We start from the raw sequence: 56,434 nt of genomic DNA, 5'->3' as shown, positions 1-56,434 counted from the left end.
ACGGTGGTCAAATGCTTTACCTGCCGCTCGACAAGATGATGAACACCGCCACGGCTCCGGCTGCCACGCCGGTTGAGCCTGCGCGGACAGTGGTGACCCCTGCTGCGCCTGCACAGGATGCCGCACGCTCGGATGCCGGCCAACCACTGCGGGAGGGGCGCTGATGAACCGCGTATTAAGTACCCTGTTCATGCTGCTGCTGGTCATCTGGGCAGCTTATCTGAGCATGTTCACCGTGGATCAGCGCCAGTACGCGCTGGTGTTCCAGTTTGGTGAAATCGTCAAGACGGTCAAGGAGCCGGGGATCAATTTCAAGATCCCGTTCATGCAATCGGTGCGTTTCTTCGAGCGCCGGGTGCAGACCATTGATGCCGAGGCACCGGACCCCTACAACACCAAGGAAAAGAAGAACCTGCTGGTGGACAGCTTCATCAAATGGCAGGTGGCGGATGCCGGTCAGTACTACCGTGCAACCGGTGGCGATACGGCTGTCGCGGAGAACCGCATCAAGCAGATTGTCAACAGTCGCTTGCGCGACGAGATTGGTAACCTGACGGTGGCCGATGTCATTACCGGCAAACGCGATGAGGTGATGGCTAACGTTCGCACCAAGGTGAATGCGGAGACCAGTGGCTTGGGTGTGAAGGTGCTGGACGTGCGCCTGAAGCGGGTGGATTTCCCGGATAACATCAGTGGCTCGGTGTATGAGCGCATGAAGGCTGAGCGTCGTCAAGTGGCCAATGGTCAGCGTGCGATGGGTACCAAGGAAGAAACCAGCATCAAGGCCGAGGCTGATCGGCAAAGCAAGGTGATCCTGGCGGAAGCCTACCGCAAGGCCGAAGAGCTGCGCGGTGAGGGCGATGCTGAAGCGGCGCGCATCTACGCTGAAGCTTTCAGCCAGAATCCGGAGTTTTACGCCTTCTACAAGAGCATGCAGGCGTACCAGAGCAGCTTCAACAAGAAATCGGATGTACTGGTGCTGGATCCGTCCTCGGACTTTTTCAAGTACATGAAGAGCCCGGGCGGTGGCAGCGCAGCACCGGCCAAACCTGTCGGCAAGTGAGCCGGTTTCCATGGCAGGAGTCGCTGGCGCTCCTGCTGATCTATGAAGGTCTGCTACCCTTGCTGCTACCGCAGCAATGGCGGCAGACCTTGTTGCGTGTGTTGCAATACCGCGATGGCCAGTTGCGGTTCTTTGGCCTGCTGGCGGTGCTGGCAGGTGTGATCCTCCTGTGGTTCTGAGTTCATCATGACGCAATTGTGGCTGTTGCCCGAATACATTGAAGACGTGCTGCCGGAAGCTGCCTGGCAGATTGAAGCCTCCCGCACGGCGGTGCTGTCGCTGCTTCGCAGCCATGGCTACGATTTGGTCATCCCGCCGCATATCGAATATCTGGAGTCTTTGACGGGCGGTGTCAGCGACGACCTCGACCTGAAAACCTTCAAGCTGGTGGATCAACTGTCTGGCCGCATGCTGGGCCTGCGGGCGGACATGACGCCGCAGGTGGCGCGGATTGATGCGCACTTGCTGAACCGTGAGGGCATTACCCGGCTGTGCTACGCCGGTCATGTGGTGCATACCCGCCCGAACGGTCATCTGTCGAGCCGCGAGCCCCTGCAGCTGGGGGCTGAGCTGTACGGCAGCACGTCGCACGAAGCGGATGTCGAGGTGATCGGTCTGGCGGTAGAAGCGCTGAAGGTGCTGGGTGTGCCACAAGTGCAGGTAGACTTGGGGCATGTCGGGATTTTTCGCACCTTGTGCCGGGCGGCGGGGGTGTCTGGCCTAGCGCAGGACGATTTGTTTGCGGCCTTGCAGCTGAAAGACCAGCCGACCATCGAGCGCCTGACGGCAGACTGGCCTGCTGATCTGCAAAGCGGGATGCGGGCCTTGCCCACCCTGTTTGGTGATGTGGCTGTGTTGCAGGCCGCTGCCGAGCGCTTGCCTGCACTGCCGGACATCCAGCAGGGTCTGGCCAGCCTGGGCACACTGGCAGACGTGCTGCAACAGCAGGGCATAAATGTCTCGATTGAGCTGGGCGAGCTGCGCACCGGCAAATACCATAATGGGCTGGTGTTCTCCATCTTTGCCGATGGCTGGCCGAACCCGGTTGCCCGCGGTGGCCGCTACGACAATATGGGACAAATGTTTGGCCGCGCACGTCCTGCCACTGGCTTTAGCCTCGACTTGCGCGATATACTACGCGGTTTGCCGTGCGGGAAATTGCCGCGCAGCATCCTGGCACCGCAGCAGATGGACGCGGCGTTGCAGGATACGGTGGCGCAATTGCGTGCGCAGGGCGAAGTGGTAATCCGCGATCTGGGTGAAGGAGCGCCGGTTACCAGCCATCAGCTATGCCTGCAGGACGGGCAGTGGCTGGTGTTGCCGCGCGCCTGAACCGCGCACGGCATCTATACTGTCTGGATACACCCGCGAAATCGCGGCATACCGAGTGTCGAGGAACTGAACAATGGCTCGTAATGTAGTGGTGATTGGCACCCAATGGGGTGATGAAGGCAAGGGCAAGATCGTCGATTGGCTGACCGATCATGCTCAAGGCGTGGTGCGCTTCCAGGGCGGCCACAATGCCGGTCACACGCTGGTCATCGGTGGCCAGAAAACCGTGCTGCACCTGATCCCGAGCGGCATCCTGCGCGAAGGCGTGGCCTGCTATATCGGCAACGGTGTGGTGCTGTCGCCCAAGGCGCTGCTGGATGAAATCGACAAGCTGGAAAATGCGGGCGTGGCAGTGGCCTCGCGCCTGCGTATTTCGGAAGCTTGCCCGCTGATCCTGCCGTACCACAGTGCAGTGGATCAGGCTCGCGAAGCCGCCAAGGGTGAGGCCAAAATTGGCACCACCGGTCGCGGTATCGGCCCGGCTTATGAGGACAAAGTGGCGCGCCGTGCCATTCGCCTGCAGGACCTTTTTTACCGCGAGCGCTTTGCGGCCAAACTGGGTGAAGTGCTGGACTACCACAACTTCGCGCTCAAGCATTACTACAAGGTCGATACCGTCGATTTCCAGAAGGTACTGGACGAATCGCTGGCCTTTGCCGACCGCATCAAGCCGATGGTGGCCGACGTATCGCGTGAATTGTACGAGCTGGCCCAGGCTGGCAAGCCTATCCTGTTTGAAGGCGCGCAAGGCTCGCTGCTGGACGTGGACCACGGCACTTACCCGTTCGTGACTTCGTCCAACTGCATCGCCGGTGCCGCTTCGCCGGGTGCTGGTGTCGGCCCGCAAATGCTGCAGTATGTGCTTGGTATTACCAAGGCGTACACCACCCGCGTCGGCTCGGGTCCGTTCCCGACCGAGCTATTCGACGATACCGGTGCTTATCTGGCCAAGCGTGGCAACGAATTCGGTGCCACCACCGGTCGTGCCCGCCGTTGCGGCTGGTTCGATGCGGCTGCGCTGAAGCGTTCCATTCAGCTCAATGGTGTATCTGGCTTGTGCGTGACCAAGCTGGACGTAATGGACGGCATGGAAACTATCCAGCTGTGCATTGGCTACGAAATGAATGGTGTGCGCTACGACATTCTGCCGTTTGGCGCCGAGCTGGTGGCAGACTGCAAGCCGGTGTTTGAAGACATGCCGGGCTGGAAGGAAAGCACGGTCGGCGTGAAGCGCTACGAAGACCTGCCTGCCAATGCCCGCGCTTATCTGGAGCGTATTGGCCAGGTATGTGGCGCGCCAATCGACCTGATCTCGACCGGTCCGGATCGTGATGAAACCATCGTGATGCGTCACCCGTTCACGCACTAAGCCGCGTGTGATGCCCATGAAAAAACCCGCCATTTGGCGGGTTTTTTCATGGGGCTGTGAATTCAGCGTTTGCGGAACAGCAGGTCCCACACGCCGTGACCCAGCCGCAGGCCGCGCTGCTCAAACTTGGTGAGCGGACGCCATTCCGGGCGCGGCGCATAGCCTTCAGCCGTATTGTACAGCGAGGGTTCCGCACTCAAGACTTCCAGCATCTGCACGGCATACTCTTCCCAGTCGGTTGCGCAATGCAGATAGCCATCCTTGTCCAGGTAGCGGCACAGGTTGGCCACAAAGGCAGGCTGGATCAGCCGACGCTTGTTGTGGCGCTTCTTGTGCCACGGGTCCGGAAAGTAGATGTGTACGCCGGCCAGGCTGCCAAGCGGGATCATGTCGCGCAGCACTTCCACGGCGTCATGCTGGATCAGCCGCAGGTTATGTAACTGCTGCTCGCCAATCAGCTTCAGCAAGTTGCCGACGCCGGGCGGGTGGATTTCCACGCCGATGTAGTTGTTTTCCGGGTGGCGAGCGGCGATGTCGGCGGTGGCGCCACCCATGCCGAAACCGATCTCAAGGATGGTGGGGGCCTCCCGCTCAAACAGGGCTGTGAAATCGAGCGCGGACTCGGTGTAAGCGACGCCAAAACGGGGCCACAGGGTATCCAGCGCGCGCTGCTGAGCTTCGGTGACCCGGCCTGCACGGCGGACATAGCTGCGGATATGGCCATGTGCTTCGGCGGCTGTCGGGTCGCGTTGCAGATTGGCGTGTCGGGGATCAGTCATGATGGTTGCTGCAAAGGAAAAACGGTATTTTACCCGCGCTTGCGGCTGGCAGCCAAACCGATTGGCGACGGGCAGCCTCTGCTGGGGCTAACGGCTGTTTTCCCGCTCGGCCAGCAACTCGCGATAAAACGCCAGGCGCGCCGTATCAATCTCACCGTTCTCTGCTGCTGTGGCGACTGCGCAACCGGGCTCGACCCGATGCCAGCAATTGTTGAAGCGGCATTGTCCCAGATGGGGGCGAAACTCCGGAAAGCATTCCGCTAGCTGACGTGCCTCGATCTGGTGCAGGCCAAATACCTGCATGCCGGGGGAGTCGATCAAACGGCTCTGCACGTCCAGATGGTACAGGGTGGCATAGGTGGTGGTGTGCTTGCCAGAATTGAGGGCGGTGGAAATATCGCCGGTACGAGCGCTGGCCTCAGGCAGCAGTGCATTGACCAAGGTGGATTTGCCCATGCCGCTCTGGCCGACCAGCACACTGGTCTGGCCTTGCAACAGGGCGCGTAGAGGTTGAGCATCCTGCCTGGCGGAGAGCACCACCAGGCGGTAACCCAGTTGTTCGTAGCGGGCAAGCCGCTGCTGCAGTGCGGCACTTTCCGGCAGGTCGGCCTTGTTCAGTAGCAGGATACATGGAATGCCTGCGGCTTCACTGGCGACCAGACAACGATTGAGCATGGCCTCGTGGCAGGCGGGAACCGCCGCCGTAACCACGATGATCTGACTGACATTGGCCGCAATGGACTTGATGCGCCATTCGTCCTGCCGGTAGAGCAGGCTGTGGCGTGGGTCGATATCCTCAATTACCCCTTCGCCGGGGCTGCTGATACGTACCTGCACCTGATCGCCGCAGACCACGTCGGTTTTTTTGCCCCGGGTTACGCAGCTAAGGATGCCGTTTTCCGTCTCTACCGAATAGCGACGGCCAAAGCTCTGGATGACGAGGCCAGTCTGTGTACCTGTTTGCAGCGTGCTGGAGCGTTTTGCCATGTGCTCAGGGCTTCGGTGCAGCAGCTTGCAGTTGCAGGTAGGTCAGCAGGTGGCGCAGCTCGACATCCTGTACCTGCACCCCGCTCAGCAAGGGCGCCGGTACAGTTATTGTGGTCGGACGGGTCATGCTGACCTTGATCGGTTCGACTTGCGGCTGGCAGCAGGTGGCTTGGGCGGCAGCCACACCACATGCCAGCATCAATGGAATCAGCAGTTTGAGCAGAAACATGGCTTAACCTCGTGCGGCATGCAGCGCAGCAATGCGGATGGCTGCAGGGGGGTGGGAATCATGAAACAGGGAGTGTACCGGGTCCGGCGTCAGCGTGCTGGCATTGTCGCGGTACAGCTTGACGAGGCCACTGACCAGTGCGCTCGCGCTGGCATGCTCAACAGCAAAGGCATCCGCTTCAAACTCATGCTTGCGTGAAAAGTGGCTGGAGAGCGGTGCCAGCGGCAGGGTGAACAGCGGCGCAATGCAGAAGAACAGAAAGAGCCCCAGCGAGGTATCGACCTGAGCCAGGCCCACGCCTTGATAGAACCAGGCTTGCTGCAAGGTCCACCCCGCTGCAGCCAGTGCAACAAGTGCCATCAGGAACATCCAGATCAGGCGCTGGATGATGTGCTTGCGCTTGAAATGCCCCAGCTCGTGTGCCAGTACCGATTCAATCTCTTCCGGGTTCAGGCGCTCCAGCAGCGTATCAAAGAACACGATGCGCTTGTTCTGGCCGAAGCCGGTAAAGTAGGCATTGCCGTGACTGCTGCGCCGGGAGCCATCCATCACAAAGACGCCGGAGCTGGCAAAGCCACAACGCTGCAACAGCTGGTGAATACGGGCTTTCAGGCCGTCGTCTTCCAGCGGCTTGAAGCGGTTGAACAGCGGCGCAATGAAAGTGGGGTATAGCGACAGCATCAGGACATTAAAGCCCAGCCAGGCCAGCCACACATACAGCCACCAGTACGCGCCCATGCTCTGCAGCAGCCACAGGGCGCCCGCCAGAAAGGGAATGCCCACCACGGCACCCAAGGCGGCACCTTTGACCATGTCAACCAAGAACAGCGGCAACGTCATGCGGTTGAAGCCAAAGCGGGCCTCCAGCCGGAACGTGCGCCACAGGCTGAATGGCAATTGCAGCAAGGATTGCAGCAGCAACAGGCTGACTACGGTGGCTACAGCATGCCACAGCGGTGAGCTGATCCACTGGCCCAGCACGGCATGCAGCTGCGCCATGCCGCCGCCCAAGGTGATTGCCAGCAGCCAAGCGGCATCCAGCAGGATGCCGAAGCGGGAGAAGCGGGCTTTGGCGACCGTATAGTCGGCGGCCTTCTGATGATCCGCCAGGCTGATGTCTGCGGCAAAATCAGCCGGAACAGCAGGGCGGTGAGCCTGTACGTGCCGAATCTGGCGAGACGTGAGCCACCACTGGAGCCCGGTACTGATGGCAAGCAGGGTAATGATCAGGATGGAAAACCAGTTAAGCGTGGTCATGGTCAGGTTCAGGTGCGGATACCCAGCGGAAATGGGGGCAAGGTACGGTAAATCAAGCCCAAGGCAAGGCTAAAGCATAGGGGCCGGCCACGGAATCAGGTAGAATGAAGGATTGTTTTAGCAAACCGCTGACTAGGATACCCCATGTCGAACAATAGTAGCCATCTGATCTGGGTGGACATGGAAATGACCGGCCTGCAGCCGGACAGCGACCGCATCATCGAGCTGGCCGCCGTGATTACCGACGCCCAGCTCAATGCCATTGCAGAAAGTCCGGTGCTGGTGGTGCACCAGAGCGATGCCGTGCTGGATGGCATGGACGCCTGGAACAAGGGCACCCACGGTAAATCTGGCCTGATCGACAAGGTAAAGGCTTCGGTGCTGGATGAGGCGGAGGCTGAGGCACGCATGCTGGCGTTTCTTGCCGCGCACATACCGCAAGGGGTGTCGCCAATGTGTGGCAATTCCATTTGTCAGGACCGCCGTTTCATGGCCCGCTGGATGCCCAAACTGGAGCAGTTCTTCCATTATCGCAATCTGGACGTCAGCACCCTGAAGGAACTGATGAAACGCTGGAAGCCGGAGCTGGCCAAGGGGCTGACCAAGCATGGCAAGCATGAGGCGCTGGCAGACATCTACGAGTCGATTGAAGAGCTGAAATACTACCGTGAGCACTTTATCAAGCTCTGATCGCCGCCTGCCCCTGCCCGCATGAGCCGTTACGTCATCCAGCACACCCCGGTCTGGCAAGCGTTGATCCGCCACCATCGTGAGGCGGCGGATTGGCACATGCGTGATCTGTTTGCCCGTCAGCCCGACCGCTTTGCCCGCTTTTCGCTGACGGCTGCCGGCTTGCGGCTGGATTACAGCAAGAACCGCATCAACGAAGAAACCATTGCCCTGTTATGCCAGCTGGCCCAGGCCGCACGGCTGCCACAGCAGATGCAGGCCATGCGGGCGGGCGCGCCGATCAATTACAGCGAGCAGCGTGCGGCTTTGCATGTCGCCCTGCGCCATCCGGAGCGGGAGGGCTATACCGTCGCCGGGCAAGCGGTGATGCCGCAGGTACATGCGGTGCGCCAGCAGATGCGGGTGCTGGTGGATGCGGTGCGCGCTGGCCAGTGGCGGGGGTATGGTGGGGCGACGATCACCGATGTGGTCAATATCGGCATTGGTGGCTCGGACCTGGGGCCGCGCATGGTGGTGGAAGCCTTGCAGGCACCCGAAGCACTTGGCCCTCGGGTGCATTTTCTGTCCAATATCGACCCCGAGCAGCTGCACCGGGTGCTCAGTGGCCTGAACCCGGCGCGCACCCTGTTCATTGTGGTATCGAAGTCGTTCACCACGCTGGAAACCCGGCTCAATGCCGAGGCCGCACGAGCCTGGCTGCTGGCAGCGGCCCCCGATGAATCCGCCATTGCGCAGCACTTTGTTGCGGTGTCCAGCAATCTGGCGGCGGTACAGGCGTTCGGTATTGCGCCGGCACAGACCTTTGCCATGTGGGACTGGGTAGGGGGGCGCTACTCGGTGTGGTCCGCCGTTGGCCTGTCGGTGGCGCTGGCCATCGGCATGGATGCGTTTGATGCCTTTCTGGCGGGTGGTCACGCCATGGATGACCACTTTTTCAATGCGCCCTTGGCGGAAAACATGCCGGTGCTGCTGGGCTTGCTTGGCATCTGGTACAACACCTTCTTCAAGGCGCATACCCACGCGGTAATGCCCTATGTGCACGGCCTGCGCAGTCTGCCTGCGCACTTGCAGCAGCTGGACATGGAATCCAATGGCAAGCGCATCGGCAGCCATGGGGAGCGTCTGGGGTTTGATACCGGCCCGATCATCTGGGGCGATGTGGGTGTCAATGTGCAGCACGCTTTCTTCCAGTTGCTGCATCAAGGCACTCGCCTGATTCCGGCAGACTTTATTGTCTGCGTGAACAGCCTGCATGAGCATGGGCTGCATCAGGATCACCTGTTTGCCAACGGTGTGGCACAGACCGAGGCACTGATGCGCGGCAAGACCCGGGAAGAAGCCCGGCTGGAGTTGCAGCAGTCGGGCGTGGATGATGCGACAGCACAGCGGCTGCTGCCGCACAAAGTGTTTCCCGGCAACCAGCCGAGCAACACCCTGCTGCTGGACGCCCTCACCCCGGCAGCACTGGGTGCACTGCTGGCCCTGTATGAGCACAAGGTGTTTGTGCAGGGCGTGATCTGGGGAATCAACTCCTTTGACCAGTGGGGCGTCGAGTATGGCAAGCAGCTGGCGCAGGAAGTGATGGCAGAGCTGCAAGGGCAAGGGGCGGGCGAGCATGATGCTTCTACTCAGGGGCTACTGGCTTGGCACCGACAACTGAGGCAACCCACATGAGCCAGGGGGAAGCGCAACGGCTGGTGCACATCCGGTTGCTGGCCGCGCAGTTGGGCCAGGCTTTGCAAGAGGCCGGCTGGACACTGAGCACGGCGGAATCTTGCACCGGTGGCGGTATTGCCGCAGCGGTGACGGACATTGCCGGTAGTTCGGCCTGGTTCCATCAGGGCTGGGTGACGTACAGCAATGCGGCCAAGCACAGCTTGCTGGGGGTTGAGGAGGCTACCCTGATCGCTCACGGCGCCGTGAGCGAAGCGGTGGTGCGGCAAATGGCCGAGGGCGCTCGTCTGCGCAGCGGGGCGCAACTGGCGCTGGCGGTGAGTGGAATTGCCGGGCCGGGGGGCGGTTCCGAGGCCAAGCCGGTAGGGACCGTCTGGCTGGCCTGGGCGCTGCCAGACAAGGTGGAGGCGGTGTGCTGTCATTTTCCGGGTGATCGCATCACGGTCCGCCAGCTTGCCATCCAGCGTGCGCTGGAAGAAGCGTTGCGCTGCCTGCAGTCGGTGCCGCGCCTGCGGTTGCTGGACCTGTCGGATAGCGCGCAGGCTACCGCCTTGTGGACGGTGCAGCAGGCCGCGTACCGGGTCGAAGCGGGCTGGTTGGGTGTGTCCGACTTTCCGCCACTGCGTGAAACCGTAGCCGAGGTGCAGGCCTGTGGTGAGCACGTGCTGGGCTGCTACCTGGATGAGGTGCTGGTGGCCGCAGTGGGCTGGGAGAGCCCGGCCCCCCAGCAACGTGCGATAAACCGCTTGGTGGTACACCCGGACCATTTTCGCAAGGGTTTGGCGCGGCGCCTCTTGCAGGCTGTCTTGCAAGGGCAGCAGCAGGTCCGCGTGACGACCGGTGTTGCGAATCTGGCGGCTATTGCGGCCTACCGGCAGGCCGGGTTTACCTTGGGCGGGACCATGACCACGCCGGATGGCGTTGCCTTGCAGCACTTGCATTATGTGGCTGCCCATGCGGCTGCAGGTGAAGATGAATTGAACAGGCCCGCCAATCTGGCCGGGCAAGAGCAGGGATCATGATTGTTATCAAAAAGCTGGGTTTGCAGCGCGGCCAGAAGGTCTTGCTGCAGGACGCCAGTGTGACGGTATTTCCGGGGCAACGCATTGGTTTGATCGGGCATAACGGCTGTGGCAAATCCAGCCTGTTCAGTCTGCTACGCGGCGAGTTGCACCCGGATCAAGGCGATGTCTCGATTCCGGCAGGTTGGGTGGTGGCGCATGTGGCGCAAGATACGCCCGCGCTGGATTGTTCGGCGCTCGACTATGCGCTGGATGGGGACCGCGAGCTGCGGCAGGTGGAAGCCGAACTGGCGGCGGCGGAGTCTCGCCATGATGGCGAGGGTATCGGCCATTGCCACGACCTGCTGCGCGCGATCGACGGTTATACCGCCAAGGCGCGAGCCAGCGCCTTGCTGCATGGGCTGGGGTTTACGGATGCCCAGCTGGATGCGCCGGTCAAATCCTTCTCGGGTGGCTGGCGCATGCGGTTGAATCTGGCGCAGGCGCTGATGTGCCGCTCAGACCTGCTGCTGCTGGATGAACCGACCAACCACTTGGACCTCGAAACCGTCATCTGGCTGGAGAACTGGCTGCAGCGCTATCCCGGTACCCTGCTGCTGATCTCGCATGACCGTGATGTGCTGGACAATGTGGTGCAGGGCATCCTTCACCTAGACCAGCAACAACTGATGCTCTACAGCGGCAACTATGCGGCGTTTGAACGCCAGCGCAGTGAGCGACTGGCGCAGCAGCAAGCCTTGTACGAGCAGCAACAGCGACAAGTGGCACACCTGCAGTCCTATATCGACCGCTTCCGCGCCAAGGCCACCAAGGCCCGCCAGGCACAGAGCCGCATCAAGGCGCTGGAGCGGATGGAGCAGGTGGCGGCGGTGCATGTGGAGTCACCCTTTCAGTTTGAATTCCTGGAACCGGTCAGCCAGCCGCAACAGCTGCTGAAGCTGGAGCAGGTGGATGCGGGCTATGGCGACAAGACCATCTTGCGCAAGGTGGACCTGCAGGTGCTGGACGGTATGCGTATTGGCCTGATCGGGGTCAACGGGGCAGGCAAGTCCACCCTGGTCAAACTGCTGGCCGGTGTGATGCCCCCACTGGCGGGGCAAAGACTGGAAGGCAAAGGCCTGCAGATTGGCTATTTTGCCCAACAGCAGCTGGAGCAGCTTGACCCCGATGCGTCGCCCTTGCTGCATTTGCAAAGGCTGGACCCGCAGGGGCGTGAGCAGGAGTTCCGCAATTTCCTCGGTGGCTTCATGTTTCATGGTGATATGGCGACCGGGCCGGTGCGGCCTTTTTCCGGTGGGGAAAAAACCCGGCTGGCGTTGGCGCTGCTGATCTGGCAGCGCCCGAACCTGCTGCTGCTGGACGAACCGACCAACCACCTGGATCTGGAAATGCGGGACGCGCTGACACTGGCGCTGCAAGCGTATCAAGGTGCGCTGATTGTGGTGTCGCACGACCGCTACCTGCTCAAGACCACCACCGACCAGTTCTGGCTGGTGGGGAATGGCCGGGTGCAGCACTATGAGGGTGACCTCGACGACTACCGGGATTTCCTGCAACAGCAGCAGCCCCTGGCAGCCAACGACAATGTAGTCGATGCCGCGCCGTCGGTAGACCGCAAGGCGCAGAAGCGTGCTGAAGCGGAGCAGCGGCAAGCGCTGGCCAAGCTGCGCAAGCCGCTGGAAAACAAACTGGCCCGCCTGGAGCCGGAGCTGGCTGCCCAGCAGGCCGAGCTGGCCCAAGTAGAGGCGCGGCTCAATGACAGCAGCCTGTATGAGGCTGAGCAAAAAGCGGCACTGCAGCAATGCCTGCAGGCACAAGTCAAACTGAAAGGCAGTCTGGCGGAGCTGGAGGAGCGCTGGCTGTCGTTGCAGATGGAGCTGGAAGCGATTAACGAATCGGTATTGTGAAATTTTGGCAGCATCGCTATAATGCTGCGTTTAGCCAAACCTTGCCTGACCGAAACGCATACGGCAGGCTTTTTCCATAAGGAGCATATATGCGTCATTACGAGATCGTTTTCATCGTCCACCCGGACCAAAGCGAGCAAGTGCCGGCCATGGTCAACCGTTACAAGACCCTGATCACCGGTAACGGAGGCCAGATCCATCGTCTGGAAGACTGGGGCCGCCGTCAGCTGGCTTACCCGATCCAGAAGATCCACAAGGCACACTATGTGCTGATGAACATCGAAATCAACCAGGAAACCCTGGATGAGCTCGAACATGCTTTCAAGTTCAACGACGCCGTGCTGCGCCATCTGGTTGTGAAGATGGACGAAGCCGTGACTGCCGCTTCCCCGATGATGAAGGAAGAGAAGTCCAAGTCGCTGATGGACAACGCAGAAAGCAAGGCAGAAGCACAGGCCTGATCACGGGTCAGGGCAAATGCAGGTCAGCAATCAGGTTCTGCTGCGTGGCAAGGTTCAGGAGCGTCAGGTTCTGGCCTATACCCCGGCGGGAACACCGGTAAGCCGGTTCCAGATTGCCCACCAGTCGGTTCAGGTGGAGGCGGGCAGGCAGCGTGAGGTGCAGTGCACCATCGAGGCGGTAGCCCTCGGTCCGCTGGCAACAGAGCTGGATCGTTTGCCGGGGGATGTGGAACACACTTTCAGTGGGTTCCTGGCTGCCAAAAGCCTCCGCTATCCGCGACCGATACTGCATGTGACTGCCGTGTTGAACGAAACAAGCATATAAACGAATTCAGACAAGGAGCGAGAAATGTCTCGTAATCTGTTCAAGCGCAAAAAATTCTGCCGCTTTACCGCGGAAGGCATCAAGCAAGTGGACTACAAGGATGTGGATCTGCTGAAGGATTTCATCAGCGAAAACGGGAAGATCATCCCGGCCCGCATCACCGGTACCAAGGCTCGCTATCAGCGTCAGCTGTCGGCCGCGGTCAAGCGCGCCCGCTTCCTGGCCCTGCTGCCGTACACCGATAACCACTAAGCGCTGAAGAGGTCATTCCGCCATGCAAATCATTCTGATGGAAAAAGTAGCCAACCTCGGCCAACTGGGCGATGTTGTGAAGGTGAAAGACGGCTACGCACGTAACTTCCTGATCCCGACTGGCAAGGCTCGCCGTGCGACCGATGCCAACCTGAAGGAATTTGAAGCACGCCGCGCTGAGCTGGAAAAGGCCGAGGCTGCCAAGCTGGCCGAGTGCCAGGTGCGTGCCGAGAAGCTGGAAGGCTTCGTGCTGGAGCTGGTGCAAAAAGCAGGTGTGGACGGCAAGCTGTTCGGTTCCGTGAACAACGTTGACATCGCTGAAGCGCTGACCGCCGCTGGTCACGCTGTAGTGCGTGCCGAAGTGCGCCTGCCGGAAGGCCCGTTCAAGGCCATCGGCGAGTATGCTGTGGTTGTGGCCCTGCATCACGATGTGACGGCCAACATCACTGTGAACGTGCGCCCGGCCTGATCGGCATACCGTTCCTTGCAAAAAGGCCGCCTGGTGCGGCCTTTTTGTATTTCAGCGCCCCCCCTTCTAAAATCAGACGTGAGCACATCCACAATAACGGGGCTGCTGTCTTATGAAATCATTGAGTCTGCAGCGCAAGCTGCAATTGCTGTTCATCCTGATCGCAACCATATCGGTGGGCGTTTTTTCGGTACGGGGTGCCTGGCAGAGCCGGCAAGAGGCATTGGCGCGCATTGATGGCCGGCTGGAGGTGGCGGCAAACGCCTTTGTCTATATTGCTGCACCTGCCTTGAGCTTGCCGCCTGTGGGTCAGGCGGACCTCAAGCTGATGCGCAAATTGTCCGAACAATTGACCACCTATGCCAAGCAAGCAAAGCTGCCGTATGTGTATGGCTTCGTCCAGCGCGACGGCAAAGTATTCTATGTGCTGTCCTCGCTGAGTCCTGAGGAAGAAAAACAGCCAGACAAGCAATCCTATCTGGAGCTCTACCCCAACCCGAACCCCGGCCTGCTGCGGGCATTCAGCACCCGGACCACCCAGTTCTATGAATACGAAGACGAGTATGGCCAGTTCCGTAGCGCCTTTGTGCCAATCACCTTGCCCAGTGGTGAGACGTTGGTGGCGGTTGCCGACGAGAACCTGGCCTCGGTGGGGGAGGCCATCCGCAGTGGTATCTTGACCTCTCTGCTGCTGGCTGGGGTGGTCCTGGGTAGTGCCATTCTGCTCTCCTTGTTGCTGGGGCAACTGGTGGCCCGGCCACTGCGGCACCTGCAGACCGCGATGGCCAACCTCAGCTCCGGTACGGGCGATCTGACGGCGCGTTTGCCGGAATCACGGCAGGATGAGCTGGGAGACATTGCCCGGCATTTCAATCAGTTTGTCAGCCAGCTGCAGCACATGCTTCGCTCCGTGCAGGATGAGTCGGTGCGCATGGAGCAGGGGAGTCAGCACATTGAGCAGATGACGCAGACCATGTCTGCAGAAACCAGCCAGCAGGCCATGATGGCGCAGGAAAGCGCTGCCACTGTCGAGCATGTCAGCCAGCGGATCATCCAGGTTGCCGAAGGCGCGCGCGAGGCAAACCATGCCATGCAGGCGATGCAGGATCGTTCGCAGGACAGTATGCGGGTGGTGGCGCAGCTGACCCTGGACATGCAACAAATGTCGCAATCGGTGCTGCAGCTGTCCGAGCTGGTCGCTCGGGTGGAAAACCGCTCGCGTTCCATACAGGACGTGGTGGGTGTGATCCGTGAAATTGCCGACCAGACTAACCTGCTGGCCTTGAATGCCGCCATTGAAGCCGCACGCGCAGGGGAGCAGGGGCGAGGCTTTGCGGTGGTGGCTGATGAAGTACGCAAGCTGGCTGAGCGTACCAGCCAGGCAACCATCGAAATTGGCAACATGATTGGGCAGATGCAGGGCGAGACGACCACTGCAGCCAGCCAGATGGCCGATACTCGTCAACGTGTGCAGCTGGGGGTCAGCAGCGCGGAAGGCGTAGCAGACAACATCAAGGACATGCAGACCGGGATGGCGCAAGTGGTGAGCCAGATTGGCCAGATCAGCGAGGCGACGGCCGAGCAATCCCGGGCCGCGACCGAGATGGCCAGCACGGCTGAGAGCATCAGCAATATGGCTAAAGAGAGTGATACCGTCTTCCAGCAAGCCGCGATGGTGGTGCAGGATCTGCGTCAGTTGTCGCGGCGTCTGCTGGAAATGGTGGGGCGTTTTACCTTGTGAGCACGGCTTGTCTGTGTGCGGCGGGGTATAATATCTGATTTGCTGAATGGTCCATCATGCCCCGTTACCGCCCGCAACGCCCCCACGCACAGCCTGAATGGGTCGAATCCTTGTCGGCCTTGGTGCTGGCCGCTGCCGAAGCGCGCTCCGAACTGGAACGGCGCGGCTGGGTGCCTGCTCTGGAAGCGGCTGTGGTGAATGCATTGCAGCAGCAGGGTGAGGCCAGCCTCAATGGTTTGCTGGAGCATTTGTTGCAGCAATCCCCCACCGCATACGATATTCTGATCGGGATGCTGGAGTGGGTGGCTGCAGCCATGCCGGCAGCGGGGGGCGGACAAGTTGCGCTGCTGATGCTGCCGGTATTGAGTTGGTCGCGTTTCGCCTTGCCGTCTGGTGGCGTGGCCCCGGACACCCTGCAGGCCTTGGAGCAGGCATTGCGGCAGCATGTGCTGGCAGTGACCGGAGCGGTACGCTGGCTACCGCAGTGGTTGAGCCCGGATCAGCTACCCGCCCATTTTGGTGAAACCCGTGCCTGGCTGTCGCAGTGGCAGGGAAGCACCAGCCCGGATCTGTCGCTGCCTGCCCGCATGCAGCAGGAAAGCCAGTCCTTCCTGTCGGATATTCGCTGCCTGCTGGCCGTGGTGCACGTGCCAGAAGGGCAGCCGCTCTATCGCTGGCAGCCGGGTAGCAAGGAGCCTGCGACACGGGATGCTGCACTATCAGCCTGGCAGCGGGAGGCAAGCCATATCGTGCGCCCCCTGTTCAGCGGTTGTGGTTATGAAGTGCTGGCGCCAGACGTACTGTACTCCGCGTGGAAGCAGGCGGATTGGGCCGCTCGCCCGTTTTCCCTGCGTGCCGCCATCCAGTTCATGAGCATGACGCTGGACCTGCCCGCAGCTGAACTGACGGCAACCGTCATTGGCTGTCATGAGCAGGAGCTGGTGGAGTATCGGGTTGGCCTGTTGCGCCCTGATGATGAGCAAGTCTGTTATGGCATGGCGTGGTCACTGATGGGCGAAGCACCTGAAGACAGCTCCGCGCTGGATGACATCCGCGCTATCCTGCGTGAGCAGGGCCTGCATGATGTGCGAATACTGGATGGGGCGTTTCCCCTGGAACAGTGCGAGGACTGTGGCACGGCCTTGTATGCCAACCGCGAAGGGGAGCTGCAACACCCCGAGATGCCGGAAGGCAGTGCGTTGCAGACTAGTCACTTGCACTGACAGCGTGTACCGGGGCGGTTGGGCGTGTGGCGATGCGCAGCAACCACAGGCCTTGCAGGCCAAGCAGTGCCAGTACACCCCACCGCACCGGGGGTGGGGTAAACCAGGCCATCCAGGCCGTCAGCAGCAAACGCCCGGCTTCCAGCCGGTGGGCCCATGTGTGCTGGCTTAACCAGAAGCCCAGGCTCAGTACCCCCAGCAGCACAGCCACCAGAACCCCGGTACCCACAGGGTTGCCCAGCCCCGGCCACCGCACCAGCCAGAGCAGGCCGGACAGATAGCACAGACCGAACTGAACCCAGGCATAGGCTTGCCAGGCACCGGGCAAGACAGGGTCATGCTTGCGAAACGCGGCAGGGTCCCAGCTGAGGTCAATGCCTTGCGGCGTCCAGCCTGGCGGGCGCAGCCAGACCTGCAGTTTATCTCGCCATTGTGTCAGTGAGCAGGAAGCCCGCAGCAGGCCCAGATAAACCTTAAGGTTGGCAACCAGGGGGTGCCAGCTATGCAGGGCGCCGCGTACGCCATAGATCGGGCGATCATCCTCACGCTCGTCTGCATAAGTACCAAACAGGTGGTCCCACACCATGAGGAAGCCGCCATAGTTACGGTCGAGACAATAGGCATTCTGACCATGATGCACACGATGATTGCTGGGTGAGCCAAACACCCGGTCGAACCAGCCCAAACGCCCCACCAGCTCGGTATGAATCCAGAACTGATACAGCAGGTTCAACGAGTAGACCGCGCCATACAGCGCCACCGGAATGCCCAGCAGCGCCATCGGCAGATAAAACAGCCAGCCAAACAGGAAGGTGGTACTGGGTTGGCGTAGCGCCGTGGAGAGATTGTAGTCTTCACTCTGATGATGCACGCTGTGGGCCGCCCACAGCAGGGCAATGGTATGCCCCAGCCGGTGGTGCCAGTAGTAGCAGAAGTCGAACAGCACAAATGCCAGCAACCATACCCATGCTGCGCCAGCGGGCAAGTGTAGCGGGGCGAGCTGGCTGACCCAGAGATAAGCACCAAGGCCAATGCCAGCAGTCAGTACATTAACGATCACTGACAGCAGGCCCAGGCTGATGCTGCTGATGGCATCGTGACTGCGATACACCTGCTGTCCACGGCGATGACTCAGCCAGGCTTCCAGTAACATCAACAGCACGAAGAGCGGCGCGGCCAGCGCAATCAAACGGGTATCCATCTCAATCTTGCTTTCTCAGCACGTGCAGTAAACCGGTCACCAGCGCCCATTGACCGATGTAGTAGCTGGGCCAGGTCAGCCAGCCGCTTTCAAAGCCAGGAAACCACCCTGCAAAGTGCGTTAGCCCAATCAGGGCGTCCGATACCAGATAGCTGAGTGCCCCCAGTGCGATGGTGACGTTGCCCGTACGCTGGGCTATCAGCGCCATCGCCAGCAGCACCGACATATAGATTGGCACGATCACGCGTAGCAGCACGGGCTGGCTTAGCCATAAGCCACGCAGCACCAGGGTTCCCGCCAGCAAGGCCAGCAACAGGGTAAACCCGGCCAGCGCCGGGTTGAGCCAGCGGGGCTGACGCCAGGCACAGAACAGGCGCAGGTTGATCAGATGACCAACCAGAAAAGCCGCGACGGCGGGAATCAGCCAGTCCTGCCGCTGTACCCTGGCCCATTCCAGCAGGGCATCGCCGGTCGCATGGGCCAGCAAGGCGAGCGGGATCAGTCGGCTCAGCCCCTGCGTATGAGGCCAGCACCAAGCCGCCAGCGCGAGGATGGCACCGGTTTTGGCGGCTAGCGTCCAGACCGACGGCGGCAGGGCATGGCCAACCCAAAACAGCGTAGCGAGCAGCAGGGAGGCAACGTGCCACGGGGCCAAGCGGGAAGGTGAGCGCATGGGGCGACTTCAGCAGGAAGACAGCCTCCAGTGTAGGAGGATGGCGCGATACTGCATCGTGAATTGCTGCCAGCTGCTTGGTAATTCACGCCAAATGCGTTGGCGTAGTGACCATGGACTGGCGATACTGTGCAGGTGAGCACCCCGACCACAGGCGGAAGGCCTTGCTGAATGCACTTTGCTCGGCGTAGCCCAGCAGCAAGGCGATGTCCAGCACACTGAGCGCCGGGTTGGTCAGGTGCTGCCGTGCCAGTTGGTAGCGGGTCTGGCTGAGCAGGGTCTGAAAGCCCAGCATCTGCTCGGCCAGCCGTCGTTGCAAGGTACGCTCGGTGGTGGCCAGCTGGTGGGCGACCGCTGCCAGCGTAGCTTCTCCCAAGGGCAGACAGTGAAGCAGGGCATGCTGCACCTGACGGGCGAGGTCGGGCTTGTTCAGGTCTTGCAGCAAGGCTTCGGCTTGCTGTTGCAGCGTCTGGTGCAGCACGCTGTCGGCCTGTGCCAGCGGCAGCTCAAGGTAGCTGCGCGGGAAACTCAGGCTGTTGCAGGGGGCGGCAAACTCCACCGGGATACCAAAGAAATCATGCCATGGCTGCGGGTTTGCCGGGGCAGGGGCTCGCAAGGTGACCCGGCTGGGGGACTTGCATTGCTGGGTAATCCAGCAGCCGAAACGGTACCAGCCGCCAATGATGCTGTCCGTTACGGCCCTGAAGCCAGGATGATCCGCAGACCAAGGCAGGTCTGGCGCAACCTGCTCTGGCGCCCACAGCAGGGTGACGTCATCGACTTGCTGCTGGATCAGCTCAATGGGCTGGCCGAAGTCAAACACCAGCTTGCCATAGCGCGGGATCAGCGGTAGGACATCCCCCAGGGTGCGGCAGGTCATGGCTGCGTAACCGAGCGCGCCAAACGCACCGGGTTTGATGTGCTCGGCAAAACGCAGGCCGACATCCGGCTGGGTGTCGGCAGCGCGAGCAAAGCCGTCTACCACTTGAGCAAACGGCACCCGACTACGCGAGTCACGCCACTCGGCAGGGGCGCTGCCGGGTTGTAGCCAGTTGTGCAGCGCGTGCAGGAACAGCCCGCTGGCGCTGGCGGTCAGCTTATTGCCAGTCACCACGCAGGGCGGCCACTTGTTGCTGCAAGCCCGTTGCGCTGACTTCGGCTGGGGGCACCGGAGCTGCCGCCTTGAGGGCGATACGGAACCAGACCCGGCGCGGAATGCTCAGCATGGCCTTGCCATAGCGACGCGAGAAGAAGCTGCCCCACATGCCGCACAGTGCCATCGGCACCACCGGTACCGGGGTGCGGGCCACAATCTCTTCGATGCCGGTACGGAACGGCGACATCTGCCCATCGCTGGTCAGGCGGCCTTCCGGAAAAATGCAGACCACTTCCCCTTCGGCCAGGGCGGCGGCTACCGCATCAAATGCCCGCTGCTTGGCATCCGGGTCTTCCTTGGCCGGGGCAATCGGGATGGCTTTGGCGGTCTTGAACACGAAGCGCAGGACCGGCACTTTGAAGATATTGTGGTCCATCACAAAACGGATCGGGCGGCGCACACTGCCGGCCAGAATCATCGCATCCATGAAGCTGACATGGTTGCACACCAGTACGCACGGACCTTCTTCCGGAATCTGCTCCAGACCTTCGTGACGGATACGGTACATGGTGTGGGTGAGAATCCACACCACAAACCGCATCAGGAATTCCGGCAGCAGGGTGTAGATATAGGCGGCCACCACCAGATTGAGCAGGGCGGTGATCAGCAGCACCACCGGGATGCTGACATGGAAATGCGCCAGCACGGCAGCAAAGGCCGCCGAGAGGATCATGAACAGCGAATTGAGAATGTTGTTGGCCGCAATCGCCCGCGAGCGGAATTCCGGCTCAGTACGGGATTGCGCCAGCGCATACAGCGGAACGATGTACAGCCCGCCGAAGATGCCGATCAAGGCAAAGTCCGCCATCAAACGCCAATGGCTGGCATAGTGCACGAACTGCCACCAGTCCAGACGGCTGGCGGCCATTGCCGGAGTGGCGAAATACAGGTCAATGCCAAACAGGCACAAGCCCAGTGAGCCAAACGGCACCAGACCCAGCTCCACCTTGCTGCCGGACAGCCGCTCGCACAACATGGAGCCTATACCCAGCCCGACTGAAAACAGCGTCATCAGCAGGGTGAAGACCGTCTCGTCGCCATTGAGCACCAGATCGGCATAGGAGGGCAGTTTGGACAAGTAGATGGCGCCCAGGAACCAGAACCAGGAGATACCCAGCAACGCCAACCAGACCGGGCGATTGCCGCGCAGGTGATTGACGATCTGCCAGCTCTGCCGGGCCATGTTCCAGTCAATCTTTAGTTCCGGAATGCTGCTGGGTGCAGCGGGCATGGCGCGTGAACTGAGGTAGCCCAGCACTGCACATAGCAGCAGCGCGGAGATCAGGGTGGCGTGGTGGCTGTCCATGCCGACCAGCAAGGTGCCCGCCACCTGACCGAGGATGATGGAGATGAAGGTACCCATCTCGATCATGCCGTTGCCACCAACAAGCTCATGCGGGCGCAGGTACTGCGGTAGCACACTGAACTTGAGCGGTCCGAACAGGGTCGAATGAACCCCCATCAGGAAAATGGTGCTCATCAGGATATAGCCGTTGTTCAGCCAGAACCCGGCAGCGGCCACCAGCATGATCAACACTTCCAGCAGCTTGACCATGCGGGCGATGCTGGCTTTATCGTACTTCTCGCAGATTTGGCCACTGGTCGCCGAGAACAGCAGGAAGGGCAAGATGAACAGTGCGGCAGTCAGCTGGATCAGTACCTCACCGGAGAGGCCGCTCAGCCGCAAGCCGTGAAAACTGATCAGAACGATGATGGCGTTCTTGAGCAGATTATCATTGAAGGCCCCCAGAAACTGGGTCAAAAACAAGGGCAGGAAGCGGCGGGTACGAAACAGGTCAAACTGGTTCGGATGGTGAGACATGTTGGGACCTACTCCACGAAGCCTGAGGCGACATCGGCATGGTAAAGCACAGCGCAGCAACGCTGGCTATGATTTTACAAGCGCTGCGAAAATGATCCAATAAGGTATTGAAAAATGATGCTAATGCCCATAGTTTGTTTTTTGGTGCCACATTTGTTTGAATACAGGAGTCCTGCCGCATGAGCGATGCCGTTAGCCCCAAACCCTGCCCCCGATGCGGTGCTGCGGGTGAAATCCGCAAAGCGGGTTCCAACCGGGTGTGGGTACAGTGTGCCAAGTTTGGCAAAGATGGCAATTGTTCCGCCATCAGCCGTCCGGAAGCCAACAAGAAGGACGCCATTGCCAGCTGGAACCGCATGAAGTAAAGGTTCTGGCGCACGGTTCTGTAGCAAGGCCATGTTAAACCACCGAATCCGTACGCCCATTCTGGAGTAGAAATGCCCCCGCGTCGTGTTGTCATCACTGTACTGACTTTGCTGCTGCTGATGCATGGCTGGCTGGCGTGGCGTCTATTGCCCCAGCTGCCTGTAGCTTTGATGATCCTGCTCGGGGTCTGGCTGTTGCTGTCCACCCCGCTGATTGCGCGGGGTCTGCTGGCGCGTGCCAACAAGCGGCAGGATGGTGCTTCGTCACTCGAATGGCTGGGTTTGCTGTCGCTGGGCTTGTTTTCCACCCTGATGGTGTTGTCCCTGTTGCGCGAAGTGTTACTGTGGTTGCCGGTACCGCCAGCCTTCACCGTCTGGAGTGCCTGGGGTGTATGGCTGATTGCGCTGCTGGCTTCAGCGATCGGTTTGATGAACGCACGGCGGCGGGCCAGGGTGGTGACCGTTGAGGTACCCATCAACCAGCTGCCGGAAGACCTGCAAGGTTTCCGCATCGTACAGATCAGCGATATCCATGTGGGCCCCACCATTCGCCAGCCTTACCTGCAAGCCATTGTGGATGCGGTGAATCAGCTGCAGCCGGATGTGGTGGCCATTACCGGGGATCTGGTGGATGGCAGCGTTGAAGCCCTGTCAGCCCACACAGCGCCGCTCGCCGAGCTGCAGGCCCGCCACGGCAGTTACTTTGTCACCGGCAACCATGAGTATTACTCCGGAGCCGAGCCCTGGGTGGCGGAAGTCCGCCGCCTTGGCATCACCGTCCTGATGAATGAGCATGTCAAGATTCAACAGGGGCAGGCGCGGCTCGCCGTGGCCGGCGTCACCGACTACACTGCCCACCAGTTTATCCCGCAGCACCGCAGCGACCCCCATGCCGCCATCGCAGGAGCGCAGGATTGTCATGTCAAAATCCTGCTGGCCCACCAGCCCCGCACTGCGCCACTGGCTGCCGAGGCGGGCTTTCACCTGCAACTCTCCGGCCACACCCACGGTGGCCAGTTCCTGCCCTGGAACTGGCTGGTGCCACTGCAGCAACCCTTTGTCGCTGGCCTGAACCGGCTGGCCGACATGTGGATCTACACCAGCCGCGGCACCGGCTACTGGGGCCCGCCCAAACGCTTCGGCGCCCCCTCGGAAATCACCCTGCTTAAGCTGGTACGCGGGTGATCTGGCACGTGCAATAAAGGTTTGACCATGCGGGTGCGGGGAACAGAGTTCGCCCTGGGTGGTATGGCCGTCAACGTTCGGTTCAGCCCCGCGGGTGCGGGGAACAGCAGGCCGACCCACGCAGGTTGCCCAGATTCCACGGTTCAGCCCCGCGGGTGCGGGGAACAGTCAGCGAATACCAGCGTCGGGAAATCTTGAACCGGTTCAGCCCCGCGGGTGCGGGGAACAGAATGAGGCATTGTTCAAAGTAGCACCGTCAATCGGTTCAGCCCCGCGGGTGCGGGGAACAGGCCAGCGTGTGGGGTATCCGGCAATTCCAGTTCGGTTCAGCCCCGCGGGTGCGGGGAACAGGTGTTGAATCGGGCTCCGTGGATTTTGGTGATCGGTTCAGCCCCGCGGGTGCGGGGAACAGGCGTCTCTCGTGCCTTTCGCTAGATCAAACAGCGGTTCAGCCCCGCGGGTGCGGGGAACTGGCCAGCGTGTGGGGTATCCGGCAATTCCAGTTCGGTTCAGCCCCGCGGGTGCGGGGAACAGAGCTTACGTCAATTAAAGAAGGGCTACCATTACGGTTCAGCCCCGCGTGTGCGGGGAACAGCTTGACCTGTACCAAAGTACAGCATGACGGGGCGGTTCAGCCCCGCGTGTGCGGGGAACAGGTACTGGTTTACGCCCATGTAGCTGATCACGCCGGTTCAGCCCCGCGTGTGCGGGGAACAGATGTCGAGCGCAAGTTCGGTAGTCACATGGTGCGGTTCAGCCCCGCGTGTGCGGGGAACAGTTGCCGTCCGGGGTTTTATCCTTTTTCAAATCCGGTTCAGCCCCGCGTGTGCGGGGAACAGTGACCGCCCTCCAGCACCACCATCTCATCGACCGGTTCAGCCCCGCGTGTGCGGGGAACAGGGCCCCGCCACCGCTACCGCTGCCACTGGTGCCGGTTCAGCCCCGCGTGTGCGGGGAACAGGTTTTCAAGCTGCTGCTTGGCGTCTTGAAGCTCGGTTCAGCCCCGCGTGTGCGGGGAACAGCCTGGCGCCGAAAATAGTATCGTTTACTGATGCGGTTCAGCCCCGCGTGTGCGGGGAACAGTCGGCGGGGTGGTTATTCGACAATCACATAGTCGGTTCAGCCCCGCGTGTGCGGGGAACAGGATTGTAAACTGGTCAGGCATCACAACCTGCTCGGTTCAGCCCCGCGTGTGCGGGGAACAGGCGATGGCTGGCAATCTGGCTTCTCGTCAGACCGGTTCAGCCCCGCGTGTGCGGGGAACAGGTTTTTGGTGCGCTCGGTCTCGGTGGTGCGATCGGTTCAGCCCCGCGTGTGCGGGGAACAGCCACGCAGCGTGGCGTTGATGCGCTTGCCGTACGGTTCAGCCCCGCGTGTGCGGGGAACAGGCAGCTGGACCAGTTCTTCTGTCTCGGACAGCGCGGTTCAGCCCCGCGTGTGCGGGGAACAGCTCTATCGTGTACTCGTTCATTGCCCGCCCTCCGGTTCAGCCCCGCGTGTGCGGGGAACAGTGACGACGAACGCGCTGCAAGGGCTCTGTGGGCGGTTCAGCCCCGCGTGTGCGGGGAACAGTGTTATCAAATAGCGGGTCGAATCGCTCCCAGCGGTTCAGCCCCGCGTGTGCGGGGAACAGGCCTGCGCACAGCCCAAAGATGAATGCGGCCTCGGTTCAGCCCCGCGTGTGCGGGGAACAGATCAAGCCTGACAAGCCGAGCCGACATAGCGGCGGTTCAGCCCCGCGTGTGCGGGGAACAGTCTAATTGCACGCCTTTGTTTCCAAAGGAAATTTTCGGGGTGCATTTTTCTACCGGGAACCGGCCGGTAGTGTAACGGTTTTCAGCTTGTTAAAGAATGGGGGCTTCAGGTGCGTATTCAGGTGGTGGTCGGGGTATCTGGTGGGTGGAAGGACACCAGTTTCGCACCATCGAGTTCGACAGGCATGCGCCGGTTTTTACCGAGCGTGGCGAATTCGAACCCAGCCTCATTATTGGCTTGCCAGGCGATCACGGCATTGCCGTCCTCCAGCCCGGTTTCGACCTGTTGCCACAGGTAGTCACGTACCTTGCGGCTGTAATTGCCTACGTATACCCCGGCGCGGATTTCCAGCAGCCAGATGGCAAGCCGTCCACGCAGCCGGGGCGGGGCGTTTTCAAGTACGATGACCAGCATCGCCCAGTCCTGGCGCTTCCGGTATGGCGGCTTCTACCACACCGTAGTTTTCGGGGACACTGAGGCCTCCGGCCTGCAGTACCTCTTCAATATCCGGGATGATGCGCTCCAGCAGCCGGGTTTTGCGGAACATGTCCCGGCAGCGCAGCCGTACGGTGCGTTCGTCATTGTTGCCAGTGGCGTGGACGGCGACGGCGAAGGCGGCGGGGACGACAGTTTCGAATTTGTAGAGGTCTGCAATATCGTAGACAAAGGACAAGGGCTTGCCGCTGTGGATGAAGCCTATGGCCGGGGCGTAGCCTGCTGCCAGTACGGCGGCTTCCACCACACCATACAGGCAGTGGTTGGCGGCGGAGAGGCAGCGGTTGACCACGTCGGCGCTGTCCCAGTCTTCCGGGTTGTAATTGCGGCCCTGCCAGCTTATGCCATACTGCTGTGCCAGCAGTTTGTACAGGCTGCGGACTCGTGCGCCTTCGATGCCCCTGAGCTGGTCTACACTGCGCCGCTGCGGGGCTTCTTCGCCAAAGCGGCGGCGGAACATGTCGCGTACCACCTTGAGCCGGGCGTCGTCATCCAGCGCTAGTCGGGCTTGGTAGAGCAAGCGGTCGGCCCGGGCGCCGCCGGGCTGGCCTGCAGAATAGAGGCGTACTCCGGCTTCGCCCACCCAAACCAGTAGAGTACCGGCTTCGGCGGCCAGTTTGCAGGCGGCGTGCGAGGTACGCACGCCGGGCTCCAGCATCAGGCAGGCGACCCCGCCCAGCGGGATATGCGTGCGGATGCCGGTGGCGTCGACGGCGACAAAGGCACCGTCGAGCACATCCAGCTGGCAGCGCTCGATGAACAGTACCGATAGCCGTTCCTTGATCGGGATCGGCTTGAGTTTCGGTAGCGGGTCGCTCATCGTACGCGCTGCACCAGCAGCAGGCCGCAGCCAAAGGCCAGGGCGTGGCCGAGTCCGCAACCGGGTTGGCCGAGCAGGGCTTGCCTCAGCTTGCCGGAGTCGGTGACTTTGGCCAGGCCTTGATAGTCGATGCTGCTGAATTGAATATGCTTCTCCTTATTGCGCAGCTGATGCTGCTGGTAGCGGCTGAGCTGGATGACAGGGAGGCTGTCTGCCAGACCGGGCAGATCATCGTCTGCTTCCGGGGTGTCGATCTGTAAACCCCATTGGGCAAGCCGCTGCAATATCCAGCCTCGTGCCGCCAGGTCAATGTGCTGTTGCAGGGCTTGCCCGGCAAGGCCCGCTGTTTGTCCTGATCGTTTGGCGTGCATCAGAACATCGTGTCGTTGACCATGAGGGCGACGTACCATGCCGGGTTCGCGCGGGCGTGACACGGTGAGGGCAGGGTTCGCCCGCAGGCTGAAGCGAACAGTTTCGCCCACTGCCAGCTCGGGCTGGTAGGGTTTGCTGTCGATGTGAATGCTGTCGTGCCAGGCGAGTGGGCGCTGTGGCGATACCAGGTAGTATCGTAAGCCCAGCTGCTGCGGGTCCGGTTCTGCGCGAAAGCGAAAACGGGCCGGGGCGGTGTGTTCTGGAAACAGTTTCCATACCAGCTGGTGATCCCGGTAGGCGTCGCCGGTTCCGGAGAGGGGCGGCAGTTGGGCCAGTGCTTGCGGCGGGATGATGACGCGGGAGAAAAAATAGTCACTCATTGTCCTGCCTCCGCCAGATAGACATGCTCCTGCCGGGGGGCAAATTGCCAGCGGGTGCGGGACAAGGGCTGATCGTGCCGGGTCTGCACCAGCTGCTGATCCATACCCGCTGCCGTGATGCGCTCATCCCAGTAATAGCGGGCCGGGGTCTTGCTGTACAGGGCAGGGGGCAGGTCCAGCCTGGCGATGCCAGGTCTATCAAGCAGGGCATCAGTCTGCCGACTGTCCAGCGCCGCTTTCAGGTTGGCATAGCTAGCCACTTTCGGGTCCAGCGGCAGGGCGGGCGGGCAGGCTCGGCGTCCGAGGAACAAGGCAAATGCCGGTTCCTGCAGCGCTGCTGCCAGCTGTGCCAGCGTATGGCTGGCGTGTTCAGTCAAGCAGACGGCGACCGTTACCAGGCAATCACAGTGGTACTGGCGACGGCTGAGGATGGTGTTCAACTTGGCCTTGTCGCGCATTTCTTGCTGGCGGGTGCGATAGCGGAATTTCCTGGGGGCATCGGGCCACTGTACGGTGTGGTAATCGCGCAGCGGCAGGCTAGCGGCAGACAGCTTGACCCCAAACAACACGCTGGCGTCCAGCCTGGCTTGCGCCGCTTCGTCCTCACGGGTGATGCCCAGCGCTGCTGCCAGCAGCCCCAGCAGGGCGGAGCGGCTGGGGTAGGGCGCGCTGGGGCGAACCTCCCCCACCGCCAGCTCGCCCCAGCTGGCCAGGGGGCCATAGAGGCGGAATAGCAGATAATCTTGCATGGCTTACTCCGCAGCAAAGTCCAGCATGGACCGCAAACTGCCTTCTCCCGCCAGTACATTGAACTCACGGTGTGCTTCGGCGCAGGCACCATATACCTGATCCATATGCTCCCGCGTGCGACGCAGTGCGGCGATCCCCGCATCGGCTTGCTGCTGACCGGTCAGCGGCTGCAGGAAGGCCAGCGACAGGCTGCGCGGCTGACGGTTGCCGCGTTCCAGCAGGGCGTAGTGGGCATAGGCACGGCTGCCGTAGCTATTTTGCTTGCCGCTGGGGGCTACGGTCAGTGCGGATTCAATCAGCGCCTGAATGGCTTGGTTGACCAGCTGCGCATCGCCCAGCGAAGCTTGAAGTTGCTCCCGGTTGATGCAGATGTATTGGTAGAACACGGCTGCACCAAACTGGGCTTCGCCCAAGTGGGCGGCACCGGGGTCATTCCGGTTGAGGTCATCCACCGCGGTGAAAAAGTCATCCTCCGGTACGCAGGGGTGGATGCTGATGGCATGTGCCACTTGCACGGCGGCTTCTACATTGTGATCTGGCTTGCTGGCCAACATGCGGCCAAACAGGGCAATGTCCACCGCGCTGCGCTGGCCCAGCAGTGCATCCAGCTCTTCGCTGGTCGGGGCCCGTTTCTCGGCAATCAGGGTCGCTTGCAACTGTTGCAGACGCTCGATTTCACTGGGGGAAACATGTACCAGCTGTTCAATGTCGTATGAGCTATCTTTTTTCAAGGCACCATAGACGGTAGCCAGCTTCTCGGCGCACTCGCCGGCCAGCTTGTCACTGAAACCGGCCAGCTTGAAAGCGGCATAGGCCTGGCTGCCCAACTGTTTGGTGCGAGTGCCCAGCTTGCCTTCGGCCTGACCAATCTGGCTACCCAGCTTTTCAGCAAACACATCCGAAGTACGCCAGGCGCGCTTGAGGCTTTGTGAGGACACCCGCAGGCGGAGGGCCCCCCCCATCACGGCGGTCTTGGGGCGGCCCAGATCGTCCCGGTTCAGGTTGGAGGGCGGGTAGGAAATCAGGCTGTGCAATTGCAGGAAACGGCTCATGGTGTCGGCTCCGGTCAGGATGGGGAAACGGTTGCGGGTTCAGTGGCGCTTGCCGGGGTTTCGGCGCGGGCGATGCGGTAATATTCCTGCGCCCAGCGTACTTTCAGGCGTTGATCGGCGGGGCGGGTGTAGTCTGGCTGGCGCATCTCGTAGAGGCATTGCCACAAGTCCTTGGCCAGCCCGCCGACATGGGCGGTGCCGCGCAGCAGGTCCAGCGCCCGGCGCATCCGCTGGTACAGCTCGTCTTCGGTGCGGCTGTCCAGTAATTGCCGGAAACGCAGCTCGCTCATGGCCGGGCGATTGCCTTCAACGGTATTGCCCAAGCGACGCGCCAGCTTGCTCTCCCCGAAGTCATGACTGTTGATGTGGGACAGCACACCAGCAATCAGCGCCAGTGCATCCAGTGGCACGACAATCTCCAGCTGCTCCAGCTTGTGGGCCAGCAGGTGCAGGGCAGGTTGCAGCAGTACGTCTTCAGCGTGGGCACAGCGGCGCAAGTATGCGCGGTCACCCCGGTTCAGATCGGTATAAGGGGCGAAGCGCTGATGGCGTAGCGGGGCGTCAAGGGCCAGGTTTTCGGGCTGCATGGCTCCCCACCAGCGCTCGCATTGCTGCGCCAGTGTGGCGAGCTGTCCTGAATCCAGAAATTTCATGCATCTACCTCCTCAGCAGTTCGGGCAAGTTCCCACAGGGCTTTGAATGGTTTGGTGTGCCAGGTGGCACTGCGCACAGCTTGCTGCGCCTCAATGATTTCTTTCAGGTCCATGTTTTCAGACGGTGCCGCCAGCACCCACTGATCAAACAGGTCCAGCAGCAGCTTGCGGGTCTGGTGCAGCCACTGGCGCAAGGCTTGCCGCAAGGGCTCCGCAACAGACAGATAGCTGGCATCGTCGAAGGTGGCCAGTTGTTGCACCAGCGCATAGAAGCTGGTTTCGCTGGCGTGCCAGTAGCTTTGCTCGACGGCGGGCTCCTTGCCTGGCTGATTGCGCGCTTTGCGTACCTGATCCCCCAGGATCGACGCCCCCATCTGCGCCGCATCCAGCACCTGCTGTACCTGATTGGTAAACCAGGTGGGGTCCTCCAGCTGCAGGTTGAACAGAGGCAGGCTGCTGTCGTGCCAGGCCAGTGCCTTCATATTGTCCATCTCGTAGCCAAAGCACCACAGCCGGGGCGGGCGGCGGCCTTGCCGGAGTGCAGGGCGCTTGTGGTCACGATAGTCGCGGACCACATTTGCCACCTGTGGCTGTTTTTCCCGGCCATGACACAGTGCCAGCCAGTGCCGGTAGCCGCGGGCGGCATAGCTGCCCTTGAGGGAGAGCGGCGGTTTCTGGTCCTTGGGGTCATGCTGGTAGGGGGTGAGCGGGTGTTGCCACGGGCCGGTGTAATTGATGCCATAGTTGCGGGTGCGGTAGTGGCTGTACAGCGCAGCATGGGCTTGCTGGCACAGTGCGCAATGCCTGCCCTGGCTGGGTGTGCTCAAGCGGATACGACGCGGCATGCTCCAGTAGGGGTGTAGCGGGGCCATGTCGTCCGGCAGGGTTTCAACGCCGGTTTTGTCGCTGGTGCGGGTGCGGCCCAGCCACGGCAGCAGGGTGGCATGGGGCTGGGGGAGGCTGTCCAGCTTCAAGGCTTCTGCGGGTAGCACATTCAGCCATAGCTTTTGCCACAGTGTGCTGTCTGGATCATCCGGCATCAGCAGCGTGGTCAGCGGCCCGCCACCGCGCAGGCCTGTGCGATGCCCGACGCCGCCAGACGGTGCATTGATTTGCAAGGTGAACAGGGCGGTGGCAGTGCATGCCGGACACAGCCCTTGCCAGTCTGTGGAGGGCTTGAAGAACAGATTGGAGTCTGAGCCGAGGTCGATCAGCAGGTCGGTAATGGGTTTCTCCGCGCCATCCAGCAGAGGGTCCTGATCCTGCATGAACAGTGGCGCTTCGCCATCCAGCTGAAACGCTGATTGCCAGCCGTGCAGGGTGGCTTCCAGTTCAGTGCGGCTGGGCGGATTGTGCCAGCGTACCAGCCAGTCATCGTGGTCCTCAGGCAGTAACGCCATCTGCAACAGACCGATCAGCAGCTGGTACTGCGCCGCGCGGAAATCGGCACGAGGGGCGTGCAGGTCAGCTACATCGGGGTTCACGATGTCCAGCACACTGCCGGGGCTAAGGTGCTCGTCATGGCCACGCAGGGTTAGCCATGACGCTGCTGGGTCTAGCAGATTCATGATGATCATGCTCCTTGTAAAGCTTCTTGCCGTGTATGGAATATTTCACTACCGGTCCCGTCATGCCTCCAGCCCGCCTTCCAGGCTATAGCGCAGGGTTTTCTCCTTGCCGCCTTGGTCCAGCACTTGCGTCAGCCAGCCACCTTGTCCGTCCGGGGTGAGGGGCAGGATCAGGTCGTCGTCGCGCAGCAAGGGCTGCCGGTTGCGCAGGGTTTGCAGGGCTGTCGCGTGCTGGTGTGCCAAGGTCGGGTGCAGGGTTTTGGCTTTGCGTTCAGCCAGCCGCAGTGTGGATAGCGCCCAGCGCAAATGCAGCTCGCCGCTCTGGCAGAGTGGCTGCAGTTCACCCTGCTCGGTTACGGTGGCGAGGTAGAGCTGTACGCTGTTTTCACCCAAGCGGGTGGCGTAGCGGGCTTCTTCGTCCCAGCGCTGGTTTTGGCGCAGGTAGCCGTATTTGGGATGGAGTACATTGAAGCTGGCTGTGCTGCGCTTGCCTTTGGCGTCGCCCTCGGCCTTGGTTGCGGCGGCTTGCAAGGCGGGCGGGATGGCCTCGGCGTGCTCACCATAGACTGCTTCGACCAGTTGTCGCACCCCTCCGGCTTGCTCTGGTATGCCGGGGGAATGAATTGCGCCAGCGCGCAGCAGCGCGCGCAGGCCGTGCCACAGCTTGCCACTGTCTGGGTAGACGTAGCAGGCAGTGGGGAAGTAGCTGCTGTACCAGTTGGCCTCCGGATGGTCGGTGTCCGCCGGGCCGTAGAGGTACAGTATGGGGGCTGGGCGTGCTTCGACCAGGCTACGGTCGCCATTTTGCTGCCGGGTGTGGCGCTGCAACCGCCCGGCGCGCTGGATCAGCAAATCAATCGGTGCGAGGTCGCTGACCATGATGTCTACATCAAAGTCCAGCGATTGCTCCAGTACCTGGGTACCGATCAGCACCTGTCCGCGCCGTTCCTGCGAGCCCCCTTCCTTGCCGAGCCGGCTCAGGACGTGGTTTTCAATCTCCAGCCGGTGCCCCATCGCAAAGCGGCTGTGAAAGAGCGTCAGCCGCTCGGGCGGAAGGTAGGCCTGGAGCGCTTGCCAGGCGCTGCGGGCATCGCCCACGGTATTGCGTATCCAGCAGAGGCAGCGCCCGGCTTCGGCCTCCCGCACGATCATGGCGATGACTTGGTCCAGATCATGCATTGGCTGGATACACACCTGACGACGCACTTCGGGCCGGGTGTCGCAGGCATGATGGTGGATACCGCTGCGGTCCAGCCGGGTCACCAAAGGGTAGGCCTGCGCCACGGCATGCTCACGTTCCGGCAGGCCCAGCCCGGCATCAAAGGCTTGCTGCAGCTGCTGGCGTACTGTCAGTGGCAGGGTGGCCGAGAGCAGGATGGCACTGCCACCTTGGGTGGCATGATGCTGTAGCAGGGCGCTGAGCAGCCTGAGGATATAATCATCGTATGCATGCACTTCATCCACAATCAGCAGTTTGCGGTGCAGGCCGGTCATGCGCATGGCCTGATGGCGTACCGGCAGCATGGCCAGCAGGGCCTGGTCAATGGAGCCGACGCCCACATGGGCAAGCAGGGTTTTCTTGTTGCTGTCCGCCAGCCACTGGTTGCAGTAGAGGCTGGCGCTGAGGTCTGCATCCTGCCCTTGGCTATAGCGCAGGCCTGCGGGATGCAGGGACTGGCTGAATTCATCCACCAGTCGCCGTGCGGAGTGGGCCAGCATGATGGAGGGCTGTGGTGGTGGGGTAAACAGCTTGTGGTAGGCCTGGCCTACGCGGGTGTACATCTGGTTGGCGGTGGCCATGGTGGGTAGTGCAAAGTACAGCCCGTCTGCCTCGCCCGCGGCCAGCAGGCGATGGGCCAGAATCAGTGCGGCTTCGGTTTTGCCTGCGCCGGTGACATCTTCCAGCAAAAAAAGCTGCGGCCCGGCAGGCAGTGCAACGGTTGCGGCATGCTGCTGTAACGGAGTAGGGTGAGCGAGCCAGGGCAGCAATTCTGCCAACCGCTCGGCACCCACCCATGGGGCGGCGGGCACCGGGCAAAGGCCGGATGCGGCAACGGCTTGTCGTGCCTGCTGGCAGGCGTATAGCCAGTAGGCGGCGAGCGAGGCCGGGGGCTGCTCGTGATAGGGAAACCAGTGCTGGTTGGAACCCAGCCAGTCGGACTGCATGACTAAACCGGCCAGTAGCCAGCTGAAACGGTTGTCCGCTTCCTTGGTCAGGCGGTGCCGTGGCGGGGGGCCGTCTGGCAGCAGTAGCGCCTGCATGGCCTCCACAAAATGCAGGGCAGCGGACTGGTCCTCCTGCGGAAAGATGCGGGCCAGTGGCGTGTCATCCTGATCCGTAGGCGGCTGGCCGTGATGGCCCAGGACGGCAGACAGCCAGGACGGCGGCAGCTCAGGCAGGATGCCTGCGTCGCGCAGCAGCCAGCCCAGGTTGTCGTGCCGCAGGGTGTAGGGCATGCCCGGCTGAAACGGTACCAGCTCCGCTGCCTCGTGCCGGTAAAGATTCTGGAAGGAGCGGGCAAACTTGCCGAGGTCGTGCAGGCTGGCCAGCCACACCATCGTATCCCGCAGTTGCGCGGGCGGCAGCCCGAGTGTATCGGCTTGCTGCGACAGCCAGCGCGGATCGTGCTCCAGCAAGGCGGCCATCACCGCAGCGACATCCAGCGCATGCAATACCAGCAGGTGCCAACGGGCGTGGTCTGGCGTTTCCGGATGGGCTTTGCCCCAGTAACGCCAACAGGAGGAGTGCATCACGACAGGGGATGAAGACATGCCGGGCATTCTGGCATGCCCACAACGGTCGTGGCAGCACCTGCCTGTCCATATGGACAGGATGGGCGACACCCTTCGTAAGGGTTAGTCATCATGATTTTTATTTCTAAAGAAGCTGACTCGGCCTTTAGGGGTGTCAATGTATTTGATGCGATTACTCAGATTCCATGCAATGGCAAGGGCTGTTGCGACCGAGGCAAGAATGCTGCTGGTAAGCAGGAGTTGATGTTCAAGCAAGAAGGTAGTGATTGTGTTCCAGTAGTATTGCATGGCGATAGTGACCCCAAGTGCAAGAGATGGTAGGGGTATCCTACACCTGCTCAAAGATTCGTTGCAAGTTTTTTTAAAGAGCTTAAGGTCTCATGATTTTTTGTAGTATTTTGCGGGCTGAAGGCGCTTACGTGGTAGAGTGTAGTTGCAGTTCCCCGTAGGCGCGGGGCTGGACCGAGCTTAAGGTCACACAAAGCCTGTTCCCCGCACACGCGGGGTTAAGCAGCCGGGACAGCTGTTGCTGCTCCGGTTGCTTATCAAACTCTGTACGACTCCGTACGTTTTTTTGCACTTGCAGAGAGCATCCTTAGGAGTGTCGTGCCCCAGTCGGATGAAGGTGTTAAGGGTCGGCATCGTCATGTCCAAACAATTGGCCGGACATACTGAGAATATACGTCTTTCTTGACCGGTATCAGCCTAACGCAGCACCACGGTGCGGTTGCCGTTGAGGAAGACGCGGCGCTCCAGGTGGAATTTGACGGCGCGGGCGAGGGCGAGGCATTCCATGTCGCGGCCGGTGGCGAGCAGTTGTTCCGGGCGGAAGGCGTGGTCGACACGTTCTACAACTTGCTCGATGATCGGGCCTTCGTCCAGATCGTCGGTCACGTAGTGGGCGGTGGCGCCGATCAGCTTGACTCCTCGGGCGTGGGCCTGGTGGTAGGGTTTGGCACCCTTGAAGCCAGGCAGGAAGGAGTGGTGGATGTTGATGGCGCGGCCCGCCAGTTGACGGGAGAGCTCGGGTGACAGCACCTGCATGTAGCGGGCCAGCACCACCAGCTCAGCACCGGATTGGTCGATGATCTGCAGCAGGTCGGCTTCCTGCTGTGGTTTGGTGTCCGGGGTGATTGGCAGGTGGTGGTAGGGAATGCCGTGCGGGGTGACCAGACTGGCGAGGTCGGGATGGTTGGACACCACGCCGACGATGTCCATCAGGATGTCACCCATGCGCCAGCGGTAGAGCAGATCATTCAGGCAGTGGTCCAGCTTGGACACCATCAGCAGTACTTTGGGGCGCGCTTCACTGTCATGCAGTGCCCAGCGCATCTGGTAACGATCAGCAATCGGCTGGAAGGCACCGCGCAAGGCGGGCAGATCAGGTGCCTGGCCTTGTTCCAGGTGAAATACGCAGCGGACAAAGAAGCGCTGTTCGTCTTCATCATCAAACACTGCAATTTCGTCGATATAGCAGCCACGTTCGTGCAAAAAATGGGAGATGTCGGCCACTTGGCCCGCTGCGCTGGGGCAATGCAGGGACAGGATCAGCTTGTGGCGGGCGGCAGACATGAGGGGCTCCTTGTGGATGGTGCCTGCCAGCCTAGCGCAGTCATCAGGTGGCGCTTGCTGGCAGGCGTCCTGCTTTGGTGGAAACCGGACACCGCATCACTGACATCCCGCTGCGCCCGGCGCTTGATGCAAGCATTGTAAGGGCTTCGCGGGAAGCGGTGTGCTGCACTGGTCTTGCTCCAATAGGGCGCGGGCGCCCTCTATGGTGTCGGCATCGCCACAATAGCGTACGGCCTGGGGACTGAGCTTCAGGGCGACCAAACGGGATTGCTTGCGGCCATCGTCCTGCTGACCATTGACACGGAAGATGAGGCCGGTGACGGTGCCGCCGGATTGCTGCCATTCCACCTTGTCGGCACCCAGACCGGCAAATTGGCCCCAGCGCTGCGGGTTGGTCAGCAAGGCATGGGTGTTCCACACGTTCTGGCCTCGCCCTAGCAGTAACCAGCTGTCCGGCTGGCTGTCAGCGCTGCCTACCCACAGCTGCCAGCCGTTCATGCCTTTGCAGTGGCGGTAATCATCCGCCATTTTGCCACTGGCAGCGTGGGTGACCGGGGTACATTCCGCCGAGCGAATACTGGTCCAGACGGGCTCTGCCGCTGCTGCGGCAAGACTCGACGTTGCTATCAGTGCTACCCAAGCATGCTTGATCATGACATCTACCTTTCCAATGATAATGGCATGTTAGCATGGCGTGGCAGGATTGGCCTTACCCAGCCTGCGTCTTGTGCTGGAGTAGACGATGACTGTGGCGTGCCACTGCAGCGGCGTCCAACGGTCCACCGTGCCCCATGTAGAAACGCTCCGTCCCTCCTGTCAGCATGCCTTGCAGTGTGGTGCCAACCTGTATCGGGTCATCTTCAAACGGAGGTTGCTTGGGGCGGCCATGCCAGATCACGCCACCCAGCAGGATGCCGGAAGCCAGCAAGTCGCCCACCAGCGCTTGCCGGTCTTGCAGCAGTACAGACAGCGAGCCCCTGGTGTGTCCTGGCGGTCCTTGCTGGAGGCGCTTTATCGTTGGGGGTAGACCGAACTGGTGGGAGAGGTCGAGCCTGCTGCAGAGTGATTGAGACGTTAAAGAGCAAGCTGGCGCACCGGGCAGGGCTGTCATATGCTGGAAAGAAAGCTACAGCGGGTAGCGAGAGGGGCATATGTCATCACGCTGGCAAGCAAAACAGCATGAAATCGGGCTGATACTGTCGGGTGGCGGTGCGCGTGCGGCGTATCAGGTGGGTGTACTGAAGGCGATAGCCAAACTATTGCCACCCGAGCGGCGCTTCCCGTTTCGCATCATTGTGGGCACCAGTGCTGGTGCCATCAATGCGACGGCACTGGCTGCCGAGCCATCCGGATTCCACGCGGGTATCCACCAGCTGGAGCTGGTGTGGAAAACGCTGCATTGCCACAGCATCTACCGCTCTGATTTTGCCGGGGTGAGCAAGCAGATACTCTACTGGCTGGCGTCGTTTTTGCTGGGCGGGATGGGGCGGCGCAATCCGCGATCCTTTTTGGACAACAGTCCGCTCAAAGCCTTCCTGCAGAAGGTAATTACCTTTCGCAATATTGAAGCATCGGTGGCGGCGGATAACCTTAAAGCAGTCAGCGTAACCGCGCTGGGTTACAGCAGTGGGCAGTCCGTCTGTTTCTATGAGGGTGATCCTTGCCATAACTGGCAACGCGCCCAGCGGGTAGGGGTGTCCTGCACGCTGTCGCTGGAGCATCTGCTGGCTTCGTCGGCCATTCCGTTGGTTTTCCCTGCTGCCCGCATTCACCGGGAGTACTTTGGTGATGGCTCGATCCGCCAGCATGCACCCGTCAGCCCGGCCTTGCACTTTGGTGCCAGCAAGGTGCTGGTGATCGGGGTATCGCCACACGCGAGAACCCCGGAGCGACACAAGATCAGCAGTCACCCCTCCTTGGCGCAGGTGGCCGGACAATTGCTCAATGGCACATTTCTGGACAGCCTCGAAAATGATCTGGAGCGGTTGCAGGTATTGAACCGCTTGCTTGATCTGATCCCGGAGAACAAGCTGGAGGAGGCGGGTATCCCCATGCGTAAGGTGGACGTGCTGCTGGTAGCCCCCTCTAAACCGCTGGAGGCGTTGGCAGCGCAGCACTCTATGCATTTTCCCTGGGCCGTGCGCTACCTGCTGCGCGGTATTGGTGCATTGCGTCGGGGGGGCTCGGTGCTGGCCAGTTACCTGCTGTTTGAGCCGCCGTATACCCGGGACCTGATCCGGCTGGGTTATCAGGATGCCATGCAGCAGAAAGATGAGATTTTGGCCTTCATGGGAGTGGAGGCGCCTGCCAGCACTACGCAGGAAAATACTTTCAGCGGTGCGCTGTAAGTAACGTGTACGGGCGTTCAGGCTTCACAGTGGTGTCATAATCCGTTGTTACATTTTGGTCCTCTTCAACCGGGGGTGACCAATGAGTGACAATTACTGCAACGCCGAGCTGGTACTGAACCCCAGCTCGAGCGAACCGTTTTCCAGCATCCTGAATACCCGTCTGTCGCGTCGTGGTTTCATGCAAGCCACGGTGGCGACCGCCATGGTCACCGGCATGTCTGCCAGCCTGACCGCCTGTGGCAGTACCGTGGGTGCCGGCCGCCTGGGTTTCACCGCCGTACCGTTGTCTACCGAAGACAAAGTGATCGTCCCGCCGGGCTATCGTGCTGATGTGATGTATGCCTGGGGTGACCCGATCGGCAGCCTGAAAGGCATGCCGGCTTTCAAGGAGGATGCCAGCAATACGGCAGCTGAGCAGGCGCTGCAAGCAGGCATGCATCATGATGGCATGTGGTTTTTCCCCTATCCCTATGGTTCACAAAGCTCGGAGCGTGGTTTGCTGGCCATGAACCACGAGTATGTGGATGATGGTCTGCTGCACACGGATGGCACGGAGAACTGGAGTGCCGAGAAGGTACGCAAGGCTCAGGCTGCGGTGGGCGTCTCGATCGTGGAAGTGCAGAACCGGGGTGGCCGCTGGCAAGTGGTGCAGTCCCGTTTTGCCCGCCGCATTACCGCCAGCACGCCGATGGATATTGCCGGCCCGGCTGCAGGCCACGCCAGCATGCAGACCAATGCCGACCCGAGCGGCCGCGAAGTGCTGGGTACCTTCTCCAACTGCGCCAACGGCTACACCCCGTGGGGCACCTACCTGACCTGTGAAGAAAACTGGCAGGACCACTTTGTATCTGCCAATCCAAATGCCAACGAAAAGCGCTACGGTATCAACCCGAAAGGCGCGGGCTACAACTGGCATCAGCACGACAAGCGCTTTGACGCTGCCGTAGAGCCGAATGAAGCCAATCGCTTCGGCTGGGTGGTGGAAATTGACCCGTTTGACCCGAGCAGCCGACCGGTCAAGCGTACTGCGCTGGGCCGCATGGGCCACGAAGGCGCCACCGTGACATTGGCTGCAGATGGCCGTGCTGTCGTGTACATGGGCGACGACAAGCGCTTTGAGTACATCTACAAGTTTGTTTCGCGCAATGCCTACAACCCGAACGACCGCGCTGCCAACATGAACCTGCTGGATGAAGGCACGCTGTACGTGGCACGTTTCAACGCCGATGGTTCCGGCCAATGGATCGAGCTGAGCCATGGCAAGAATGGGCTGACAGCGGCCAATGGCTTTGCTGACCAAGCTGATGTGGTTATCCGCGCCCGTGCAGCGGGCGACAAGGTCGGTGCTACGCCGATGGATCGCCCGGAGTGGGTGACGGTGGACCCGCGCACCAAGGAAGTGTACTGCACGCTGACCAACAACAGCGATCGTGGCAAGGACGGTAAGCCGGGCGTGGATGCGGCCAACCCGCGCAAGAATAACCTGTTTGGGCAGATCATCCGCTGGCGCGAAGATGGTGACAGCCATGCGCTGAGCTTCAAGTGGGATCTGTTCGTGCAGGCGGGTAACCCGGCGCTGGCCGATGCCAACCTGAAGGGCAATATCAAGGGTGATGCATTTGGTAGCCCGGACGGCCTGTGGATTGACCCGAGTGGCCTGCTGTGGATTCAGACCGATGTGTCCACCAGTACGCTCAATGCCAAAGAGTACGCCGGCATGGGTAACAACCAGATGCTGGTGGCGGATACCAAGAGCGGTGAAATCCGCCGCTTCCTGACGGGTCCCAAGGGCTGCGAAATCACCGGCATTACCGCAACGCCTGACATGAAGACCATGTTCATCAACATTCAGCACCCGGGTGAACCGGCGTCCGAGCGTTCGGACCCGAAAAACCCGAAGGCAGTCAGCAGCTGGCCGTTTGGCGGACGCCCGCGTGCTGCTACGGTGGTGATCCGTCGCACGGATGGTGGCGTGATCGGCTCATAAAGACCGGCAATGCGCGGTAACAGGAAACGGCGGGGAAACCCGCCGTTTTTTCATGCCACTTCAGAGACTTGTAGCACTTGCCGCCTGCGCCCGGTGCCGCCCGCCCGGCTTCAAGCCCCGTCACTGCGTCAATTGCACAAATCTTTACCTTGCAACTCCCCAGTTTTATGCACAGAATGTAACTAGTCAGCCGCAAATTGCCGTTGCAAGCCACTTGGCGGCGAATAGGCTGGGCAGTAACTCCGTCTAATCCGGCCAAGTTGAATGGAGTGTCAACGTGTCTGAACTACTCAAAAAAATCGACGCACGGACCAAACTGGCAGGGACCAACAAGCTGGAAATCCTGCTGTTTACGCTGGGGATGGATCAGCGCACGGGTCGCCGCGAAAACTTCGGCATCAATGTGTTCAAGGTGCGGGAGGTGATGCGGACTCCGGAAATCACCCATGCACCGGAAATGCCGGCCTGCGTGGAAGGGATGGTCAGCCTGCGTGGCGCGCTGGTGCCGGTGGTGGACCTGGCCAAATACACGGGTGTACAAACCACCTCCCGCCCCGAGATCATGATCGTGACCGAGTACAACGGTCATACCCAAGGCTTTCTGGTGGAGGCCGTGGATACCATCCTGCGGCTGGACTGGTCGCAGATGCGGGTACCGCCGGACATGCTGACCGCGCAGATGGGGGGGATCATTACGGCGGTGACCGAGCTGGATAATGGCCGGCTGGTGATGATGATGGACGTGGAAAAAGTGCTGGCAGAAACCAGCAGCTACGATGACTCCCTCAGCTACGCCAATATTCGCAAAGTACCCAAGCCCCGCACCATCTATTTTGCCGATGACTCCACCGTGGCGCGCAAACAGATTGCGACGACGCTGGACATCATGGGGGTTAAATACCACTTTGCCATCAACGGCAAGCGGGCGTGGGAAGAGCTCGACAAGATGGCCGCTCTGGCTGAAGCCAATGGCCAGGAGATGAAAGATATCGTCAACCTGATCCTGACCGACGTGGAAATGCCGGAAATGGATGGTTACATGTTGACCAAGAACATCAAGACGGACCCGCGTTTCCGTGGCATCCCGGTGCTGATGCATTCCTCGCTGTCCGGCATGCAGAACCAGAAGTTGGGGTACTCCGTCGGGGTGGATGAGTACGTGGCCAAGTTTGAACCACAACGGCTTGCTGAAACGCTGACCCGCCTGCTTCAGGTGGAAGAATGAGTGTGATGTCGCTTACGGAAGGTCGATCCCATGTCCGGTAAAACGCCTGAAAACCTGCTGGAAAGCATAGACGCCCGTACCAAGCTGGCGGGGTCCAACAAGATGGAAATCCTGCTGTTCTCTCTGGGGACCGGTGAGATTTTCGGCATCAACGTGTTCAAGGTGCGTGAGGTGTCGCAGACGCCACACATCACCAAGACGCCGAATATGCCGGTTGGGGTGGAAGGGGTGATTTCCCTGCGCGGGAACATCATCCCCATCATCTCACTGGCCAAGTTCGTCAGCCCGGGGGCGATCAAGAGCAGTGAGCAGACCATGATTGTGACCGAGTTCAGCCGGCATACCCAGGCGTTTCTGGTGCATGACGTGGACCGCATCATCCGGGTGGACTGGGATAAGGTCCGCTCCCCGGAGGGAGTGCTGGCGGGCGGAGGGCAAGGTCTGATTACGGCCGTAACCGAATTACCGGACGGCAAGCTGGTGTCGATTCTGGATGTCGAGCAGATTCTGGCTTCGGTGATCGGTGAGAAGGTGATCCCCGATGTTCAGGTTGGTGAAGTGCGTGATGACATCTACATGTTCTTCTGTGATGACTCCGTGGTGGCGCGGCGAGAAATCACCGGCGTGCTCGACAAGATCGGTGTCAAGTATCACCAGGCCAATAATGGCAAGGAAGCCTGGGACAAGCTGCAGAACCTGGCCAACCGGGTGTTCGGTGATGGAGAAATGCTGCGCGACCATTTGAAGCTGATCCTGGTCGATGCCGAAATGCCTGAGATGGATGGCTACGTGCTGACCAAGAATATCAAAGGGGACCAGCGTTTCCGTGGTATTCCAGTGGTCATGCACTCTTCGTTGTCTTCCAATGCCAACCGGGCCATGGGAAGCAGCGTTGGGGTGGACGCTTATGTGGCAAAATTCGATCCTGTGGTATTGGCGGAAACCATCAAGCCGCTGTTGATCAATTAAAACGCCAACATGGCCATCTGGCTGACTGGAGAGGGCAAGCATGACTGACAAGAACATGAAATTCCTGGTGGTGGATGACTTTTCCACCATGCGTCGCATCGTGAGGAATTTGCTGAAGGAACTGGGTTTCTCCAATGTGGATGAAGCCGAAGACGGGCAGATTGGCCTGCACAAGCTGCAAAATGGCCAGTTTGACTTCGTGGTGTCCGACTGGAACATGCCCAATATGACCGGCATTGAATTGCTGAGGGCGGTTCGGGCAGACCCTAACCTGAAGCAATTGCCCTTCCTGATGATCACGGCAGAGGCGAAGAAGGAAAACATCATTGAGGCTGCGACGGCTGGTGCCAGTGGCTACATCGTGAAGCCCTTCACGGCGGCCACGCTAGACGAGAAGCTCAACAAAATCTTCCAGAACCTCGGAAAATAACAGGAGGCGAATGTGACCAACAGGAATTTTGAGAGCGGAGACTCCGCCGATCTGGAAGCACTGTTTGACAGCATTGTTTCGGCCAATACTGCAAAAGAAACACCAGCACCTGTGGTCGCCGAGCCCGCTGCTCCGGTAGCCGTTGCGGAGGCAGCGCCTGAAGCGGCAAGTTTTGCCAGCGGAGGTATGGACCCGTCAGCCATGTCCGAGCCGGCCAAGTCCATGTTCACCCAGATCGGCATGATGACGCGCAAGCTGCACGATACCTTGCGTGAGCTGGGTTTCGACAAGTCAATTGAAAAAGTGGTGGCAGAAGCCATTCCAGATGCGAGGGATCGCTTGGCCTATGTGGCCAAACTGACCGAGCAAGCCGCTGAGAAGGTCTTGAGTGCGGTGGATCAGGCCAAACCACTGCAGGAAAAACTGACCGATGACTCCGCAGCTTTGTCACAACGCTGGGACAAGCTGTTTGCCAATCAGCTGAGCGTGGATGAGTTCAAGACCTTGGTGGGGGAAACCCGCAGCTTCCTGCAGCGTACCCACGCGGATGCCCGGCAGACAGACAGCCTGTTGCTGGACATCATGATGGCGCAGGACTTCCAGGATCTGACGGGCCAGGTGATCAAGAAGATCGTCGAGATGGCCAAGGAAATGGAAGTTCAGCTGTACAACTTCCTGGTGGAATATACCCCAGGTGCCGCCAAGAAGCCGGAAGTACACGGTCAACTGGAGAATGGTCCTGTGATCAGTGCCGAAGGTCGCAGCGATGTGGTCACTGACCAGTCGCAAGTAGATGATCTGTTGGCCAGTCTGGGCTTCTAAGCCAGGCGAGCGGGTGTGGAGTTGGATGTCGACTGTCTCGTCATGAGGAAAACGTCATGAGTGAATTTGGTGGAATGGAAGACCTGCTGCAGGATTTCCTGACAGAGTCCTCCGACATGCTGTCTGATGTCGACAACAAACTGGTGGAGCTGGAGAAGCGCCCTGGTGACAAGAAGCTGCTGAATGATATCTTTCGCGGCTTCCATACCATTAAAGGCGGCGCAGGCTTCCTGAATGTGGATCCTTTGGTAACTCTTTGCCACCGGACAGAAAACCTGTTCGACAAGCTGCGCAACGATGAAATGCAGCTGACAGCCGGGATCATGGACCAGATTCTGGCGGCAACCGCTGTAGTGCGTGACATGTTTGGCTATCTGGCGCAAGGTCGTCAGCCAGGGCCGGCACCGCAACAGCTGCTTGATACGCTGGATGCGGTCCTGGAAGGCCGTTCACCGGATGCTGCACCTGCCGCTGCCGTACCTGCACCGGAACCGGCGCCCGTGGCGTCGGCCGCACCTGCGGCGGTCTCTACCGTGGGCAATGGGGGTGGGGAGCCTGACTGGAACCACCTGTACAACAGCCTGTTGGGCAGTTCGCCAGTGTCGGCTCCGGCGGCTGCACCAGCGCAAGCTCCAGCGGCACCGGCTGCCGCACCCGCAAGCCAGGCCGCATTGGAGCAGGCGCCCGCCAAACCTGCGGCCGCTGCCAATCTGGTGCCCAGCCCGGGTGTGGCTCGTGCTGCACCGGCGGCCGCTGCCAGTGCTGCTTCGGCTCCGACGCAAGGCGTACAACAGCTGGCTGCGCCAGAAACCACCATCCGTATTGATACCAACCGCCTGGATCAGGTGTTGAACCTGTCTGGTGAAATCGGGTTGACCAAAAACCGGCTGACCACACTGCGCAGTGACATCCTGCAGGGGCGCAATGATGCACTGACCCTGCGTGCGCTGGATGAAGCGATCGGGCAACTGGACTTGCTGGTGTCCGACCTGCAGAACGCGGTGATGAAAACCCGCATGCAGCCGATAGGCCGGCTGTTCCAGAAATATCCGCGGCTCGCTCGCGATCTGGCTCGACAGTTGGGCAAGGATGTCGAGCTGGTGATCACGGGTGAAGAGACCGAGCTCGACAAGACCATGATCGAGGATTTGAACGATCCTCTGGTGCATTTGGTGCGCAATGCGGTTGACCACGGCATTGAAACGCGCGAAGAGCGGGTCATGATCGGCAAACCAGAGAAAAGCCTGGTGCAACTGACGGCAACACAAGTCGGTGACCACATCGTCATTGAAATTACGGATGACGGTAAAGGCATGAAACCGGAAGTGATCCGGCAGAAAGCCATCGAGAAGGGCGTCATCAAGGCTGAAGAGGCCAATAACCTTGATGACAAGCAGAGCCTGATGCTGATCTTCCTGCCGGGTTTCTCGACCAAGGACCAGATTTCCAATGTGTCTGGCCGCGGTGTCGGCATGGATGTGGTGAAAACCAACATCCAGAAAATGAATGGTCGTATCGACATTCAGTCGATCCCGGGCGAAGGTACCCGCTTTACCATCAGCCTGCCGCTGACCCTGGCGATTCTGCCGGTGCTTGTGGTCCGCGTCTGCGACCAGCCATTTGCTGTGCCACTGGCCATGGTTCGCGAGATCATTCCGCTGTCCAAGGAGGACATCCAGCAAGTATCTGGCAAGGCGACCATGGTGGTACGTGACGAGATTCTCTCAGTGCGCTCTCTTGCCAGCCTGATTGGCTGGCAAGACACCAAGCCTCCCGCTTTTGGTGTGTTGATGCAGTCTGCTGAAAATTCTTTTGTCCTGGCGATCGAAACTTTCGTCGGACGGGATGACGTAGTGATAAAACCGTTGCAAAATATCAAGCCGAAAGGCATCGCGGGCGCCACCCTCTCCGGGGACGGCTCCGTGGTGCTGGTACTCGACATGGAAGACCTGCTGGCTGAACTGGGTTCAGACAAGGCGGGGACCCTGTTCGAAATGGCCTGATTCAAGACACGGAGTCAAAACGCGCCCAATCCTGGGCGCGGGAAAACGGGAATATGAATACACCAGCCAATAACAACGCGTTTGTCGGACGCCAGCCCATCTTGAATCGGCAGCAACAATTGATCGGTTATGAGCTGCTGTTCCGCCTGCATGCCGAGTCCTCCACTGCTGAGTTTTCCAGTGATCTGCAGGCCGGGACCAATGTGCTGGTTAATACCCTGTCCAATATGGGTGCTGAATGGTTGGTCGGCAACAAGCTGGCCTTCATCAATGTGGCGCAGGCCATGCTACAGAGTAATTTCCTGGAACTGCTGCACCCGCAACGCGTTGTGCTGGAAATTGTTGAAACGGTGAATGCGACTCAGGCACTGGTTGAACGCGCTCGTGAACTGCGCGGGCAGGGCTTCTCCATCGCGCTGGATGACTTTGTCCTTACCCCGCAGACGGCCCCTTTTCTGGAGGTGGCCAACTACGTCAAGCTGGATGTGCGCGAGCTGGGTCTGGATAATGCCATTGCCATGTCCAAGCAGTTGCGCAAGTATCCAGCCCTGCAGATTGCAGAGAAGGTGGAAACCAAGGAAGAATTCCGCCGCCTGCACGACGCCGGGTTTGACGCCTTCCAGGGCTACTACTTTGCGCACCCGGAAACCCTCACCGCCAAGGTGATCAACCCGGCTTATGCCAACATCCTCTCCCTGCTCAACATGCTGCGCAACAATGCCGAGATCAAGCAGATTGAGGAAGCGCTGAAGCGGGATGTGGCACTGTCGTTCAAGCTGTTGCGCTACATCAACTCGGCGGGGTTTGGCCTCTCTTGCGAGATCCAGTCTTTCCGGCATGCGGTGACCATTCTGGGCTACCAGAAGCTGTATCGCTGGCTGACCCTGCTGCTGGTAACGGCAGGTGCAGATAATCCCGGTGCATCGGCCCTGATGAAGATGGCGGTGACCCGTGGCCGTTTCGTTGAGCTGATCGGTGAGCATTTCCTTGATGGCATCGACCGTGACAATCTGTTCATTGTCGGGGTGTTCTCGCTGCTGGATGTGATGCTGGAAATGCCGATGGACAAGGTGCTGGAAAACCTGCTGCTGCCGGAGACGGTGAGTGATGCGCTGCTGACGCAGGAAGGCATGTATGGCCCCTTCCTCAAACTGGCGATCGCGTGCGAAAATCCGGAGGCCGGTGAGATCGAACGTCTGGCCGAACAGGTGCAGATCAGCCCGGAGCTGCTGAACAAGGCGCATATGGGTTCGCTGGCCTGGGTGGAGCAGTTGGGCGTATAAGCCGCCTTGGCAAGTATGTGAGGCACGGCCCCGCAAGGGGCCGTGTTGTTTTGTGGTACAGGGTGAAGGAAAGACTGCGGATGGCAGGGGCACGCGGACAGTTCATATCGCTGGAAGGGGTGGATGGTGCGGGCAAGACCACCCACTTGCACTGGCTGGTGCAGTTTGTTGCGGAGCGAGAGATCCCACATGTCGTCAGCCGCGAGCCAGGTGGTACGCCGCTGGCCGAGAAGCTGCGTGAGCTGCTGTTGCATGACAGCATGAGCATGGATACCGAAGCCCTGCTGTTGTTTGCTGCCCGCCAGCAGCATCTGGACGAGCTCGTACGCCCTCAGCTGGCCCAGGGGAACTGGGTGATTTGCGATCGCTTCACCGATGCCAGCTACGCTTATCAGTGCGGTGGCCGAGGCTTGCCTGCCGCGCGGCTGGCGGTATTGGAGCAGTGGGTACATGCTGACTTGCAGCCGGATCTGACCTTGCTGTTTGATGTGCCGCCCGAGGTGAGCTACGAGCGAGTACGCCTGGCGCGAGACCCAGACCGCTTTGAACAGCAGGACATTGCATTTTTCCGCCGCGTCCGTGATGCCTATTTGCAACGCGCGGCGGCAGACCCTGGTCGTTTCTGCATTGTGGATGCCAATCGCAGTCTGCATGCCATTCAACAGGAGCTGCAGCACGTGATGGAGGCTTACTGTGACCGACACGCCCGCTGAAGCCCGTGTGCAGCAACCCTTGCCGTGGCATGCGGATGCCTGGCAGCAGCTCCACCAGCGCCGCCAGCGTCTGCCGCATGCCTTGTTGATGACCGGCTATGCCGGTATCGGTAAACAACAGTTTGCCCAGGCCCTGGCCGCCAGTCTGCTGTGCGAGCAGGTTCAGGCAAATGGTCACGCGTGCGGGCATTGCACGGCCTGCAACTGGCTGGCACAGGGTACCCACCCGGACTTTCGACGCATCGGGCTGGCTGTAGAAGCCGCGGAAGAGGGCGAGGCCAGCAAGCGTAGCGGCCAATGGATCAGTATTGAGCAGATTCGGGATCTGGCCGAATTCGTACAGCTCTCCTCACATCGGCAGGGTTTGCGGGTGGTGCTACTGGAAGCTGCCGACCGCTTGAACAGCTATGCAGCCAATGCATTGCTGAAGACGCTGGAAGAGCCGCCGGAGCGGGTCATGTTTCTGCTGGTCAGCGATCAGCTACATCGTGTGCTGCCCACCATTCGCAGCCGCTGCCAGCAAGTGCTGCTGCCCATGCCGGAAGCGCAGCAGGCCCGGCAATGGTTGCAGACGCAAGGGCAGGTGCCGGATGCCTTGCTGGATCTGGCGGGGGGCATGCCTTTGCTGGCGCAGCGCTATCAGCAGGAAGGTTGGGCAGGCGAGTGGCAGCAGGTGGTGGAGTGGCTGTCTCGCCCGAAGCAGGAGCCGGTTTCCCTGGTCACAGGCTGGAGCAAGCTGCCGCTGCCTGCCTTGCATGACTGGATCAGCAAGTGGCTGCATGACCTGCTGCAGGTGACTAGCGCCGGTATGCCACGCTATTACCCTGCCAGGCAGGAAGCGCTGCAAGCGCTGGCCGCCCGAGCCGATCGTCAGGCGCTGCTGGCGTGCCTGAACACGGTACAACAGGCCAAACCCTTGCTTACCCACCCGTTGAATGCCAAACTGGTGATGGAACAATGGCTGTTTGCCTACCGTGGATTGTGGCAGAAGCGGGCGGCAGGCTAAGCGCGTAGTTTGCATTTCAAGGGCGGGCGCGGTATGGTTGCGCCTGTCATGTTGTTTGCATGGATTGGATAAGCCATGGCTGAAGCACCGAAAGCCCCGTTGACCCGCCCTGGGGTCATGTCCCTCACCATCAAGGAAAAGGCCAGCCTGTATGCGGCCTTCATGCCTTTCATCACGGGTGGTGGCCTGTTTGTACCGACACCCCGGCAGTACAATCTGGGGGATGAGGTGTTTCTGCTGCTGACCCTGCTGGATGAGCCTACCAAGTATACGGTAACGGGCAAGGTGGTCTGGGTGACGCCGCAAGGGGCGCAGGGCAGCCGCTCGCAAGGCATCGGTGTCCAGTTCAGCAACAATGAATTCGGCACCGCCGCCCGCAACAAGATCGAGGGCATTCTGGGAGGGCATTTGCAGTCCAACCGGTCTACCCACACCATGTAATGTCCAATGCCGGCCTCGGCCGGCAGACTGTCGTGCTCCATGTTTGTCGATTCACACTGCCACCTCAATTTTCCGGAACTGTCTGCGGATCTGCCGCACTACCTGAACGCCATGGTAGAGAACCAGGTCAGTCATGCCCTGGTCGTTTCCGTCAACCAGCGTGAAATGCCGCAGGTGCTGGCGCTGGCGGAACAGTACCCCCATCTGTTTGCTTCAGTCGGGGTGCATCCAGACCATCAGGGTGAGCCTGAGCTGAGTGTAGCCGATCTGTGTCGCCTGGCTGACCATCCCAAGGTCGTGGCCATTGGCGAGACCGGTCTGGACTACTACCGGCTGGAGGGTGATCTGGAATGGCAGCGCGAGCGGTTTCGTACCCATATCCGCGCTGCTCGGGAAACCGGCAAGCCACTGATCATTCATACCCGCAGTGCGGCAGAGGATACCTTGCGGCTGATGCGTGAAGAGCGGGCGAGTGAAGTCGGCGGGGTATTGCACTGCTTTACCGAGAGCCAGTCGGTTGCCGATCAGGCCATGGAGATGGGCTTTTATATTTCCTTCTCCGGTATCGTCACCTTCAAGAAGGCGGTGGAGCTCAAGGCGGTGGCCCAAAGCATTCCGCTTGAGCGCATGCTGATCGAGACGGACGCGCCTTATCTGGCCCCGGTACCGTTCCGTGGCAAGCTGAATCACCCGGCACTGGTGCGCCATGTGGCTGAGGAAATCGCGGTACTGCGGAATGTACCGTTGACGACCATCGCTTCGGTGACGACCGATAATTTCTTCCGGCTGTTCCACCATGCCAGGGCGGCCGCATGACCTCTGCCCTGGTGCTGGGCGCAGGCTCTTCGGCGGGTACGCCGGTTGTTGCCTGCACCTGCCCGGTATGTACGGAGGCCCATCCGCGTAACCTGCGCAGCCGAGCTTCGTGCTTGATTGAGCACCAAGGCGTGCAGCTGCTGGTGGATACCGGTCCTGACATGCGCACTCAGATGCTGCGAGAGAAGGTCAGCCGGGTCGATGCGGTGCTGTATACCCATCCCCATGCCGACCACCTCAATGGCATTGATGACCTGCGCGCGTTCTGCTTTCGTCAGCAACAAGCCATCCCGGTGTATGGCAATCCGTTCACCATGCGCAATATTGAAGAGCGCTTTGGCTACGTGACGCTACCACCTACTGCCCATTGGGAACGTCCGGTATTGACGCTAAACCCGGTTGAAGCCCCCTTTACCGTACAAGGGGTACAGGTGACGCCTATTCCGTTGCTACATGGCAACTGGCCTATTCTCGGCTATCGGGTGGGCAAGGTAGCCTGGCTGACCGATGTCTCGACCATTCCGGAGTCTAGCTGGCCGCTGCTGGAGGGCCTGGAGCTGCTGTTTCTGGATTGCTTGCGGCAGCGCCCCCATCACACCCACATGAGCCTGGATGAGGCCGTGGTGGCAGCAAGCCGCATTCAGGCGCAGCAAACCTGGTTCATTCACATGACTCACGACATTGATGCCAATGCACTGCGCACGCAGTTGCCCGACGGCATGGACTTCGCCTGGGATGGCTTGCGCCTGACTACCAGCTGACCTCCAGCGCTTCTCCGGGCTGCACCATCACATGGCAGGCCAATCGCCACAATTGCGGTGTCTGCAATAGCGTTTCTGCGGCATGCTGCTCTGCCGTGAGTTTGCCGTGGCGCAGCAGGACATTGCGTTCCTTCCCGCTCAGTTTGATGATCCGTGGCGTCGCTTCATCCGGGTAATGCAGGTGAACCGCACAGGCGCCACAGGTACCCTGGCCGCATCGCCAGTACAATGGAATACCGGTTTCCCGTACCCAGTCGGTGAGGGCCTGTGTGGTTTTACCCTCGGTGCACAGCCATACCGGGTCCGTCATGCTCCCGCCTTGCAGTTTCAAGTTGGCGATCATTCCCATTTCCGCAACAATGTTTAACAAGCATGCATCATGCCGGTGCTGCTATTATTGATCTGACTGATGGTAGCATCCAAGACTGTCCAGTTAGCATGCACCATCCATACAACGCCGGAAGAAATGACCCGATGAGTTCATGGCACGTTGGTGACAACCAGTCCCACTTTGACCCGCTGCTCGATTGTCTGGTTGAACTGACCAAGCTGCATGGTAACCCCCTCTCACGTGAGGCCTTGTCCGCGGGACTGCCCCTGGTGAATAACCGGCTGACCCCGGGTCTGCTGGCCCGTGCTGCCGGCCGTGGGGGGCTGAGTGCACGGGTGATCCGTCGTCCCCTGAAGGACATTGCCAATACCCTGTTGCCGGCCATTCTGTTGCTGGATGGGCGGCAAGCCTGTCTGCTGCACGAAGTTACAGCGGATGGTCATGCCAAGGTCAGCTACCCGGAGGTTCCGGGGGGTATGGAAACCATGCCGCTGGACATGCTGTCGGCCCGCTATACCGGTCAAGTCGCCTTTGTCCGTCCCAAGTTTCGTTTCGACCACCGTGCGCCTGAGCTGGGACACGTCCGGGCGCGGCACTGGTTCTGGGGCGCCATGCTGGAAGCGCGGCACCTGTATCGGGATGCCCTGTTGAGCTCGGTGCTGGTCAACGTATTTGCCTTGGTATTTCCGCTTTTTTCCATGACGGTCTACGACCGGGTGGTGCCCAATCACGCGCTGGAGACCCTGTGGGTACTGGCGATTGGTGCCTTGCTGGTGCTGGTGTTTGATTTTGCCATGCGCGTACTGCGGGGCTACGTGCTGGATGTGGCCAGTAAACGCATTGATGTGCAGTTGTCTTCCCTGATCATGGAGCGTGTGCTGGGCATCCGCATGGAGAACCGCCCCCCTTCGGTGGGTTCCTTCGTGGCCAACCTGCGATCGTTTGAGTCGGTGCGTGATTTCATCGCATCCGCTTCCATGGCCACCTTGGTGGATTTGCCCTTTGTGCTGCTGTTCCTGCTGGTGCTGGTCTGGATCAACCCCTGGCTGCTGCTGCCGGTGACGGTAGGCATTGTGATCGTGGTGGGCTTTGGTTTTGTGGCGCAGGCCAAGATGGAGGCGCTGACCGAGACCACCCAGCGTGCCACGGCACAACGCAATGCGACGCTGGTGGAAAGCCTGGTCGGTATTGAAACCTTGAAGGCCATGGGCGGAGAGTCTGATGTGCAGCGGCGCTGGGAGCGCGCTACGGTGTTCCTCTCCCAGGTGAATGGCAAGCTCAAGCTGATGTCCAACACCACCATTTACTTTGCTTCATTTATTCAGCAGCTGGTCAGTGTGGCGGTCATCATTGCCGGTGTGTATCTGATGACGGACGGGCAGTTATCCATGGGGGGGCTCATTGCCGCTGGCATGATCTCGGGGCGTGCCATGGCACCACTGGGACAGGTGGCGGGCTTGTTGATGCAGTACCATGGTGCCCGCACTTCACTGGGCTCGATTGAAAACTACATGAAGATGCCGGTTGAGCGCCCTGCTGATGCCAACTTTCTGCATCACAGTCATTTCAAGGGTGACATTGAATTCCGTGATGTGACGTTTGCCTATCCGGGGCGCGATAACCCCGTGCTGAAGAAAGTGTCTTTCCGCATCCGTGCCGGGGAGCGGGTGGCCATCATTGGCCGCCTTGGCTCGGGCAAGACCACCATTGAACGGCTGTTGCTCGGGCTGTATCAGCCCACTGAGGGCTCGGTGACGGTGGATGGTATCGACGTGCGGCAGATCGACCCTGCTGAACTGCGTCGGGCAATAGGGTACGTGCCGCAGGATGTGGTGCTGTTTTTTGGTACCTTGCGTGAAAACATCGCAGTGGGCGCGCCGTTTGCCGACGACAACAACGTACTGGTGGCTGCGGATGTAGCCGGTGTGTCCGAGTTTGCATACTTGCACCCCTCCGGTTTTGACATGGTGATTGGCGAGCGTGGCGAGTCGCTGTCCGGTGGTCAGCGTCAGGCGGTGGCGGTCGCGCGCGCCTTGCTGTCCGACCCGCCGATGCTGATTCTGGATGAGCCGACCAATGGTATGGACCATACCAGTGAGGAGCGCCTGAAGGCGCGTCTGAAACAGGTGCTGGCCAGTGGCAAGACCATGTTGCTGGTGACACATCGCACGGCCTTGCTGGACCTGGTGGATCGACTGATTGTGATTGACGGTGGCCAGGTGGTGGCCGATGGACCCAAGGCGCAGGTGGTGGAAGCCCTGCAGCAGGGCCGGATCGGGAGGGCCTGAGCATGAGCAAGTCGCAACCTTCCGCACGCCGTAGCCTGCTGGACCGTTATCTGGACTTTGCCACCCGCAACCAGCAGGTGCTGGATGAGGAGCTGGTCGGGGAGGGGGACTGGGCGGCTGTGGCGCACGAGCCACGTCGCTCCCGTACCATTATCTGGGTCTCACTGCTGGTGGTGCTGGCTTTTCTGGTGTGGGCTTCGATTGCTGAGCTGGACGAGGTCACTCGTGGGGAAGGCAAGGTTGTCCCCTCACGTGAAGTACAGGTCATACAGAGCCTGGATGGCGGCATCGTGTCGATGATCAATGTGCGCGAGGGACAGTTCGTCAAGCAAGGCGAGCTGATGCTGAAGATTGACCCGACGCGGGTGCAGTCTTCCTTGAAAGAGAACCGGGCACAGTACCTGTCGTTATTGGCGCGTGCCACCCGTTTGCGCGCGGTGTCAGAGGGTAAGCCCTATATCGCGCCGGAAGAGGTGTTGCAAGAGCAGCCGCAAGTTGCTGAGCAAGAGCGGGTACTGTATGAGTCCACGATGCAGAGCATGGAGGCCAACATCGCCATTGCCCGCCAGCAACTGGCGCAGCGCAGCCAGGAGTTGATCGAGGTCAGAACCAAGCGTGACCAGGCTGCCGAAAATTATGAGCTGGCAGCGAAAGAGTTGGCCAAGACCAAGCCCTTGGTGCAGAGCGGGGCGGTGTCGGATGTTGAGCTGCTGCGGCTGGAGCGGGATGTCTCGCGCAGCAAGGGCGAGCGGGACCAGGCGGCAGCGCAGATGCCCCGGATTCAAGCCTCCATTGCTGAAGCCAATCGCAAGATCCAGGAGGTGGAGCTGACGGCGCGCAATCAGGTTCGTGGTGAGCTGTCCGAAACCATGGCCAAGCTGAACAGCCTGTCAGCGGGCAGTGAAGGGCTGGCAGATCGCGTCAAGCAAACGGAAGTACGCTCACCCGTCAACGGGACAGTAAAGCGCTTGATGATCAATACCGTGGGTGGCGTGGTGCAGCCCGGCAAGGACATCATCGAGGTTGTGCCTTCAGACGATGCGCTACTGCTGGAAGCCAAGATTTTGCCCAAGGACATTGGTTTCCTGCGCCCGGGCCAGCCAGCGCTGGTGAAATTTACTGCTTATGATTTCTCGATCTATGGTGGACTGGATGCAACGCTGGAGCATATTGGTGCTGACACCATTACCGACGAGAAAGGTAATGCGTTTTACGTGATCCGGGTGCGCACCAAGAAGGCGTACATCGGCGAGCGCCGCTTGCCGATCATTCCGGGGATGGTGGCCGAGGTGGATATCCTGACCGGGAAGAAAACCATTCTGAGCTATTTGATGAAACCGGTGCTGCGCGCCAAAGCCACTGCCATGACCGAGCGATGACTTCAACACCGCTGATTTTCCTGACCGCTGATACCCTGCTGGCCAAGCGCTGGCTGGCTGCGCTGCCGCATGGCCATGTGTTGACCGATATGCAGCAGCTGGCAGGGTTGAGCGAAATACACACCGTGTTGCTTGATCTGGACGGGCTCGCCTCGCCCGTCTGGCAAGACCCGGCGTGGCCGCTGCTGCGTGAGCGCCACCGCTGGGTAGCCTGCAGCGGGGCTCCGGATGAAGAAACCGGGTTGACTGCTTTGCAGCAGGGCTGTGTTGGCTATTGCCATGCCTTTGCCGATCCTGGCATGTTGCAGCAGGTGGTGCAGGTGGTGGCTGCGGGTGAGCTGTGGGTGGGGCGAGCGCTGCTCACCCGTTTGCTGTCTGCCGTGCAGCAGCGTGTGGCACCGGCTGCAGCTGATCCGCTGGCGGGACGTCTCAGTGAGCGTGAGGCTCAAGTGGCCCGACTGGCGGCGCAAGGTGTCAGCAACAAGCAGATTGCCCGTGACCTGGATATCACCGAACGAACCGTCAAGGCTCATTTGACTTCCAGCTTTGCCAAGCTGGGTGTGGCAGATCGCCTGCAGCTCTCCTTGTTGCTGAACCGGCGCTAACCGGGGCGAATAGCCCCTTGCGCTCAGGTGTGTAACATTTTTTTACATGGATACGCCCAAGGTTGTACCTCAGTACAATATGGCTTGTACGTGCTTTCCTCTACTGTGCATCTCATTAAAGGTCCGTCCTGAGCGGGGCGGATTACCGGATGCCAAGCAGAGGAAAGACCATGAGCGATTCCCAATCCACCATTAAGTCCACGCTGATCATCACTGCCATCCAGGGAAAAGCCTGGGTGCGGGATGCCAAAGGGGTACAGCACCCGGCAGCCGTGGGGGAAGTGCTCAAAGCCGGTGAGATGTTGATTACCGGCCCCAGCGGCAAGGTGGATCTGGAAAACCCGGATGGGGTTCCCATTGAACTCGGGAGCAATCGCCAGCTCTTGATCGAGGCCGATGTATTTGGCACCCATGCTGCGGATGCCTCCGAAGCGGCCATTGCACAGCTCAATCAAAATGATCAAGGCGTGTTGCAGGCCATTCAGAATGGTCAGGACCTGAACGAGGTGCTGGACCCCACCGCCGCAGGTTTGAATGCGGGTGATGGCACCGATGGCGGTCATGGCTTTGTACGCCTGCTGCGCATTGTGGAAAGCGTACCGCCTTTGTCCTTTGAGTTTGGCTCCCCGGATGCTGCTCGCCGGTTTGAATTTGGTGACACGGCCCGTGGGGACGATGGCACCACTACGACGCCAACGGACTCAACGGCTACTCCTGTGGCATCGGTTCCGCCCAAGGTGACCATTCCGGATACGGACGGTTCGACCAATGCAACGGATATGACCCTGTCCGAGTCCGCAGCTGCCACCGCAGGCAGCTTCACCATCAGCGCACAAGCGGGCATAGGCAGCATCACGGTGGGAGGCACGGTCCTCACGCTGGCGCAACTGAACAACCTCGGCAGCAGTTCGGTCAGCATCAACACCGGCGAAGGCACCCTGGTGCTGACCGGCTACAACGCCGGCACTGGCGTGGTCAGCTACAGCTACGACCCGAACGTACAGACCCACAGCGGCGGCACCCCGATCGTCGACCACATCAGCATCAAGGTCACGGATGCGAATGGTGTCAGCAGCACAGACAGCCTCGACATTGGCATCACCGACGACGCCCCGGTTGCGAAAAACGACAACGCCAGCATCACGGAAGACGCCAGCCCGAACACGGTGAACGGCAACGTGCTGCTGAACAACGGCAACGGCGCCGACCAAGGCGGAGCAGACGGACTGATCAGCAACCCGGTCAGCCTGGTGGGCAGTGGCACCGGCAGCTACGGCACGCTGGTGCTCAACAGTGATGGCACCTACACCTACACGCTGGACAACAGCAACGCCACGGTGAATGCGCTGAACGACAACAGCCCGCCGCTGACAGAAACCTTCAGCTACACCATCCGTGACGCCGACGGCAGCACCTCGACCGCGCAGCTGACCATCACCATCAACGGCCACACCGACGGCGCCCCGGTGATCACCATCCCGGACACCGACGGCAACGCCAACGCCACCGACAGCACGCTGCCGGAGAGCGCAGGCCCGACCAACGGCAGCTTCACCATCAGCGCACAAGCGGGCATAGGCAGCATCACGGTGGGAGGCACGGTCCTCACGCTGGCGCAACTGAACAACCTCGGCAGCAGTTCGGTCAGCATCAACACCGGCGAAGGCACCC

At 60.5% G+C, this 56,434-nt stretch carries 54 protein-coding genes and 1 CRISPR repeat array (1 of these 55 cut by a window edge); of the genes, 34 read left to right on the top strand and 20 right to left on the bottom strand.

The features are described 5' to 3' along the window. From hflK to ACE3O2_RS11175, 5 genes are all read left to right on the top strand, one after another. A protein-coding gene (hflK, locus tag ACE3O2_RS11195) for an FtsH protease activity modulator HflK (RefSeq protein WP_374337528.1) crosses the window boundary here: on the top strand, positions 1-164 show its final stretch. 1,012 nt of this gene lie to the left of the window's left edge; only the last 164 of its 1,176 coding nucleotides appear in the window; its start codon lies beyond the left edge, outside the window; the stop codon is at positions 162-164. Continuing rightward, complete coding sequence (gene hflC, locus ACE3O2_RS11190; RefSeq protein WP_374337526.1) at positions 164-1,063, top strand: protease modulator HflC; 900 nt, start codon at positions 164-166, stop codon at positions 1,061-1,063. Before hflK ends, hflC begins: the two co-directional genes overlap by 1 nt. Beyond that, positions 1,060-1,242 (top strand): DUF2065 domain-containing protein, encoded by a 183-nt coding sequence (locus ACE3O2_RS11185; protein ID WP_374337524.1) that lies wholly within the window; start codon positions 1,060-1,062, stop codon positions 1,240-1,242. Before hflC ends, ACE3O2_RS11185 begins: the two co-directional genes overlap by 4 nt. 7 nt (positions 1,243-1,249) lie before the next feature. Beyond that, on the top strand, positions 1,250-2,395 hold the full coding sequence (locus ACE3O2_RS11180) for an ATP phosphoribosyltransferase regulatory subunit (RefSeq protein ID WP_374337522.1): 1,146 nt from the start codon (positions 1,250-1,252) through the stop codon (positions 2,393-2,395). Between the two features lie 73 nt (positions 2,396-2,468). Further along, positions 2,469-3,764: an adenylosuccinate synthase gene (locus ACE3O2_RS11175; protein WP_374337520.1), complete on the top strand. Its 1,296-nt coding sequence runs from the start codon at positions 2,469-2,471 to the stop codon at positions 3,762-3,764. A 62-nt stretch (positions 3,765-3,826) separates the two neighbouring features. Here ACE3O2_RS11175 and trmB read toward each other — a convergent pair whose 3' ends face one another. The 4 genes from trmB to ACE3O2_RS11155 form a co-directional block, all read right to left on the bottom strand. Beyond that, entirely contained in the window at positions 3,827-4,543 is a 717-nt protein-coding gene (trmB, locus tag ACE3O2_RS11170; protein ID WP_374337518.1) for a tRNA (guanosine(46)-N7)-methyltransferase TrmB, read from the bottom strand. Positions 4,544-4,630: 87 nt separating this feature from the next. After that, complete coding sequence (rsgA, locus tag ACE3O2_RS11165; protein ID WP_374337515.1) at positions 4,631-5,530, bottom strand: ribosome small subunit-dependent GTPase A; 900 nt, start codon at positions 5,528-5,530, stop codon at positions 4,631-4,633. Between the two features lie 4 nt (positions 5,531-5,534). Next, entirely contained in the window at positions 5,535-5,759 is a 225-nt protein-coding gene (locus ACE3O2_RS11160) for a hypothetical protein (RefSeq protein ID WP_374337513.1), read from the bottom strand. A gap of 3 nt (positions 5,760-5,762) precedes the next feature. Then, positions 5,763-7,016: a M48 family metallopeptidase gene (locus tag ACE3O2_RS11155; protein WP_374337511.1), complete on the bottom strand. Its 1,254-nt coding sequence runs from the start codon at positions 7,014-7,016 to the stop codon at positions 5,763-5,765. 144 nt (positions 7,017-7,160) lie between these two features. Between ACE3O2_RS11155 and orn the strand changes: the two genes are divergently transcribed. From orn to ACE3O2_RS11105, 10 genes are all read left to right on the top strand, one after another. Continuing rightward, positions 7,161-7,706, top strand: coding sequence for an oligoribonuclease (gene orn / locus ACE3O2_RS11150; RefSeq protein WP_374337509.1), 546 nt, complete (start codon positions 7,161-7,163; stop codon positions 7,704-7,706). Positions 7,707-7,727: 21 nt separating this feature from the next. Further along, positions 7,728-9,380, top strand: a complete 1,653-nt coding sequence (gene pgi / locus ACE3O2_RS11145) for a glucose-6-phosphate isomerase (RefSeq protein ID WP_374337507.1) — start codon at positions 7,728-7,730, stop codon at positions 9,378-9,380. Continuing rightward, positions 9,377-10,402, top strand: coding sequence for a nicotinamide-nucleotide amidohydrolase family protein (locus ACE3O2_RS11140; protein ID WP_374337505.1), 1,026 nt, complete (start codon positions 9,377-9,379; stop codon positions 10,400-10,402). The genes pgi and ACE3O2_RS11140 overlap by 4 nt, the downstream gene beginning before the upstream one ends. Then, positions 10,399-12,309, top strand: a complete 1,911-nt coding sequence (locus ACE3O2_RS11135; protein WP_374337503.1) for an ATP-binding cassette domain-containing protein — start codon at positions 10,399-10,401, stop codon at positions 12,307-12,309. The genes ACE3O2_RS11140 and ACE3O2_RS11135 overlap by 4 nt, the downstream gene beginning before the upstream one ends. An 89-nt stretch (positions 12,310-12,398) precedes the next feature. Continuing rightward, a complete protein-coding gene (rpsF, locus tag ACE3O2_RS11130; RefSeq protein WP_168877056.1) occupies positions 12,399-12,770 on the top strand; it encodes a 30S ribosomal protein S6 in 372 nt (123 codons plus the stop codon). A gap of 16 nt (positions 12,771-12,786) precedes the next feature. Further along, positions 12,787-13,095, top strand: coding sequence for a primosomal replication protein N (gene priB, locus ACE3O2_RS11125; RefSeq protein ID WP_374337500.1), 309 nt, complete (start codon positions 12,787-12,789; stop codon positions 13,093-13,095). Positions 13,096-13,119: 24 nt separating this feature from the next. Next, entirely contained in the window at positions 13,120-13,347 is a 228-nt protein-coding gene (gene rpsR, locus ACE3O2_RS11120) for a 30S ribosomal protein S18 (protein WP_168877054.1), read from the top strand. Positions 13,348-13,369: 22 nt separating this feature from the next. After that, positions 13,370-13,816: a 50S ribosomal protein L9 gene (gene rplI / locus ACE3O2_RS11115; RefSeq protein ID WP_168877053.1), complete on the top strand. Its 447-nt coding sequence runs from the start codon at positions 13,370-13,372 to the stop codon at positions 13,814-13,816. A gap of 112 nt (positions 13,817-13,928) precedes the next feature. Continuing rightward, positions 13,929-15,557, top strand: coding sequence for a methyl-accepting chemotaxis protein (locus tag ACE3O2_RS11110; protein WP_374337497.1), 1,629 nt, complete (start codon positions 13,929-13,931; stop codon positions 15,555-15,557). A gap of 56 nt (positions 15,558-15,613) precedes the next feature. Further along, the gene (locus ACE3O2_RS11105; protein WP_374337495.1) at positions 15,614-16,780 is read left to right on the top strand and encodes a DUF2863 family protein; all 1,167 of its coding nucleotides are present in this window, start codon (positions 15,614-15,616) and stop codon (positions 16,778-16,780) included. Here ACE3O2_RS11105 and ACE3O2_RS11100 read toward each other — a convergent pair. The 4 genes from ACE3O2_RS11100 to ACE3O2_RS11085 all read right to left on the bottom strand — a co-directional run bounded on the left by ACE3O2_RS11100 (position 16,764) and on the right by ACE3O2_RS11085 (position 21,632). After that, a complete protein-coding gene (locus tag ACE3O2_RS11100; protein ID WP_374337493.1) occupies positions 16,764-17,981 on the bottom strand; it encodes a sterol desaturase family protein in 1,218 nt (405 codons plus the stop codon). The two genes, ACE3O2_RS11105 and ACE3O2_RS11100, sit on opposite strands and share 17 nt — an antisense overlap. A gap of 1 nt (position 17,982) precedes the next feature. Further along, entirely contained in the window at positions 17,983-18,654 is a 672-nt protein-coding gene (locus ACE3O2_RS11095) for a lysoplasmalogenase family protein (RefSeq protein ID WP_374337491.1), read from the bottom strand. An 85-nt stretch (positions 18,655-18,739) separates the two neighbouring features. After that, positions 18,740-19,768 carry an AraC family transcriptional regulator gene (locus tag ACE3O2_RS11090; RefSeq protein WP_374337489.1) on the bottom strand — a complete coding sequence of 343 codons (1,029 nt, stop codon included), beginning with the start codon at positions 19,766-19,768 and terminating at the stop codon, positions 18,740-18,742. Further along, complete coding sequence (locus tag ACE3O2_RS11085; protein WP_374337486.1) at positions 19,752-21,632, bottom strand: MFS transporter; 1,881 nt, start codon at positions 21,630-21,632, stop codon at positions 19,752-19,754. Before ACE3O2_RS11085 ends, ACE3O2_RS11090 begins: the two co-directional genes overlap by 17 nt. 179 nt (positions 21,633-21,811) lie before the next feature. Between ACE3O2_RS11085 and ACE3O2_RS11080 the strand changes: the two genes are divergently transcribed. Both ACE3O2_RS11080 and ACE3O2_RS11075 read left to right on the top strand, forming a co-directional pair. Continuing rightward, positions 21,812-21,997 (top strand): Lar family restriction alleviation protein, encoded by a 186-nt coding sequence (locus ACE3O2_RS11080; RefSeq protein WP_168877046.1) that lies wholly within the window; start codon positions 21,812-21,814, stop codon positions 21,995-21,997. A gap of 72 nt (positions 21,998-22,069) precedes the next feature. After that, on the top strand, positions 22,070-23,182 hold the full coding sequence (locus ACE3O2_RS11075; RefSeq protein ID WP_374337484.1) for a metallophosphoesterase: 1,113 nt from the start codon (positions 22,070-22,072) through the stop codon (positions 23,180-23,182). 17 nt (positions 23,183-23,199) lie between these two features. After that, a CRISPR array of direct repeats spans positions 23,200-24,937; the repeat unit is 29 nt; unit sequence CGGTTCAGCCCCGCGTGTGCGGGGAACAG. A 117-nt stretch (positions 24,938-25,054) separates the two neighbouring features. Here ACE3O2_RS11075 and cas2e read toward each other — a convergent pair. The 11 genes from cas2e to ACE3O2_RS11020 all read right to left on the bottom strand — a co-directional run bounded on the left by cas2e (position 25,055) and on the right by ACE3O2_RS11020 (position 36,290). After that, a complete protein-coding gene (cas2e, locus tag ACE3O2_RS11070; RefSeq protein WP_374337482.1) occupies positions 25,055-25,351 on the bottom strand; it encodes a type I-E CRISPR-associated endoribonuclease Cas2e in 297 nt (98 codons plus the stop codon). Then, positions 25,332-26,252, bottom strand: coding sequence for a type I-E CRISPR-associated endonuclease Cas1e (cas1e, locus tag ACE3O2_RS11065; RefSeq protein WP_374337480.1), 921 nt, complete (start codon positions 26,250-26,252; stop codon positions 25,332-25,334). The genes cas2e and cas1e overlap by 20 nt, the downstream gene beginning before the upstream one ends. Beyond that, positions 26,249-27,004, bottom strand: a complete 756-nt coding sequence (cas6e, locus tag ACE3O2_RS11060; RefSeq protein ID WP_374337478.1) for a type I-E CRISPR-associated protein Cas6/Cse3/CasE — start codon at positions 27,002-27,004, stop codon at positions 26,249-26,251. The genes cas1e and cas6e overlap by 4 nt, the downstream gene beginning before the upstream one ends. Then, on the bottom strand, positions 27,001-27,753 hold the full coding sequence (cas5e, locus tag ACE3O2_RS11055; protein WP_374337475.1) for a type I-E CRISPR-associated protein Cas5/CasD: 753 nt from the start codon (positions 27,751-27,753) through the stop codon (positions 27,001-27,003). The genes cas6e and cas5e overlap by 4 nt, the downstream gene beginning before the upstream one ends. Before the next feature lie 3 nt (positions 27,754-27,756). After that, positions 27,757-28,806: a type I-E CRISPR-associated protein Cas7/Cse4/CasC gene (cas7e, locus tag ACE3O2_RS11050; protein WP_374337473.1), complete on the bottom strand. Its 1,050-nt coding sequence runs from the start codon at positions 28,804-28,806 to the stop codon at positions 27,757-27,759. Between the two features lie 14 nt (positions 28,807-28,820). Further along, positions 28,821-29,459 carry a type I-E CRISPR-associated protein Cse2/CasB gene (gene casB / locus ACE3O2_RS11045; RefSeq protein ID WP_374337471.1) on the bottom strand — a complete coding sequence of 213 codons (639 nt, stop codon included), beginning with the start codon at positions 29,457-29,459 and terminating at the stop codon, positions 28,821-28,823. After that, the gene (gene casA, locus ACE3O2_RS11040) at positions 29,456-31,027 is read right to left on the bottom strand and encodes a type I-E CRISPR-associated protein Cse1/CasA (RefSeq protein ID WP_374337469.1); all 1,572 of its coding nucleotides are present in this window, start codon (positions 31,025-31,027) and stop codon (positions 29,456-29,458) included. The genes casB and casA overlap by 4 nt, the downstream gene beginning before the upstream one ends. Before the next feature lie 60 nt (positions 31,028-31,087). Next, positions 31,088-33,799: a CRISPR-associated helicase Cas3' gene (gene cas3 / locus ACE3O2_RS11035; RefSeq protein WP_374337467.1), complete on the bottom strand. Its 2,712-nt coding sequence runs from the start codon at positions 33,797-33,799 to the stop codon at positions 31,088-31,090. Between the two features lie 687 nt (positions 33,800-34,486). After that, positions 34,487-35,353 (bottom strand): formyltetrahydrofolate deformylase, encoded by an 867-nt coding sequence (gene purU / locus ACE3O2_RS11030; protein WP_374337465.1) that lies wholly within the window; start codon positions 35,351-35,353, stop codon positions 34,487-34,489. 96 nt (positions 35,354-35,449) lie between these two features. Beyond that, positions 35,450-36,007 (bottom strand): hypothetical protein, encoded by a 558-nt coding sequence (locus ACE3O2_RS11025; RefSeq protein WP_374337463.1) that lies wholly within the window; start codon positions 36,005-36,007, stop codon positions 35,450-35,452. A gap of 55 nt (positions 36,008-36,062) precedes the next feature. Next, on the bottom strand, positions 36,063-36,290 hold the full coding sequence (locus tag ACE3O2_RS11020) for a hypothetical protein (protein WP_374337461.1): 228 nt from the start codon (positions 36,288-36,290) through the stop codon (positions 36,063-36,065). Between the two features lie 214 nt (positions 36,291-36,504). Here ACE3O2_RS11020 and ACE3O2_RS11015 point away from each other — a divergent pair, with 214 nt between their 5' ends. The 13 genes from ACE3O2_RS11015 (at position 36,505) to ACE3O2_RS10955 (ending at position 50,160) form a co-directional block, all read left to right on the top strand. Next, a complete protein-coding gene (locus tag ACE3O2_RS11015; protein WP_374337458.1) occupies positions 36,505-37,701 on the top strand; it encodes a patatin-like phospholipase family protein in 1,197 nt (398 codons plus the stop codon). A gap of 82 nt (positions 37,702-37,783) precedes the next feature. Beyond that, complete coding sequence (locus ACE3O2_RS11010; RefSeq protein ID WP_374337456.1) at positions 37,784-39,691, top strand: PhoX family phosphatase; 1,908 nt, start codon at positions 37,784-37,786, stop codon at positions 39,689-39,691. A 277-nt stretch (positions 39,692-39,968) separates the two neighbouring features. Continuing rightward, positions 39,969-40,916 carry a chemotaxis protein gene (locus ACE3O2_RS11005; protein WP_168877039.1) on the top strand — a complete coding sequence of 316 codons (948 nt, stop codon included), beginning with the start codon at positions 39,969-39,971 and terminating at the stop codon, positions 40,914-40,916. A gap of 30 nt (positions 40,917-40,946) precedes the next feature. After that, positions 40,947-41,885: a chemotaxis protein gene (locus ACE3O2_RS11000; protein ID WP_374337454.1), complete on the top strand. Its 939-nt coding sequence runs from the start codon at positions 40,947-40,949 to the stop codon at positions 41,883-41,885. A gap of 40 nt (positions 41,886-41,925) precedes the next feature. Next, positions 41,926-42,315 (top strand): chemotaxis response regulator CheY, encoded by a 390-nt coding sequence (gene cheY / locus ACE3O2_RS10995; RefSeq protein WP_168877037.1) that lies wholly within the window; start codon positions 41,926-41,928, stop codon positions 42,313-42,315. 12 nt (positions 42,316-42,327) lie between these two features. Further along, positions 42,328-43,137, top strand: a complete 810-nt coding sequence (gene cheZ / locus ACE3O2_RS10990; protein ID WP_374337451.1) for a protein phosphatase CheZ — start codon at positions 42,328-42,330, stop codon at positions 43,135-43,137. Between the two features lie 56 nt (positions 43,138-43,193). After that, the gene (locus tag ACE3O2_RS10985; RefSeq protein ID WP_374337448.1) at positions 43,194-45,140 is read left to right on the top strand and encodes a chemotaxis protein CheA; all 1,947 of its coding nucleotides are present in this window, start codon (positions 43,194-43,196) and stop codon (positions 45,138-45,140) included. Between the two features lie 53 nt (positions 45,141-45,193). Next, positions 45,194-46,423, top strand: a complete 1,230-nt coding sequence (locus tag ACE3O2_RS10980) for an EAL and HDOD domain-containing protein (protein ID WP_168877034.1) — start codon at positions 45,194-45,196, stop codon at positions 46,421-46,423. Between the two features lie 80 nt (positions 46,424-46,503). Next, positions 46,504-47,136, top strand: a complete 633-nt coding sequence (tmk, locus tag ACE3O2_RS10975) for a dTMP kinase (protein WP_374337446.1) — start codon at positions 46,504-46,506, stop codon at positions 47,134-47,136. Beyond that, complete coding sequence (gene holB / locus ACE3O2_RS10970) at positions 47,117-48,142, top strand: DNA polymerase III subunit delta' (RefSeq protein ID WP_374337444.1); 1,026 nt, start codon at positions 47,117-47,119, stop codon at positions 48,140-48,142. The genes tmk and holB overlap by 20 nt, the downstream gene beginning before the upstream one ends. A gap of 75 nt (positions 48,143-48,217) precedes the next feature. Then, entirely contained in the window at positions 48,218-48,583 is a 366-nt protein-coding gene (locus ACE3O2_RS10965; protein ID WP_374337442.1) for a PilZ domain-containing protein, read from the top strand. Between the two features lie 39 nt (positions 48,584-48,622). Continuing rightward, positions 48,623-49,399: a TatD family hydrolase gene (locus ACE3O2_RS10960; protein WP_374337440.1), complete on the top strand. Its 777-nt coding sequence runs from the start codon at positions 48,623-48,625 to the stop codon at positions 49,397-49,399. Continuing rightward, positions 49,396-50,160, top strand: a complete 765-nt coding sequence (locus tag ACE3O2_RS10955; protein ID WP_374337439.1) for an MBL fold metallo-hydrolase — start codon at positions 49,396-49,398, stop codon at positions 50,158-50,160. The genes ACE3O2_RS10960 and ACE3O2_RS10955 overlap by 4 nt, the downstream gene beginning before the upstream one ends. Here the strand turns inward: ACE3O2_RS10955 and ACE3O2_RS10950 are convergent. Then, positions 50,150-50,503: a 2Fe-2S iron-sulfur cluster-binding protein gene (locus ACE3O2_RS10950; RefSeq protein WP_374337438.1), complete on the bottom strand. Its 354-nt coding sequence runs from the start codon at positions 50,501-50,503 to the stop codon at positions 50,150-50,152. The genes ACE3O2_RS10955 and ACE3O2_RS10950 overlap by 11 nt on opposite strands. 131 nt (positions 50,504-50,634) lie before the next feature. Between ACE3O2_RS10950 and ACE3O2_RS10945 the strand changes: the two genes are divergently transcribed. The 4 genes from ACE3O2_RS10945 to ACE3O2_RS10930 form a co-directional block, all read left to right on the top strand. Next, positions 50,635-52,779 carry a type I secretion system permease/ATPase gene (locus tag ACE3O2_RS10945; RefSeq protein WP_374337436.1) on the top strand — a complete coding sequence of 715 codons (2,145 nt, stop codon included), beginning with the start codon at positions 50,635-50,637 and terminating at the stop codon, positions 52,777-52,779. Positions 52,780-52,781: 2 nt separating this feature from the next. Further along, positions 52,782-54,158: an HlyD family type I secretion periplasmic adaptor subunit gene (locus ACE3O2_RS10940; protein WP_374337434.1), complete on the top strand. Its 1,377-nt coding sequence runs from the start codon at positions 52,782-52,784 to the stop codon at positions 54,156-54,158. After that, complete coding sequence (locus tag ACE3O2_RS10935; RefSeq protein WP_374337432.1) at positions 54,155-54,763, top strand: LuxR C-terminal-related transcriptional regulator; 609 nt, start codon at positions 54,155-54,157, stop codon at positions 54,761-54,763. Before ACE3O2_RS10940 ends, ACE3O2_RS10935 begins: the two co-directional genes overlap by 4 nt. A gap of 170 nt (positions 54,764-54,933) precedes the next feature. Further along, positions 54,934-56,434, top strand: a 1,501-nt coding sequence (locus tag ACE3O2_RS10930) for a retention module-containing protein (protein ID WP_374337430.1), incomplete at its 3' end; no start/stop codon positions are given.

The organism is Leeia sp., assembly GCF_041909055.1.
GTDB classification, from domain to species: Bacteria; Pseudomonadota; Gammaproteobacteria; order Burkholderiales; family Leeiaceae; genus Leeia; species Leeia aquatica.
This window is presented reverse-complemented; position numbering and strand designations above follow the sequence as displayed.

Excerpts from the sequence above, each read along its gene's own strand:
- cas5e (WP_374337475.1), bottom strand. The coding sequence starts at position 27,753 with ATGCAAGATTATCTGCTATTCCGCCTCTATGGCCCCCTGGCCAGCTGG.
- rplI (WP_168877053.1), top strand. The coding sequence starts at position 13,370 with ATGCAAATCATTCTGATGGAAAAAGTAGCCAACCTCGGCCAACTGGGC.
- priB (WP_374337500.1), top strand. The coding sequence starts at position 12,787 with ATGCAGGTCAGCAATCAGGTTCTGCTGCGTGGCAAGGTTCAGGAGCGT.
- ACE3O2_RS11140 (WP_374337505.1), top strand. The coding sequence starts at position 9,377 with ATGAGCCAGGGGGAAGCGCAACGGCTGGTGCACATCCGGTTGCTGGCC.
- ACE3O2_RS11110 (WP_374337497.1), top strand. The coding sequence starts at position 13,929 with ATGAAATCATTGAGTCTGCAGCGCAAGCTGCAATTGCTGTTCATCCTG.
- ACE3O2_RS11000 (WP_374337454.1), top strand. The coding sequence starts at position 40,947 with ATGTCCGGTAAAACGCCTGAAAACCTGCTGGAAAGCATAGACGCCCGT.
- cas1e (WP_374337480.1), bottom strand. The coding sequence starts at position 26,252 with ATGAGCGACCCGCTACCGAAACTCAAGCCGATCCCGATCAAGGAACGG.
- purU (WP_374337465.1), bottom strand. The coding sequence starts at position 35,353 with ATGTCTGCCGCCCGCCACAAGCTGATCCTGTCCCTGCATTGCCCCAGC.
- casB (WP_374337471.1), bottom strand. The coding sequence starts at position 29,459 with ATGAAATTTCTGGATTCAGGACAGCTCGCCACACTGGCGCAGCAATGC.
- ACE3O2_RS11135 (WP_374337503.1), top strand. The coding sequence starts at position 10,399 with ATGATTGTTATCAAAAAGCTGGGTTTGCAGCGCGGCCAGAAGGTCTTG.
- ACE3O2_RS11175 (WP_374337520.1), top strand. The coding sequence starts at position 2,469 with ATGGCTCGTAATGTAGTGGTGATTGGCACCCAATGGGGTGATGAAGGC.
- ACE3O2_RS11155 (WP_374337511.1), bottom strand. The coding sequence starts at position 7,016 with ATGACCACGCTTAACTGGTTTTCCATCCTGATCATTACCCTGCTTGCC.
- trmB (WP_374337518.1), bottom strand. The coding sequence starts at position 4,543 with ATGACTGATCCCCGACACGCCAATCTGCAACGCGACCCGACAGCCGCC.
- ACE3O2_RS10945 (WP_374337436.1), top strand. The coding sequence starts at position 50,635 with ATGAGTTCATGGCACGTTGGTGACAACCAGTCCCACTTTGACCCGCTG.
- cas6e (WP_374337478.1), bottom strand. The coding sequence starts at position 27,004 with ATGAGTGACTATTTTTTCTCCCGCGTCATCATCCCGCCGCAAGCACTG.
- ACE3O2_RS11160 (WP_374337513.1), bottom strand. The coding sequence starts at position 5,759 with ATGTTTCTGCTCAAACTGCTGATTCCATTGATGCTGGCATGTGGTGTG.
- ACE3O2_RS10980 (WP_168877034.1), top strand. The coding sequence starts at position 45,194 with ATGAATACACCAGCCAATAACAACGCGTTTGTCGGACGCCAGCCCATC.
- ACE3O2_RS11095 (WP_374337491.1), bottom strand. The coding sequence starts at position 18,654 with ATGCGCTCACCTTCCCGCTTGGCCCCGTGGCACGTTGCCTCCCTGCTG.
- rsgA (WP_374337515.1), bottom strand. The coding sequence starts at position 5,530 with ATGGCAAAACGCTCCAGCACGCTGCAAACAGGTACACAGACTGGCCTC.
- ACE3O2_RS10965 (WP_374337442.1), top strand. The coding sequence starts at position 48,218 with ATGGCTGAAGCACCGAAAGCCCCGTTGACCCGCCCTGGGGTCATGTCC.
- cas7e (WP_374337473.1), bottom strand. The coding sequence starts at position 28,806 with ATGAGCCGTTTCCTGCAATTGCACAGCCTGATTTCCTACCCGCCCTCC.
- ACE3O2_RS11080 (WP_168877046.1), top strand. The coding sequence starts at position 21,812 with ATGAGCGATGCCGTTAGCCCCAAACCCTGCCCCCGATGCGGTGCTGCG.
- hflC (WP_374337526.1), top strand. The coding sequence starts at position 164 with ATGAACCGCGTATTAAGTACCCTGTTCATGCTGCTGCTGGTCATCTGG.
- ACE3O2_RS11075 (WP_374337484.1), top strand. The coding sequence starts at position 22,070 with ATGCCCCCGCGTCGTGTTGTCATCACTGTACTGACTTTGCTGCTGCTG.
- ACE3O2_RS11025 (WP_374337463.1), bottom strand. The coding sequence starts at position 36,007 with ATGATCAAGCATGCTTGGGTAGCACTGATAGCAACGTCGAGTCTTGCC.
- orn (WP_374337509.1), top strand. The coding sequence starts at position 7,161 with ATGTCGAACAATAGTAGCCATCTGATCTGGGTGGACATGGAAATGACC.
- ACE3O2_RS11085 (WP_374337486.1), bottom strand. The coding sequence starts at position 21,632 with ATGTCTCACCATCCGAACCAGTTTGACCTGTTTCGTACCCGCCGCTTC.
- cas2e (WP_374337482.1), bottom strand. The coding sequence starts at position 25,351 with ATGCTGGTCATCGTACTTGAAAACGCCCCGCCCCGGCTGCGTGGACGG.
- rpsR (WP_168877054.1), top strand. The coding sequence starts at position 13,120 with ATGTCTCGTAATCTGTTCAAGCGCAAAAAATTCTGCCGCTTTACCGCG.
- ACE3O2_RS11010 (WP_374337456.1), top strand. The coding sequence starts at position 37,784 with ATGAGTGACAATTACTGCAACGCCGAGCTGGTACTGAACCCCAGCTCG.
- casA (WP_374337469.1), bottom strand. The coding sequence starts at position 31,027 with ATGAATCTGCTAGACCCAGCAGCGTCATGGCTAACCCTGCGTGGCCAT.
- ACE3O2_RS11015 (WP_374337458.1), top strand. The coding sequence starts at position 36,505 with ATGTCATCACGCTGGCAAGCAAAACAGCATGAAATCGGGCTGATACTG.
- pgi (WP_374337507.1), top strand. The coding sequence starts at position 7,728 with ATGAGCCGTTACGTCATCCAGCACACCCCGGTCTGGCAAGCGTTGATC.
- rpsF (WP_168877056.1), top strand. The coding sequence starts at position 12,399 with ATGCGTCATTACGAGATCGTTTTCATCGTCCACCCGGACCAAAGCGAG.
- cas3 (WP_374337467.1), bottom strand. The coding sequence starts at position 33,799 with ATGTCTTCATCCCCTGTCGTGATGCACTCCTCCTGTTGGCGTTACTGG.
- ACE3O2_RS10950 (WP_374337438.1), bottom strand. The coding sequence starts at position 50,503 with ATGATCGCCAACTTGAAACTGCAAGGCGGGAGCATGACGGACCCGGTA.
- ACE3O2_RS11100 (WP_374337493.1), bottom strand. The coding sequence starts at position 17,981 with ATGGATACCCGTTTGATTGCGCTGGCCGCGCCGCTCTTCGTGCTGTTG.
- ACE3O2_RS10960 (WP_374337440.1), top strand. The coding sequence starts at position 48,623 with ATGTTTGTCGATTCACACTGCCACCTCAATTTTCCGGAACTGTCTGCG.
- cheY (WP_168877037.1), top strand. The coding sequence starts at position 41,926 with ATGACTGACAAGAACATGAAATTCCTGGTGGTGGATGACTTTTCCACC.
- tmk (WP_374337446.1), top strand. The coding sequence starts at position 46,504 with ATGGCAGGGGCACGCGGACAGTTCATATCGCTGGAAGGGGTGGATGGT.
- ACE3O2_RS10940 (WP_374337434.1), top strand. The coding sequence starts at position 52,782 with ATGAGCAAGTCGCAACCTTCCGCACGCCGTAGCCTGCTGGACCGTTAT.
- ACE3O2_RS10985 (WP_374337448.1), top strand. The coding sequence starts at position 43,194 with ATGAGTGAATTTGGTGGAATGGAAGACCTGCTGCAGGATTTCCTGACA.
- ACE3O2_RS10935 (WP_374337432.1), top strand. The coding sequence starts at position 54,155 with ATGACTTCAACACCGCTGATTTTCCTGACCGCTGATACCCTGCTGGCC.
- ACE3O2_RS11105 (WP_374337495.1), top strand. The coding sequence starts at position 15,614 with ATGCCCCGTTACCGCCCGCAACGCCCCCACGCACAGCCTGAATGGGTC.
- ACE3O2_RS11180 (WP_374337522.1), top strand. The coding sequence starts at position 1,250 with ATGACGCAATTGTGGCTGTTGCCCGAATACATTGAAGACGTGCTGCCG.
- ACE3O2_RS10955 (WP_374337439.1), top strand. The coding sequence starts at position 49,396 with ATGACCTCTGCCCTGGTGCTGGGCGCAGGCTCTTCGGCGGGTACGCCG.